We start from the raw sequence: 57,671 nt of genomic DNA on the forward strand, positions 1-57,671 counted from the left end.
TCATGCTGACGAGATCGCGGGTGGCGGAATTCAGGGACCGGGCGCCATCGCTGGTCATGAGGATGATGTCCTCGATCCGAACTCCCCATTTGCCGTCGATGTAGATGCCCGGCTCGTTCGAATAGACCATGCCAGGCTGAAGGCGGAGCCTGTTTGCGGCGATGATGTAAGGCTCCTCATGCGCATCGAGGCCTAGCCCATGGCCCAGCCGGTGCATGAACCGCTCGCCATAGCCGGCCTTTGCGATGACATCGCGCGCAGCCTGATCGACATCCCCGGCTGCAACGCCTGGCCTTGCCCGTTCGTTTGCCGCTTCGTGAGCCTTGCGGGTTATCTCATGGATTTCAATGAACTCCGGTAGCGGCGTTCCGGCGACGGGTGTGCGGCAGGTATCCATGAAGTAACCGCCGATCGTTCCGGCAAAGTCGATAACCACCGGGTCGCCGGGCTGAATGATGCGGTCCGAATGATGATGCAAAGGCGAGGCTCCGTTGGGACCGCTGCCCACGTCGCACCATTCCATGGTGTCGAATCCATGGGCGAAGAGCAGCTTGCGGATCTGTTCGACGACCTCTCGTTCGCTGACGCCGACCAGTCGCCCATTCTTCCAGAAGGCCTCCCAGATGGCGTCGAAACGCCCGCCGGCATCGGCCAGCCGGGCAATTTCGTCGGCGTCCTTGAGAAGCCTCACCTGCGCAGTCAGCGGCGTCCCGTCCGAAAAGCGAACCTGCCGGCCGACACGTTCCTGCAGGCGCAGCAAAAAGGCGCCACGCATCAGCCCGTCTACGGCAACCGAGCGCGCGTCCAATCTGTGAAGCAGGTCACTGGCGACACGGATCGGATCGGTTGTTTCCGCCCAGGTGATGATCTCCGCGTTCTCCGCCAGCGAAGCCACCAGCGGATATTGAAGCTCCGGAACGACAAGATACGGATTTCCGGTCTGCCCGAGGATCAGCGCGTTGAAACGCTCTGTGTTCGGCAGTTTCCTGCCGATCAGATAGAGCATGTCCGACGTCGCGCTCACGACCAGGGCATCGACGTCATTTTCTTTCATCTTGCTGCGCAATGCGGCAATACGGGACGGATAGAGTCTTGCTACTGAACTCATTTTCAGGCCGCCGTCCATGCACCGTAATTTCGCCTGAAGAACACCAGTGGCATGCCGTCTTTCGACGTTGCGCTGACAACTTCGCCGATAAAGATGAGGTGGTCGCCGGAATCGACGACTTTGCAGACCTCGCATTCAGCCAGCGCGAGACTATCCGCAATCAGCGGCAAGCCCAGTGCGCCGCAATGGGTGCGCACCGTACTGAACTTCTCGTCCGCATTCGATGCAAAGATGCTGGCGACATCCTTCTGATCATCGCTGAGAAAATTCACTGCGAATTTGCCGGAGAACCGGATGGCGGACGCAGTATAGCGGCTCCTGGCCAGGCAGATGAGCAGCTGGGGAGGCTCCAGCGAGACGGATGTTATGGCGTTGACCGTCATGCCGACCGGCGTGCCAGTCTCCGAGAGCGTAGTGATGACGGTGACCCCGGTCGGGAACGATCCCATGACCGAACGAAAAAGCTGCGGAGGCACCGGCCGGGGAGCAAGGGTCGCGATATGATCATGCATGAGAATTCTCCTGCTGCGGACCACCGGATCCGGTCCATCGAAAAGCGCGTTTCATAAAACCTGCGAGAACCATCACGACGATCGTCATTCCGATCAGGAAGACGGAAACCGCCGAGATTGTCGGCTCGATCTCCATCACGACGCTGTTCCATATGCGCACCGCGAGGGTCTGGGTGGTCGGCCCGCCGAGAAAAAGCGGGATGATCAGTTCATCGAAGGAAGTCAGGAACGAGAACAATCCCGCGGACAGGATGCCCGGCATCAAAAGCGGCAGCGTAATCTTGTAGAATGCGACGAACGGGCTGGCGCCCAGACTGATGGCGGCCTTCTCCAGCCGGGGATCAAGGCCTTGCAACGTCGAGGACAATACGACAAAGGCGATCGGGAGAACCACGATCGTGTGGCCGATGGTGATGGCCAGAACAGTGCCGTTGAGCCCCACCTTCGTGAATACGAAGTAGAGAGCGATCGCGGTGATGATGACCGGTATGATCATCGGCGCCAAAAGGACAGCGTAGACAATCGACTTCTTCGAGAATTCGCCACGCACCATCGGGATCGCCGCCATGGTGGCGAGAACCATGGTCAGCACGGCCGAAAACACGGCGACCTGCAGGCTCACCCAGATCGACTGCACCCATTCGTTGCTGCCCAGAAAACGTTCGTACCATTGCAATGAAAAGCCGGGCGGCGGGAACGTGAGATACTGGGCGGAGCTGAACGACACGAGAATGATGATCGGAATCGGCGCCATGAGGAAGGCTATGGCGCCCCACGCCACGATGCGCACGGCCAGATTCGGCTTGACGGGAGCGTTGACATCCATCGGCTCAGGTCCTGCTCGTGAGAAGTTGCTTGAGGCCGACGAGGCGCGCGTAGATTCCGAAACAGATCAGGGTGATGACCAGCAAAATGACCGCTATAGCCGAGGCGAATTCAAAGTTCAGAAGAACGTCGACCTGATAGGCGATGATCGACGCCAGGAGCTGGTCGCGATCTCCGCCCATGAGCCGCGGCGTGATGTAGAAGCCGCTCGACAGGATGAAGACCAGCAATGAAGCCCCCGCGACGCCGGGCAGGCTGAGCGGAAAATAAACGCGCCAGAAAGCCGACCACGCGCCCGCGCCGAGGCTGTGCGCCACCGAAACGAGACGCCCATCGATCCCGCGCATGACGCTGAACAACGTCAGCACAACGTAAGGCACCATGGTGTAGACAAGACCGATCAGCATGCCCGACCGGTTGTAAAGCAGATCGAAGTGCGGCAGGCCCGCCAGTTCGGCCACATGGTTGAGAAGACCGGTCGGTCGCAGGATCACCATCCAGCCATATGTGCGCACGAGCACGCTGGTCATGAATGGCAGCATCACCATGAGCAACATCACGTTGCGGACCATCGGCGAGCTGTTGGCCATCACATAAGCAAGCGGATACCCCACCAGAACGCACAACACCGTGGTCATCAGCGAAATCTCGATCGTCTGCCACAGGATGCGCATGTAGATCGGCAGCGAGAAGAAGGCCTCGTAGTGCTCCAGCGTCATTGAGGCATCCGCCCCTTCGAAGGAGCGCAGGACAATCGCGGTGAGCGGGTAAGCGAAGAAGAGGGCAAGGAACCCGAGCGCCGGCACCAGAAGCCAGAGCGAACTCATTCGAAATCTTCGGAACGCGTGGGCTTTGCTCTCTGTCCGCCCGATATCGGCGCAGGCGAGGTTGCGGGCGCTCTGGCTCATGCTGTCGCCCTCACCTTTTCCTGCGCGCAAGGGCTCGCGCATCGGCGGCGTTCCAGTGTACGCGCACCGCTTCGCCTTGCGAGAAGCGAGAACCATGCGCCCCGCGCCTGCTGATCTTGGCTTCGAGTTCGATTTGCAGGGTTGGCCGGTTCTCGCCGATAACGATGGTGTATCTGAGCGCATCGCCCAGCGAAACCACATTGGTTATGCGACCGTTCCAGGCATTCGGCTCTTCAGGAAGCCGTCCCTTGCACGGTTCCAGCGAAACGCATTCCGGCCGCAATGAAACCGAGACCTGGTCGCCAACGGCACAGGGGCCATTTTGCGCGAGGATCGCGCGACCGGTCGGATGCTCGACACGCGTCACCCCGTCGCCGCCCTTGCCGGTAACCACACCTTCGATGAGATTGGTGTCTCCCATGAAGCCGGCCACGAACTCGGTCATCGGCTGATCATAGAGTTCGTCAGCCGTTCCGCATTGCTCGATCTGCCCGCCGTTCATGATGACGACCTGATCCGCCATGGTCAGGGCTTCTTCCTGATCATGGGTGACATAGACGACAGTCACATCCATGCGTCGCTGCAACGCTTTCAGCTCCACCTGGAGGCTGGCCCGCAGTCTCTTGTCGAGCGCGCCCAAAGGCTCGTCCATCAACAGCACGCGCGGTTCGAAGACGAGAGCGCGTGCAAGCGCCACGCGCTGCTGCTGGCCGCCCGACAGTTCCCGGGGGTAGCGCCTGGACAAACTGCCGAGTTCGACGGTATCGAGCATCCGGCTGCATTTCAGATTGATCTCCGCCGCATTCATCCCCCGCATTTTCAGGGGGAACGCAACGTTGTCATGAACCGTCATATGCGGGAAAAGAGCGTAGTTCTGGAACACCACGCCGAGGTCGCGCTTCTGTGGCGGCAGCCGTGTCACATCGTTCCCATCGATCCGTATGCTGCCGCGCAGGGGATCGGAAAACCCCGCGAGCATCATCAGGACCGTCGTCTTGCCTGAACCGCTGGGTCCAAGGATGGTGCAGAATTTCCCTGCTTCTATCGAGAGGGATACCCCGCCGACGGCAACGAAACTGCCGTAGGTTTTCCACAGATTGTCAAGAACTATAGAGTTCCCCACTGCTGCGTTCATCGTGTTCCTTTCATCGGGCTCCAGCACCGCCAGGGCGCTGGAGCCGATGCCTGATGCTTCGTTGGGGTGTACAAGCAAGAATCGCGGCCCTGCGAGGGATGATTACTCCAGGAGAAATTCTTCCCAGCGCTTCGCGACTTCGGCACGGTTCTGGATCCACCATGGGGCGCTCTGCTCAAATCCCTTGCTCCGGAGCCCGGGATTGGTGGGCAGGGCTGCCGCCACCTCGGGGCTGATGTGGTCGAAAGCACGCTCGTTTTCGGGGCTGAGACCGATCTGCGGCAGGGATAGCGCCTGAGCTTTCGGGCTCGAAGAAAAATCGATAAGGCGCAGGGCATTGTCGTAGTTCGGCGAGCCTTTCATGATGCCCGTGTATTCCGTCACGCGCATCGCCTCGTTCCATTCCACTGCAACCGGCGCGCCGTCCTTCTGCAATGCCCCGACACGGTTGGTCCACAGCGCGCCCATTACCGCCGTCCTGTCGGCCAGCAGCGATGCGCCAAGCGCGCCGCTGTCGAAAAACTTGACGACGTGCGGCCTTATCTCGCGCAGCGCCTCGAACGCCCGCCCGATGTCCAGCGGATAGAGATCCTCCATGCTGACGCCCGAAGCCAACAGCGCGAATTCAAGATTGGGGGAAATCGCCTTGGCATCCTGAAGCATACGACGCCCGGGGAATCTTTCGACATCCCAGACATCCCTCCAGCTTGCGGGATGATCATCGGAAAACGTTTCGGTGTTGTAGCAGATCGCCTCCGCAAAAGCGCAGTAGCTGAGATAGGTCGGCTCAACAGTGCCGACATCCTTGACGTCAGTGTACTCGAACCTCGAGTAATCGATCTCCTCCAGTGCGCCCTTCTCCTGAAGCGACAGCATCGCAATCGCATTGGCCTCGATAACGTCGAGCTCCTGCGATCCTGCCTGCGCCATCGTCAACAGCTTGCCTGTATTGGCGGGAACACCGACGACTTCTATCCCTGTGATGCGGGTGAACTCGTTCCAGGTGCCCTTCTGCAAGGCTTCCTGATAGGAGCCGCCCGAAGTCCGGACCAGAACCCGCCCACCGGTCTGGGCTCTGAGGATGCCGGGCATGGAGAGTGCGGCGGCGCCGACCGCCGCACCGGTGAGCAATGCACGGCGCGATAAGCCCGCATCGCCGGTATTACGTTTCCTGTCAGCTTTCATTTCATGTTCCCCTTTTCTTATTTTTTGGAAGCTTGAAGTTCAGGCTCGTTCCGGCATGAAACCGAAATCGGCCCAGGTTTTGGGCTTTTCCAGCCTTTCCCCGTATTTGGTTTTCGGAAACTGTCGGCCGCCGGCCAGAACGCCCTGCGCCAGCTGGCCCATCAACTGAGTGTCGCGGGTGTGCAGCGTGCTGGCCTTTGTCTCGCGCCAGAAGCGCTCGATCGGCAGGTAGGTGAAAAGAGAACGGGCCCCGACAATCTCGAAGGCTTTTTCCGACGCATGAGCCGCGACTTTCTTTGCAGTGTGCAGAGCGCGATAGGACGCAAGCATCGCCTCATCATACCGCCCCTCGTCCCACAGCCAGACCGCGTAACGATAGGACGAACGCGCTGCCTGAATGCCGCAATCCATCTCGGCAAGTGCATACATAAGCACGTCATCCTTCGCCAGATAGTCGCGGCCGCCAATGAATTCGATCACATAGTCGACAATGCCCTGTGTCGTGCCGACAAGATGCGCCGCATGCGAACATTCGTAGGTGTAGGGATCTTTCTGCACGAAATCACCGGGCTCTCCCATCACATTCGCCCAGGGAATGAACACATCATCGAGCTTGGCGGTCCAGCTTACCGTGCCGCGCAGGCCGATGGCTTCGCTCCAGCTGTCCTCGAATGTCAGGCCGGGCGACGTTTTGGGAACGATCGAGATCGTCAGGCCCTCCCCGTTCGTCCTCGCACCGGGAGCAAGAGCCCAAAAAGCGAGCAGATCCGCGGCCGGCGCCATCGAGCAGAAATGCTTTTCGCCAGAAGCCCGGAAGCCGCCTTCCACCGGCTCGAACAATGAATCGAAGGTCAGTTTCGTGACAACGTTTTCCGCCTTGATCTGGCGCGGGTTCACCTCGCTTCCGAGCGAACCCATAAGCGCGTCTTCCTTCACGATCTGGCCGAGAAAGCGCTCCTTCTGCTCCTCACTACCCATGCGGCACACCAGCCCGACCTGATGAAAATGGATAAGCAGGTCCCACGAAGTGGTCGGGCAGATGCGGGCAAGTTCCTCAGCCACGGCGAACTGCGCCATACCCAGGCTGCCCTTCGGCTGCGGATTGAGACCGCCATACTCCTTCGGGACCATAAGGTGATGGAATTTCTGCTTCTTCATTTCCGCGAAATTGTCAGTCGGGAAAGCAGCCTCGGCGTCGTAGCGATCGGCATTAGCGGCCAGCAGCGGCTTGAGCGCGCGCGCCTTTTCCACCCATTCGCGTTGTTCGGAATTAAGAGCGAAATCCATTGTAGTCCCTCGTTTATCTGTATTCTGTGTACTGTATACATTGATGGAAAGCGCTGTCAAGCGACCTGTTTCCAAGAGAACGCAATCAGGCTGGCAACGTCGGCGACGGTTCCGCCAATGAGATTGGCAAGATTTCAGCTTCTCTCCAGCCGGTTTCCGACGCTGGCGCGTTTTCGAAGAAGCAGTTCCAGATCGGCTGCCGATTGAATCAGGAGAAAAGCCTTGTCACGGCTTGACGGTACATTGCGCGCAAAACTGAAAGACAGTTCGAGGCGCACCGCCGCGCCGGGCAGACAAGCGGTTTCCGGTCAGAAGCGGAAATGAGGCCCACGCCAGCTGCGATCCTGTCATTTTCGGACGTGCAACAGGTGAGACGCAGAGGCAGATCATGGGCGACCTGCTCGCCTCGAACCATGGCGCGAGAGATCATGCCCGGCTCAATGACTGCGGATGGGCCGGAGAACATCGGAGGTGGGCGGCGGACACGCATCTTCCGGACGCCTGTCCGCCGGCACCTCGTCTGCGGCAGGCGCACCGTAGCCGATCAGGGTCATCAACCATCGCCGGATGAAATCGCCGAGAAGACGCCAGCCTTCGGCGCGACACGCGTATGGGGTGGCTGGAAGCATTGTCATATGGCTACTCCTCCCGTATCGCCGCAACGATTGAAAGAAGCATCGGATCGGGCAGCAGCCCCGACAATGATGACCGCCGTCACGTCAGCCACCGATGATCGGGCCCGGAGACATGAGACGGCGGTCCGGGATGATCGGCCTGCCATGCTTCAGTGACTTCAGTCATGCTTGTGAAGAGGGACGCCGGCCTCCTAACCTCGCATCATGAACCAGAGCACGCTCAAAGTGCCATGAACGCCCCGGGGGGAGAATTTTGCTCGACTGGCCAACGCTAGCTTTCCAGATAGTCAACGGCGTGGTGTGGGCCATGTTCCTTGGCCTTATCGCTCTGGGCCTCAATGCGATCTTCGGTCTCCTGGGCCTGCTTAACATGGCGCATGGAGCCGTCTATGCGGTGGGCGCCGTGATCGCCTGGTACACTGTGAACCGGTTTGGCAGCTTCTGGCTGGCCATGCTCGCGGCGCCGCTGGTCGCCGGCATCGCGAGCATACCGGTCTACAGGTTCGTGCTGCGCCCCACCATCGGTCAGGACATGATGGTCGGGCTGGTCGCCACCTCGGGCCTGCTGTTCGTCATCAACGACACTTTGCTCGCCCTTTATGGCGGTTCACCCGGACTGGTGCCGCCGCCCATCGCCGGAGCGATCGGAATTCTCGGCATCTACTATCCAACCTACAGGCTGGTGGCCGCGATGCTGGCCATCGTCATCCTGGTCGCCTTCTGGCTGTTCCTGCGCTCCACCGCCATCGGTCTGTGGATCCGCTGCGTTGCGCAGTCACCGACACTGGCCAAGGCCTCCGGCGTTCCGGTCGGGCGCGTCCATCTGATCATCGTGGTGCTGTCGGCGGCCTTCGCCGCACTGGCCGGAGTGCTGGTCGCGCCGATGACGACGATCAGCCACCAGATGGGCCTCTCGGTCCTTGGACCCGCCTTTATCGTGGTCGTCGTCGGCGGACTCGGCAGTCTCGGCGGGGCTGTCGCCGCCGCCGTCATCATGGGTGTGGCGCGGGGCGTGTTCTCCGTATTCCTGCCGCCCACCTATGCCGAAGTGTGTGCGATAGCGCTGTTCCTTCCATTTCTTTACTTCCGGCCGAACGGCATCTTCAGGGGGCAGGCATGAGAGATCGCGTCGGCATCGTCACGGCGCTCGGCCTTCTCGCCATTCTGTGCGCCGTTGCTCCACTGGTCGGAGAATTCTGGAGTGGAGTACTGGCCCGCTGCGTGAGCTGGATGTTCCTGGCCATCAGCTTTTCGCTCGCCTATTCCTACGCCAATATTCCCAGCGTCGCGCAAGCCACTGTATTCGGCGCCGGAGCCTATGCCGCTGTCTGGGCGGCCTCGCTGATAGGCGGCGAAATCGTGCTCGTCATGATGGCCGGAGTCGCTGCCGGAGCGCTGGTCGCCCTCGTATTCGGCGTCCTGCTCCTGAAGATGTCGCATTCCGGCGCGGCCATCGGCACGATCATCTTCGCCGTCACATGCTCCATGCTCGGCAACGCGGCGGTGGCCTATACGGGCGGTACCGATGGGCTTCCCATGCCCGCGCAGGCCTTCCGCCTTTTGGGCGTACCTTTCGCCATTGGCCCCAATATCAACATGTTGCTTCTGGGATCTGCCGTACTTGCCGTATTGCTGATCGGCTTCTGGCTGTTTTCCGGCACCCGGACATGGCGTGTGGTCCGCGCGGTGCAGCAGAACGCCATGCGCGCACAGGTTCTGGGTTACAATGCCGCCGGCTACCGGCTCGTGGTTTTTGCTGTTGGTGGATGCGTCGCGGGACTTGGCGGCGCCCTCTACGCACTCATCTCGCGCCACATCGCCATCGAGGTTGTCAGCCTCTCCATGTCACTCAAATCGATCCTGTGGGCCGCCGTCGGCGGGGTCACCTCCATCTATGGCGGGCCCATCGGCGTTCTTGCGGTGCAACTCGCTTCGGAAATCCTGCTCCGCTGGACCGTGAGGGTGGACCTCATCATCGGCCTGATGCTGATCGCCGTCGCGCTGTGGATGCCGCGTGGCGTCATGGGCCTGCGCAAATCACGTCGCTCTCAGCCAAACCAATAAACATAAGGGGAAACGCAAATGGAACGCATTTCGCGACGCAACATTCTTCTCGGCTCGGCCGCTGCGGCAACGGCAAGCTTGGTGCCCACAGTGGTGACGCAGGCGCTGGCGCAGGGAACCTCCGGCGATCCGATCGTCATTGGCCATCAGTGCGAGCTGACCGGATGGGATTCCGCCACCGGCTTCTGGCGCGACAAGGCCGCGACGGGCCTGGTCGACTGGCTCAACGCAAATGGCGGCATTGCCGGACGGCCCGTCAGGCTGGTGACGGTCGACACCAAGTCCGACGTCGATACCGGGGTCAACCAGCTTCGCCACCTCCTCATTCAGGAGAAGGTGGATTTCGTCATCGGCTCCGAGATTTCCTCAATCGCACTCGCCAGCAACACGATCGCCAACGAGAATCGCACGCTTTACATGACGATGAGTTCATCGGAAGCGACGACCGGCAAGGGGGCCGCCGTTCCCTACCAGTTCCGCATGACGACCAATTCCGCCGCCACGGCAGCCGGCGCGGCACAGAAATATGTGGAATCGATCGGCAAACGCTGGGCGACGTTCTTTGCCGATATCAAATGGGGTCAGTCGGAACGCGACTGGTGGCAGAAGGGTGTGAATGCCGCGGGCGGCGAAGTGGGCAAGGCCGTCGCGTTGCCTGTCGACGCGCCGGACCTCCTGCCTTTCATCGCGCAGATCGACCGCTCGGTGGATGGCGTTTTCATCCCGGTGCTCAATGCGCTCCAGGCGATCCAGCTTATGCGCAGCTCCGGATATGCCCAGCAGGTCGTGCTTGCAGGCCTGAGCTTCTCGCTTTTCGACTATCGTGAACTTGGCGCGATGGGCGATGGAGTGTTCGGTATCGAGACCGCGCCCGTCGCCCTGAAGGACACGTCCTCCGCCGAAATGGCGGAAGTCTACAAGGCGCTCGGCATCGATGAGAACGGCATCCATACCGCCAGCGGCAAGGCGGCCGGGACCTCGATGATCATGGGCATCGCGCAATCGCTCGGCTTCCTGAAGGCGAATGTCGAGGCGAGCGGATGGAGAGTCAGGGACGACACCGCCGCCTTGATCAAGCATGCGGAATCGGTCGGGACCTACGCCAGGGGACCGCTCTTCCCGCTCGGCGAGGTCATGGTCCGTCCGCAGGATCACCAGGCTTTCATGGATATCTATCTTCTGCAGATCGAAAGCGGCTCCGTCGGAAAATATGCGGTGGCGCCCAAGGAAAGCACGATCTATCCCGCCGAAGTCGACCTGACGAAGGGGTGAGGTTGTGCGTCCGGAAAATGACCCGGCATTCGCCGTGGAAGGTGTCAGCATGTCGTTCGGGGCCTTCCGCGCCCTGAGCGATGTCTCACTCGATGTGGACCATGGAGAAATACGCGCCATCATCGGCCCAAACGGGGCAGGCAAGACCACCTTCGTGAACATTGTCAGCGGCATTTTCAAGCCGACGGGAGGACGCGTAACGCTTGAAGGGAGGGACATCACATCCCTGTCGCCGCAGCGCCGTGCCCGTCTGGGTCTCGCCCGAACCTTCCAGATCACCAGCCTGTTCAAGGGCATGACCGTATCCGAACATCTGCAACTGGCCGTCCGCGACGAAGACGCCAATGGCGATACGAGACGCGAGTTGCTGGAACAGATGGGCCTCGCCGCATTTGCGGACCGCGAAGTCGACACGCTTTCCCACGGCGATCAGCGCATTCTGGAAATGGCCATGGCGATGGTGCTGAAGCCGAAGTTCCTGCTTCTGGACGAACCGACGGCGGGCATGAGCATCGCCGAGACGGACCGGATGATCCGGCTCATCATCGAGCGTCTGCGTGGCCGCGTCGGCGTCATCATCATCGAACACGACATGAATGTGGTCACCCAGACCAGCGACAAGGTCACCGTGCTGGCCGCCGGCGCAGTCGCAGCCTCCGGTCTGCCACAAGACGTGCTTGGCGATCCCCATGTAAAGGAAATCTATCTTGGAAGCGCTGCGAACCACTGACCTCAAGGCCTTCTACGGCAAGGCCCAGGTACTGCATGGCGTAGATCTTGCCGCCGAGGCCGGCGTCGTGACGGCCATTCTCGGGCGCAACGGCGCGGGCAAGACGACGCTGCTGCAATCCCTCATGAGGCTGGGCCCGAGGGTCGAGGGCGAAACGACCATACTCGGCCAGTCCACCGCCGGTATGGGGACAGACGCGATCGCACGTCTCGGTGTCGCCTACATGCCCCAGGATGTGCGCGTCTTTCCCAAACTGTCGGTACGCGAGAATATTCAGGTCGCAGCCCACAGCGTGAAATCACCAAGGCCGCTGCGCGAAATCCTCCAGGTGCTTCCAGAGATCGAACCGAAGCTGGACTCGCCCGCCGGGACGCTGAGCGGCGGCCAGCAGCAGTTAGTCGGCGTCGCGCGCAGCCTGTCGATGCGCTGCAGGCTGCTGCTGATGGACGAACCAACCGAAGGACTGATGCCGCGACTGGTCACGCAGGTCGGCACGATCGTGCGGCGACTGGCGGCGGAAGGCGTATCGGTCATCATCGTTGAGCAGAATGTCGGGCTCGTGCTCGAAATCGCCGATGTCATCCACATCGTCGAGAAGGGGCAGATCAAGTGGCGGGGATCGCCGGATCAGCTCGTCTCGGCACAGGTGCTCGACCGGTACATGGGCGTCAATGTTCTGTAGGGCGAATCGCACACCGCGAACGCACCACCACGAAGAACTGGAAAGGACGGACGATGAAAGTAGCATTCCTCGGAGCTGGCCTCATGGGAGAGCCGATGGCGGGCCATCTGCTCCGGGCTGGCCATGAAGTGGTCGTCAGCGCGCACCGTAACCGCGAACCCATACGCCGGCTGGTGGAACTGGGCGCCGTGGAGGTGGAATCGCCCGCCGCGGCCGCCAGCGAATGCGACGCTGCTCTCATGATCCTGCCAACCTCGCGCGAGGTCGAAGCTGTCCTGTTCGGGGAGAAGGGCCTCGTGCATGGCATGCTTCCCGGCTTCATCGCCGTCGATATGGGCACCTGCTATCCGGCCGATACGAAGAAGCTGGCGCAGCGTTTCGCCGAAACCGGAGGCCGCCTGATCGACGCCCCCGTGACGGGCGGCACCGAAGGCGCCCAAAACGGCACGCTGGCCACCATGGCGGGCGGCGACATCGAGGTTTTCGAAACCGTGAAGCCGCTGCTTTCCGCCTTTTCCAGCCATCTCTACCATTTCGGAGAACTCGGTTCGGGCCATGCAGCCAAGCTCGTTCAAAACATGATCGGCTTCATCGAGGTGGCGGCGGTAGCGGAGGGGCTGGCGCTGTCCAGGGCTCTGGGACTGGATTCGCAGAAATTCTTCGACATGCTTGGCAACTCGCATTCCAACAGCCCGATCATACAGTGGATGGTTCCCAAGGTGTTCGCCGGGCGCTTCGAAGCCGAAGCCCGGCTGGACATCGCCTACAAGGACATGAGTCAGGCAGTGAAGATGGCCCGCGAGATGACTGCCCTGCCCCTCGGCATCGCCAATGCGGCGACAGAGCTCTTCCAGATGGGCCGGGCGCTCGGCTTCGGCGATCAGGACAGCACCGCCGTCATCAGGGGACTGGAACGAATACTCGGGACCGAAATCAGGACCGGCATGACGGACAAATCGAGCGAGTAAGGCACATGACAGAACGGGCAGCCAACGATCCAGCCGCAACGCTTTCCCTGCTTGAAGACTCCCTGCTCACCTCGATAGCGGATCAGTGCCCGGTTCTCCTCACCGAAGCGCTGCCGCAGGAGGCGATGCAGACCTTCCGCAGCGTTTTCCCGCACGTGACAGTGCTGCCGCCTGCCCGGCAAACAGTCGAGGGCGTGCTGGAGGCTGCGGCCAATGTCAGGGTCATCGTCGCGACCGTCAGATATGTGCTGGATCGCGCGTTTTTCCGTTCGCTGCCGGCTAGCGTGGAGGTCCTCGCTCTCTATTCGGCAGGACACGGCCATGTGGATCTGGAAGCCGCGCGCGAGCGGGGACTGAAGATCATCAACACGCCCAATGTGCTTGCGGACTCGGTCGCGGATCTCGCCATGGCGCTGGTGCTGGGCGCGGCAAGACGCATCGTCGAAGGCCTTGATCTCATGCGCTCCGGTCAATGGACCGGCTTCTCGCCAACGCTGCTGCTGGGGCGCGAACTGCGCGGACAGGTTCTCGGCATTTACGGCATGGGCCAGATCGGTCGCGAAATCTCGATCCGCGCCCAAGGCTTCGGAATGAACGTGGCCTACCGCAACAGGTCGATGCTGCCGCGCGAACTTGAGGTTGGCGCCCGCTACATTCCCGACGAAGAGGAGTTTCTCGGTTGCTGCGATGTGCTGCTGCTGGCGGCGCCGCACACACCCGAAACCCACAAATTCCTGAATGCGGAACGCATCGCGCAAATGAAGGCTGGGGCCGTCGTCGTCAACGTGTCACGTGGCGAACTCATCGATGACGATGCGCTGATCGAGGCTCTGGCCTGCGGACATATCGCGGCCGCCGGGCTTGACGTCTTCGCCAACGAGCCCGACATCGACAGACGTTATCTTGCCATGGGAAATGTCTTCCCGCTTCCGCATATCGGCAGCGCGACCGTCGAAGCGCGCACGGCCATGGCCGATGTTCTGGTGGAGGGTATCGAGCGTATCCTGCTTGGAGAACAGGCTCAAAACGCTCTCTGAAGAACGCCGAAGCCCCGGCATCAGCCCGGCGGCGCTTCCTCTTCCATGACCTTGCTCTTCTCCACAGACAGCAATGTGGAAATGAAGAGATGGAAGAGTTCACGTTCCGTGGTGATGTCCAGCTTGTAATAGAGTCGCCACCGGTGGTTCTTGACGGTTCCGACCGACACGCCAAGCTGCTTTGCGATGGCCGCATTGGGCAGGCCCAGAAAGGAAAGCCGCACGATCTCGGCCTCTCGCGGCGTCAGGCTGTGGTCGCTGCAAAAAGCCTCCAGGGCGGCGTCGCCCGAAGTCGTCAGCGGGCCAGGCGAGCGTTGCTCGAGAACCACGAGCGTGCCTTGTGGAGCCAGCGTAAAATCGTCCGGCAGCGTTTCCCAATGCACCACCTGTTGCCCATCAAGCAGCAGAGACCCGTTCCCGCCTTCGGCGATCCTGCCGGAAATCTGCGGCAATGCCGCGGCAGCCGCGGAGTTTCCGGTCCATGCTTGCGTGCGATAGACCACCTTGGCACGTCGATCCATAACCAGAAACTGGTTGCGGAAGCTGCTGGTGATCGTTTCCGGACCGCCGTCTCCGGCGTTGGAAAACAGCCGGTCCATGTGCAGCTTGTGCAGCGCATCCACCATCGGCAACAGCGCCTGCGCTCGCTCGTAGTCCTGCTGCTCGAAGCGTATCCTGTGCCGGTCGCAGCAAAACGCGATGGTCACGCCGCCATAGGCCGGCACCATGATGGCCAGTTCGTCAAAGATCGCCATCTTGAACAGTTCGGCGAAATAGGTCTCCTCGATCTCACCCATCAGCGCCCGAAGGTTGACCACCGTTGGACCCGGGCTCTCGCGCGCCAGGCGGTGCAGTGGGTCGATACGGTAGAGGCCTGCCAGGTAGAAGCTGACGCCTTCCTCCGTCAGCGCCGCATTGATGAGGAAAGCCGGCTTGTCGTAAGCGGAATAGCGCATGACGAGGCGGCGCTTGCAACGCAAAACGCGCGCCAGCAGCAGCGACAGCGCATCATAGAAGCCAGGCTTGCCGACCAAGGCGACCACCTTGGCAAGCTCCGCCAGCAACTCGGGCGTATCGAGCGCCAGAGCGCTGGAAGACGGCGAAAACTCCATTTGGCTGGACATGGCTCGCGGATGTCACGCTGTTGGGAAACGGAGAGGATGAGAACGCCAGTCTATCTGCTTGCCTCCTTAAGGGTAAGGACATGCGAAACCAAACGTGTGGACAGGTCAGGTTGACAGCGCCCGCTCAGTTTGTGGCTCCTGCGGACAGGAAATCCAGCCGGACATCGTTCGCTTGCGTGCTCAACTGGTCACCGCCCAATCCGGCAGCGACATAATCATGCGAACAGCATAGCAGCGCCCGACCTTGCACGCCTGCGCGGGCAAGGTCGCGGCCATCCGCGCCGACGATGCAACTCATGCCCGTGTAGGTCAGTTCACCATCGTCACCGACGAGATTGGCATAGGCGACCGGAACGCCGTTCTCCAGCGCACGGGCGCGCAGCAGGGTGGTGGGCACCTCCCAGTAAGGGCTCATATTCGCAGTCGGAGCGCAGATCAGTTCCGCCCCAGCCCCAACCAGTGCGCGCGCCATTTCCGGAAACTCGATATCGTAACAAACCGCGAGCCCGACGCGAAGACCAGCCAGGAGCACAACGCAGATTTCACTTCCGGGTGTGAAAGCGGAACGCTCGGCAGGACCAAACAGATGGATCTTACGATAGAGGCCCGCGATCGCGCCGGTTTCGTCCACGGCAACAGCGGCATTGAATACGTTGCCTCCGTTTTTTTCCGGCATGCCGGCAATGACGCCGATGCCATGCCGGCGGGCGATATCGGCGATCGCCTCCACCGAGGGACCGTCAACCGGCTCCGCAAGTTCATGCAGTGCCTGACGACCGATGTTGTAGCCGGTCAGGAACAATTCGGGAAAAACGATCAGCCGGGATCCGACGGCGGCGGCGGCCTGGGTCGCCCGCTCCATCGCAATGATGTTGGCGGACTTGAGCCCGGCTGCCGGCAGATCCTGAAACACCGCAATCATCGAATTGCTCCAAAACGAACCCGTGGAAGCGACGCTACTTGTTCGTCGCGCCGGCAAGCGCCTCCAGTATCAGCTTGACCGCGAGGCGGCTGGTGATGCCGTCATGGTCGTAGGGCGGCGACACCTCGACCACATCCAATCCTCCCAGCCCGCCCCGCGCCAGTTCCGAGACCAACGCGATAGCTTCCCGCGAAGTTAGGCCGCCGGCAGCCGGCACACCGGTTCCGGGCGCATAGGCGCCATCGATGGCGTCAATGTCGAAGGTCAGATAGACGCTGTCCGTGCCGGCCCCGGCAATCGCGCGCGCCTCTCGCGCGACCGCGACAGCTCCCTTCTCGATCACCGCTTCGACCGGCAGGATGGTCATTCCCCTCTGGCGGGCGTAGGTGAACTCGGCTTTCGGGTTCAGCCAGCCATTGGTGCCGATGATGACGATCTTGCTCGGGTCGAAGCCGGCATCCACCGCACGCGCGATCGGGCAGGCATGGTTCATCTCCTCGCCACCGACCTCCTCGGCGGTATCGAAATGGCTGTCGACGAGGATCAGACCGGGATTTTCGTAGCGTTCCCGGAAAGCGCGGGCACAGGCGATGGTGATCGAATGATCGCCGCCGATGGTGACGGGGATCGCCCCGGCCCCCAACACTTCAGACATCATCCGCTGGGCGCGTTCCATAGTGCGCACGGGCGAGCCCGGAACGACGGCCACGTCGCCGCAATCGGCGAAAGTGTAGTGATCGCACAAATCCAGGTCGAGATTGGCGCTGTAGGAAGTGAACTGGTCGCTGGCTTCACGGATCACGCGGGGACCGTAGTTGGTGCCCGTACGGCTGATGCACATGGAATCCCATGGGAAGCCGATGATAGCCACGGTGACGCCTTTCTTCTTCAAAACATCAGAATCAGGTTTCACATGAGGAAACCGCATGAACGCGCCGCCGCTGCCGGCGTGAAGAAGACCTCCGAAAGAATAATCGGCAACCGCGTCAGACATAGATCCCTCCTTAGGAAGTCATGATAATCCCGTTACCGACAACCATCCGGTTCCTTGCCGGGAAAACCAATGGTGGCTTGCGTCACCATTGGCCATGGCATGTATAGCTGCACGTCGATTTCTGTTCGGCAGTATCATCCAGCCTGCCGTTCGCGGAGCCAGCCTTGCCGGTAGATTCAGGCGGCGGATGTTTCGTCCAGGGTGGAGCGGCGCTCCACGAAGCGCTCGTAGCGGTCGAAAAGCGGGTTCTTGTCGCCGTGCACCAGTTCGTTCTGGTCGTCGAAATCGAAGAGCGAGCGTGACCCTCTCACGATAGGCGCGACCTGCGGAATACGCGTGCGCTCATAGGCTTTGAGCGCATCCGCGATGTCGTCATGAGCATCGAGGCTCGTGCACAGCGCATCGACGTCTTCCAGGGCCTGGTTCGCACCTTGCGCCATGCCGGGCAGCATGGGGTGCGCGGCATCGCCGGCCAATGTGATCCGCCCCTTCGACCAGTTGTCCAGCGGGTGGACGAAATCATGCAGATCGCTGCGAATGATGGTGGACTTGTCGGTCGCCGCGATCAGGCCGGGAACGGGACTGCCCCGCCACCCGCTGAAGTGCTCGATGATCGCTTCGGGATCGCGGGTTATCCCCTCAGCAGCTGCGAACCAGTAGGCGCGACCACCGCCGATCGGCAGATATCCGAGATGCCCGTCCGGCCCCCACACTTCGGCTTCCGACAGAGGGTCGACATCAACGTCGGCGAGATTGAAAAGCCCTCGCCAGCGCACCAGCGCATCGGTGCTGAACTCACGCTCGCCGAAGACGCTGGAGCGCACGATGGAGCCTATTCCGTCGGCGCCCATCACAAAATCGCCGCGTACCTGTTCGCCATTGGCGAAGGTGCACACAACATCGTCACCCTGCTCTACCGACACAAGCTGATGGCCGACGCGAAGCTTTTCGGAGCCGAGGGCTTCCACAAGAATCCGGCTGAGGTCGCGGCGGTAGACGCCACAGAGCGGGGCGCCGTACTTTTCACGCCAGTCCCTCACATCCTCGACGGCGATGACATCTCCGGTTGAGGAGAACGTACGGTAGTAGTCCAGACTGGCGGCGATGGTCGACAGCGGCGATCGAAGGCCGATCTTCTCCAGAACACGCATTCCGTTCGGCCAGAGGTTCAGGCCGGCTCCCGCAGTGCGCAACTCGGGGTCCTTCTCGAAAACCGTCACATCCCAACCCAGCCGGGTGAGATAGATGCCGGCGGTCAACCCGCTGATGCCGGCACCGCATACGAGCGCACGCTTCGTCATAAGCCGCAATCCTCCCGTTCGTCACCATCCTGCAGACGATTGTTATTGGGCTGGCCCGCGACGGATCATGAGCCGCAGGTATTGCAGGACGGTCGCAGCTATCGTTTGCAGCCTGAAGCAGGATAGCCAAGGGTTACTCCAGTCACTGTCGGCTTTTAGCTCAACGAGTTGGTTCAGTCATGGAGCATGGAAGCGCGCCTTTTCGACCTCGCTTCACACGTCCCTCCTGTCCTCAAGCGGGAAATATCTGCACTTTCGCCACTCTTCAGCGCCCCGCCGCAGGTTCTTGCGCGACACTCTCCTCGGTGATGGGCGCTTCTACGGTCCCCGGCGCGAGCCTGAAGATGGCCGGAACGATACCGCCGACGAACTGAACGGCGCTCAGGATGATGGAAAGCAGGAAAGCGAGGGCCAGGACAAGCGGGCTCGTCAACGCGCGATCCATCCAGGTGGGGGCGATGTTTGCGGGGTTCGCGCCGCCGAAATAGCCGATCTGCAGCGATACCGGACCGGTCGCTGAAACCAGGCCGATATTGAAGCCCGGCTTGCCTGGCTCCACCTGCGTCACATGGCCGAAGACCTCGGCGGATTGTCTTTCCCCCTCTCCTGCGGTCATAATTTCGGCGCTCTCGCCGCGCCTGACCTTGCCGGCCTTCAACACCTCGGTGTCATCGGACCAGAAGGGTTTTTCCCGCACCTCGTAGGTTCCGGAAAGGACCGTCCTCGTCTCGCCGGAAGAAACCTGATTGCCGACACGGGCGGCGCCGTTGAAGGAAAGCACGCCCAGTGTCGCCCATTCATCCTTGCCGATGACGACACGCGTTCTGTCGTCCCATCCCTCCTGGCCGAAAAGCTCGAGCACCAGGGTGTGCGGCTGCGGTGAAGAGAGCTTTACCTCAGCGCCCGGGCTCCAGTTGATGCGCTGTGCGTCGCCGCGACGCTCCGCATAGCGCCGTGCGTCGCAAACGCCGGTTCCGCGCGGGATAGTGCGTTCGATGCGTTTGCGCGGTGTGCATATGGTCGCCTGTCCGAGATACCAGTCGTTGTTCTGTCCGGCGAACCGGATGTCCATGCCGGTAGCCGTCGCCTCCAGTATGAAGGTGCGGTCGGCGCCGACACCGGCCGAGATCACGATCATCCCCACTATAGCGATGACGGCGAGCGCACCTGTCGCGGCGCTGACGGCGGCGAAGCCTTTACGGGAAACCCTCCACTGCCCGAGAAGCTTCAATTGTCGCCCCCGGGCTCACCGCCGGGAAAGAGCACCATATGTTCCTCACGCCCCATTTCGCCGTTCTTGAAGGACAGGGCTATGGCTTCCACCCGCTCCAGGCGGCCGAGTTCTTCCGGCAATTGGCAAGCGGTGTCGAACGCATTTCTTGCCGCCGAGGAAACCGGGCTGCAGGCGACTTCGCCAAATTCGTAATGGGCGGGAAAGCTCAGGAACGTCTCTTCGGCCCGCGACGTGTTCAGCAACAGGCGCAGCGCGCCATATTTCTCATCGCCCCAGAATACGGGAGCGGCATCGTCCGTGGCGCTGGCGCAATCCCCCCGCAGAAGAACGGCGGAAACCAGTTCTCCCGGTATCGCGCCCACTTTTTCGGCGTTCTTGCTGGGATATTGGAGGGGACTGTCGCCGCCAGTCCAGTCATCCGCGACACGATATGTGTTGAGCGATTCATAAAGCCCATCCGCTGAGACCACCTTCAGGCAGACCGCGCCGCCTTTCCACCCGGATGGAATGCGGGCGGCGACGTCGATTTCGCCGCGTTTCCAGGGGGTGGCGCTATAGGCGGTCAGGCCGACGAGCCTTGCGCCCGAAATCTCCGCAGCCTCGCGGACAACCTCGTAGAAAGGGTCCGAAACGAGGGCGACTTTACTTGCGGAATCGGCTAGGGCGATACTCGGCATAAAAAGGGCAAGAGCCATGAGTTTGCGAGACATGTGATGCGCCCCCGAACTTTGTTCTGCATCATGCTAGCCTACATTCTGGCAGGTTTCACCCCTGCTTTGGCGCAAACGGTAACCGTTCAGAGCGGAGATGAATTCGGCCATGGCTTCATGGTGCGGCAGGGCGGGACCTGCTATGTTCTGCTGCCCAAACACGTCGCGGCGGGACAAAGGCGGGTCACCGTATTTTCGGCGGCCCCGGTCGTCCACTCCGCGGCGCTGATCGAGACGCCTTTCTGGGACGGGATGGACCTTGCCATCGGCGTTGTGCGCGGCGCGATCGAAAAACGCTGCACCATCGAACTGCACAATCTCGACATTTCAGCCCAGCCGGAAAGCGGCGCGCGCACGCAATTGCTGCGCCTGCGCCAGTCCGGAGAGCCGGAGCGTGTCGAGATGCTGGTGACCGACAGCCAGTATCTCACGCTGGAGGCCGAGATCACCGACGGCAAAAGCGAATTGTTCAAGGGCGTCAGCGGCGCATTCCTGTTTACGGGAGACAAGCCGCTGGGCATGGTGATCCAGGCCCTTTCAACCACGAAGGGGCGGTTCATCCGGATCGAGGAAATATATCAGAACGTCGCGCGCCGTATCAGCCGCCGTGCCGGTTTCTCCACTATCGATGACGGCGCGGCGGTCACGATGACCGGCGACGACGATGACGGCCTCCCTTTCCGTCTCGTCAGCACGACCCTTCCGCCGATCGCTCCCGATCTTTCGGAGAGCAATCTGAGCGGACCGGGCAGCTATGTCTTCCAGTTGATCCGCTCCAATCAGATGGCGTTCCAGACGGCGGAGGACGGAACGATCTCACTTTCGCAGGTAAGACTGCGCGCGGACCTTGAGAGTGGCTATGCCGTTCCGCGAGACATCCGTATCGACGTCTCCTCCTCCCCGGACGGCCAGCGTACCCGCCCCTTCTACAGCGGCGAAATGCCTTCCGACGGCGTTCTCGTCGCCAAGGCCCAGCCCACCCGCGCGCGCTGGGTCTTCGTCACGATCTCCTCGGGCTGGGACAGCAGCCAGATCGGGCTCGATTCCATCAGCTTCCACTGACGCAGAAGGACCAGAGGAAGCGATGTGGCCGCTGAGCCCGCCATGTTTTTGCAGCGCTGTCGATTCCGCTGACTGCGAAATATCTTAGTTCGTCACGGGAATTCTGATCGGAGCCGGGGGAGTGAAGCCCGCGACGCCTATCAACTCGCCCTGATCATTCAGGGTGAACTGCACCCATTTATTGCGCCACGGATTGATAGCTACCTCGGTTTCGGAAATCCGGATAAAGCAGCTATTGTTGTTGTTGTGCCTGTAACAGGATTCCTTGGGATCGAATTCGCCGACCTTCATGGTGGCGAAACCACGCTTGTTCTGATCAACCGTTCCCGACAGTTCGCCGATGCTACGGGCGAAATAGTCCTGGTCTTTCACCTCGGCGCCATCGATATAAAGACGCAGGACCGGACGGCTTTCGAAATATGCCTTCAGCGCCGCATACTGCACCAGCCTGTTGGGGCTGAAAAGGCCATAGTCCAGCGCAATACGCTGTAGCTTTGAATCGCCCGATTCCAACATGACTTCCATCGCAGCCATTGAACGGCCCGGATCGGGATCGTTGAGAAGCGCCTGATATTCGTTGGAGCTACCGGCCTTTTCATCGACTTTAGCTTTGATCTCCGCCGGAGACAGCGCCTGCGCGACGGCAGAAAAGGAAAGTCCCGCGCTGATCAGCAGCGCCGGAAGAATGGTTTTTACAAGCATATCACCAACAGCCCCCAGAGTATAAAATCGAAATCCCGTAAGGAAATTGCCCGCTCCTTCGTGGCGGATCAAGCCAATTTTTGTACATGCGCGCGCCCGCCGGCGACCGTCGGCTGATAATCCAAAATTTGCGCCGCGCGAAATTCAGGCCCTGGCTTTTCCATTGCCAATTTGCTTCCGGTCGCTATAGGCGATCGGAGCGATGAGCATTGAAGCCGGACGGACCAGTGGAGGACGATGTGAATAAGGGCGGAGACTTTCTGGAGCTAGCGATCGACCTGGCGCGGACAAATATCGCGAAGGGCGGCAGGCCCTTCGGCGCAGTGGTCGTCAAGGATGGAAATTTCGTCGCGTCCGGCGTTAACGAAACCTATTTGAGCAACGATTCCACGGATCACGCCGAGATGGCTGCGTTACGGGCCGCAAGCCGTGTTCTGCAATCGCCCGATCTGCTGCGCGGGAGCACGGTCTATGCCAGCGGCCATCCATGCCCGATGTGCGTGGCCGCCATGCGGCTGGCCGGGGTGGAGCGGGTTGTGTACGCGTTCTCCAACGAAGACGGCGCGCCCTTCGGCCTTTCCAATGCTCCGTTATACGCGGAAATGGCCAATCCATTCACCGACCTGCAGGTCGCAATCGAACATCGACCGGCAAAGCACGATCCCGATACGGGCATATATGCCGAATGGAAGCGCTCACAACCGCGGTGACCCCATGCGATGATCGAAGACGCGCCGGCTGTTCAGTTTGAGGACGGCTTGGAGTGCAGCGTGCGGATCAGAGAAAGCTTAACGCTTTCGACGTGGTCGCGCATGAGGATTTCGGCGCGGCCGCCGTCGCGCGTCAGGATCGCTTCGTAAATCCTGTGGTGGTCGTCATGCCGACGCCGCACGTCGCGAGGTTCGAATGCGATCACATTGTGATGCGATGACGGCGCGACCTGTTCCGAGATGCGGAGCATGTCCTTGATCATGCTCGAGCCGCCGGCGTTGTGAATCACGTCATGGAACGTCTTGTTGATCTGGCCGTATCTGCTGCGGTCTTCCTGGGTGAAGCTTTCCTTTTCCACCAGCAGGTCACCGGCAAGGAGCGCTGCTTCCGCGGCTTCCATCTGCTCCCGCGTCAGCCCCATCTGGGCCGCCCTGCGCGCGGCGAGACCTTCCAGCGCCGCACGAATCTCATAGGCCTGCACGATGTCTTCGAGGCTGAACTCCCGAACATAATAGCCCTTGTTCGGAGTGTGGACCAGCAACCCCTCCCCCGCAAGCGCCTGAAAAGCGGCCCGTATCGGGGTGCGCGAAACGTTGAGCCGCTCGCAGAGATGAATTTCGATCATGCGCTCGCCGGGTGCGAACTCGCCAGCCAGGATTGCGCAACGCAGCGATTCCGCAATGGATACACTTCGCGTTGTCGTTTCCGGCTCTGGTGTAGCGATCTTTTTCATCTTCATCCTGCATCGGGCGTCGAATGCCTGCGATATACCACATCACTGCCCGGGACCTAGTGTGTAACCCGCTGTTCACCCCAATTTCAACGGGGCGAGGCCAGAAAGCGGCGGCGCGGCCGGCGCTCATAAGGGGTTTTTCAAAATGTACACAAAATGCTTTGACTAAAGCAAGATTGTATTTAATGTGATGCGAGCGACGCCACGAAACCTGCAAGCAGCGGGGCATGGCAAATGACGAAGCGAGGGAATTTGCGTGGGATTTCTATTTGAGCCTGGAGTGACGGCGCTTTCGGTTTCGGGGAGCGAAGACCGGTTTCCGGTGCGCCGCGTCTATTGCGTCGGGCGCAACTATCTGGATCATATCCGAGAGATGAAGGAGGGCGACGAGCGCGATCCGCCGTTCTTTTCCAGAAGCCAACGGATTCCGTCGTTTCAACCGGGGCGGTCGTTCCGTATCCTGCGGCCACCGACGACTTCCAGTACGAAGGCGAGCTGGTCGTCGCTATCGGCGCGACAGGATACAATCTTTCGGTGGAAGACGCGAAGACGGTGATCTTCGGATATGCGGCCGGCGTCGACCTCACGCGCCGCGACCGTCAGCGCGAGTCCTTCAAGAACGGACTGCCATGGGAGATCGGCAAGAGTTTTGATCACTCGGCGGCCTGCGGCGCGGTCATGCCGGTCGCGGCGTCGGGGCACAGACTCTCGGGCATGATCTCGCTCAGCGTCAACGGTCAGATGCGTCAGCAGGGAGATCTGGCGCAGATGATCTGGAACCCTCTGGAGGTGGTGTCGCGTCTGTCGGCGCAATACCGCCTGCAGCCTGGCGACATCATCATGACCGGCACGCCGGCTGGCGTGGGCGTAATCGTTCCGGGCGATGAGGTGCTCGTCGCCATTGAGGGGGTCGAGCCTCTCGCATTTTCAATCGGGCCGAAGGAGGAGTAAGCCCCATGTTGCCGACAGAGCGCATATCATTCTCCGCCATTTCCGAGCGCGAGCCGCTCAAGCTTCCCGACGGGAAGCGCATGATTGTCTGGGTGATCGTCAATATCGAGGAGTGGGACCCCAGGGAAACCATGCCGCGTACAGTGCTGACGCCGCCGGCTGGCGGATCGCCGTCGCCGGATATTCCGAACTGGGCCTGGCATGAATATGGCAATCGGGTGGGGTTCTGGCGGCTGCTCGAAATGCTCGACAATCACGGCGTCAGGGCGGCCCTCGCCATCAACGGCAAGGCGGTCACGACCTATGAAGCTATTTCCAGAGCGGCGCTCGAGCGCGGCTGGGAATTCATGGGTCATGGCTTTGGCCAGAAGAACATGCAGAAGGTTCCCGACGAGCGGGCCGATATCCGGGCGACTGCGGATGCGATCAAGGCGTTCACGGGCAAGTTGCCGCGCGGTTGGCTCGGGCCCGGCCTGACCGAAACCTGGGAAACTCCTGACCTGCTGGTTGAAGAAGGCTTCGACTATGTGTGCGACTGGGTGCTCGACGATGAGCCGGTCGTGCTGAAGACGCGAACGGAGCCGATCGTCAACATTCCCTACACCCAGGAGTGCAACGACGTCGCGATGATGCTGATCCAGCATCACAAGGCGAGCGAGTACCATGACCGGGCGATGGATCAGTTCCATCAACTCTATCATGACAGCGCAAATTCCGCGCGCGTGATGGCGCTGGTCCTGCATCCCTACATCATGGGCGCACCGCATCGCGCCATTCACTTCCGGCGGATCCTTGAGCAGATCAGTCGCCTGCCCGATGTCGCCTTCTGGACGGGTGAGCAGATTTACGACTGGTATCTCGACCAGCGCCCCGACGCCTTGAAGGGAAAGTGACGTGGGAGGCCTGAATCTCATCCAGTTGCTGAACGGCCTGACGTTCGCTTCGCTGCTGTTCATCGTGGCGTCCGGCTTCACGTTGATCTTCGGCTTGTTGCGCATCGTCAATCTCGCCCATGGCGCGCTCTATCTGTTCGGCGGCTATATCGGCTACTCGGTGGCAGCGGCCACCGGCAACTTCTTCTTCGGCGTGCTGGCCTCGATGCTGTGCGTGGCCGTGATGGGCCTCTTGCTTGACGAGGGGCTGCTGCGCTTCGTGCGCGGGTTCGACTTGCGGCAGGTTCTCCTCACGCTCGGCGTCGCGTTCGTCCTCAACGACCTGGCCCTGGTCATCTGGGGCGGAGACACGTTCTCGGTGCCGGTGCCGGAAATGTTGCGCGGGGCGACAAGAATAGGTGGCGCCTTTTACCCCAAGTATCGGCTGTTCGTGCTGTTCCTTGGAGTGGCGGTGTTCGCCGCGCTCTGGCTGATCCTCAACCGCACGCGTCTTGGCGCACTGATCCGGGCGGGAGTGGACGACGCCGAAATGGTTGAAGCGATGGGGATCAATATCCGCCGCGTCTTCCTCGCCACCTTCATGCTCGGTGCGTCTCTGGCGGGGCTTGGCGGGGTCGTTGGCGGCGCATTCCTGACGCTGTACCCGACCGCGGATTCGGAGATTCTCGTGTTCTCCCTGGCGGTTGTGATCATCGGCGGGCGCGGAAGCCTTGTCGGCGCCGCTGTCGGTTCATTGCTGGTGGGGCTGCTGAACACGATCGGACAGGTCATGTTCCCCGAGCTCGCCTATTTCGTCATCTTCGGACCCATGGCCGCCATCCTGGCGTTCCGGCCGCTTGGGCTGTTTGGAAAGGCCGCGTGATGCTTGCTGATGGCTTTGCAAAAAACAGGCCGGCGATCATCGCGCTCGCCATCGTCCTCGTGGTCTTCGGGATCATGCCCCTGATCGGCTCCGGCTATCAGGTCAGCATCGCCACGGAAATCCTGATTTTCGCACTTCTTGCGATGTCCATCGACGTTCTTGCCGGTTACGCCGGGCGCACGTCGCTGGGGCATGGCGCGATCTTTGGCGCGTCCACCTACGTCGTCATCTATTGGACATCGGCCATGGGCGGTTCGCCGCTGGTCGCCATTATCCTCGGCGTTCTGGTCGCGGTCCTTGTGGCGGCCGTGTTCGGGTTCCTGGCCTCGCGGGTTTCGGGCGTCTATTTTCTGCTGCTCACACTGGCGCTTGGCATGATCGTCTGGGGCGTGGCTTTGCGCTGGACCAGCATCAGCGGCGGAGAAAACGGCCTGCGTGGGGTGGGACGGCCCGAATGGCTCGCCAACGCGACCGTGTTCTTCTATGTCTGTCTGGCCACCGTGGTGACGCTGTCGGCGGTGATCTGGCGATTTGTCCAGTCACCCTTCGGCCTGACGCTTCGCGGCATCAGGGATAGCGAAAGCCGCATGAGCAGCCTCGGCTATGGTTGCGCCACGCATATGTTCATCGCGTTCACCACGACCGGCTTTTTCGCAGGTGTCGCCGGCGCGCTCTACGCCTTGTTCAACAACTTCGTCAGCCCGTCGACGGTGCAGCTTGCGCAGTCGGTGGAAGGCCTGTTGATGGCCATTCTTGGCGGTATCGGAACCTTGTTCGGCGCGTTCATCGGCGCCGCTGCAATCATCCTTCTTGAAAACTTCGTCAGCCAGTACACGGCGCGGTGGCCGATGGTTCTGGGCTTCATGTTCATAGCGACGATGATCTTTGCCCCCGAGGGGGTTCTGGGAGCGTTCCGGAGGTTTTTCCGGATCAGAAAAAAGCTCTGAAATAGTTCAGACAAATGCAAGTGGAGGAGTAAGACATGGAACGCAGACAATTTCTCAAGTCAACCGGAGCGGCTTTGACGGCGACGGCCTTCGGAACGCTATCCGCCCCGGCAATCCTGCGCGCCCAGAATGCGCCGATCCGTATCGGCTTGATGACGCCGCTCAGTGGCGTCGTGGCGGCGGGCGGGCGCGAGATCGCTGAAGGTTTCAATCTGTACTGGGAAGAGCGCGGCCACACCATTGCGGGTCGCACGGTGGAAGTCCTGATCGAGGACGACGCCGGAAACCCGGATACAGCGCTGCAAAAGGCGCGGCGTCTGGTCGAGCAGGAGAAGGTGGACTTCCTGATCGGCAATTTGCTGGCCAATACCGGCCTGGCCGTCGCCAACTACGTGAAGGACAACGGCACGCCGTACTTCATTCCGGTCATCGCGGCCGATGATCTGACCCAGCGCCAGCGTATCCGCAACGTCATCCGCGTGGCGGGATACACGGCCAGCCAGATGTCGCGGCCGCTCGCCGACTGGGCCTTGAAGCAGGGTTACAAGCGCATCGCCACAATCGGCCAGGACTATTCATTCGGGCACGAGCAGTGCGCAGGCTTCGCGCAGGTGTTCACCGAGGGCGGCGGCGAGATTGTCGGGCAGTTGTGGAACCCGCTGAACACCGCCGACTTCAGCCCCTATATCGGCCAGCTGGCGGATATGAACCTGGATGCCGTGTTCGCCATGGAGCTTGGCGCCGACGCCACCCGCTTCATGAAGCAATATTCCGATTTTGGCCTCAAGGGGAACGTGCCGCTTCTGGGCGCGCAGAACTTCACCGATCAGTCCGTGATCCGCACCCTCGGCGAGGAATGTGAAGGGATTATTTCCTCGGCTCATTTCGCCGAAGGTTCGGAAAATCCGGAAACGCGAAAGTTCGTTGAGGATTACACCCGAAAGTTCGAAAGAATGCCGTCCCTTTACGGCTTCTCGCACTATTCCGGTGCGCTGTGGATCGGGCAGGTGATCGAATCCCTGAACGGCGACATTTCCGATCGCGACGCGTTCATCGATGCGGTGCTGGCCAGCGAACTGGAAAATTCTCCGCTCGGTCGTCCTGTGAAGTTCGATGACTACGGCAACCCGATCTACGACATCTACATTCGCAAGGTCGAGAAGAACGCCGATGGCAAGTACTGGAACGTGCCGATCGAGACCTATCCGCAGGTGTCGCAGTTCTGGACCTATGATCCGCAGGAATATTTGAAAGCTCCGGCTTTCTCCCGCGATTATCAAGGCATCAAGAAGTAAGTCACTCGATGCATGGGGAGGCTGCGACGCCTCCCCATGGCTCCGAAGAAGCGAGAAAACGTGTCGGAACCTGCCCTTATCCTTGAAAACGTCGTTGTTGCCTTTGGTGCGCTGAAGGCTGTCAAAGATATCTCCCTTACCGTGAAGAACGGGGAGCGCCGCGCCATCATCGGACCGAACGGCGCTGGAAAGACCACGCTGTTCAACGCGATTACCGGCGTCTACCGGCCGACCTCCGGCCGTGTCACCTTCGATGGCGCCGATGTGTCGAGAAAGGCCGCCCATGTGCGGACCCGTCTGGGCATGAGCCGCACGTTCCAGATCACCAATCTGTTTCCGACGCTGACGGTTCGCGAAAACATGCTGCTGGCGCTTCTGGGAACGTCGCCACGCAAATTTTCCCTGTTCGGAAGCTCGGACCCGACCGCCGACGACCGCGAGCGTATCGATGCGGCCCTCGGCCTGTCGAAGCTCAACGATCGGGCCGGAGCGGCTGTCCGCGACCTGTCCTATGGCGAACAGCGGCAGCTTGAAATGGCCATGGCTCTTGTGACCCGGCCAAAGCTGCTTCTGCTGGACGAGCCGGCAGCCGGCCTGTCTCCCGCCGAGCGGGTCATTGTTTCCGACATAGTCAGGTCGCTTCCGCGGGATCTGACGGTCATCCTGATCGAGCACGACATGGACCTCGTTCTCAAGCTCGTGGATTGGGTGACGTGCCTGAACAACGGCGAATTTCTCGCGGAAGGCTCGCCCGAAGCGATCAGCAAGGACCAGAAGGTCCAGGACGTCTATCTCGGAAAGGCGCGCGATCATGCTTGAGATCAAGGATGTTCAGAGTTTCTACGGCGACGCGCTCGTGCTGAATGGCGTCACCATGAACGTGAACCCCGGCGAGGTGGTGGCGCTTCTGGGGCGAAACGGCATGGGCAAGACGACCCTGATCCGGTCGATCATGTGCCTTGCGCAACCGCAGGTTCGCGCCGGCTCGATCAAGTGGAAGGGCGAGGAACTGCGTGGCCTCAAGCCCCATTCTGTGGCGCGGCGCAAGATCGCCCTGGTTCCGCAGGGCCGCAGGCTGTTCCCTTCCCTGACAGTGACCGAGCATCTGACCATGATGAAGCCGGCGAGCGCGAAGGAAGGCTGGACCAGCGACAAGATTTTCCAGATGTTTCCCCGACTTGCGGAACGTCGCTTCCATCGTGGCAACGAGCTTTCGGGCGGTGAGAGGCAGATGCTCGCTGTCGGGCGCGCGCTGATGATCGATCCGGAAGTCGTTCTGATGGACGAGCCCTCGGAAGGGCTGGCGCCGGTGATGGTGCAGCATCTGGAAACAATCATCGCGGATCTGGGAAAGACCGGACTGGGCATCCTGCTTGTGGAGCAGAATCTCTACAGCGCGCTTGCCGTGTGCGACCGCGTCTATGTGATGGAGACCGGCCGCATCGTGCATGAGGCGACAGCGCAGCACATCCGCGACGATCCTGCCCCGCTGATGAAGTATCTCGTCGTCCAGTAACCGCACCGCCTTCCCGCGAAGGACGGTTGAAAGGTGCTGGCCTGACAGGCAGCGCCGCTGTGGAGCGCCATATGAAGAAGAATTGGGACCTGTTCATCGACGGCGGATATCGTCCGGCGATTTCCGGCAAGAGGTTCACCGTCGAGAACCCGTGGAACGGCGAGACCATCGCTTCTGTCGCCGAAGGCGAAGCGGCTGATATCGAGGCCGCCATCGACGCCGCGGAACGTGCTTTTGGCGGCTGGTCCTCGTTGTCGGGGGCCGAGCGGGGCGACATCATGCACCGCGCCGCCGACCATCTCAAAAAGCGCCTTCCCGAACTGGTGACGATCGAGATCGACCAGATCGGGCGGGCACGCCGCGAAATGACCGCCCAGATGGCGCGTCTTCCCGAGTGGTTCTCCTATTTCGCCGCGGTTGCCCGCACCCATGAGGACACGGCGCCGCCATTCGCCGGCGACTATCTGAACTACACCAAACGGGTTCCGCTCGGCGTGGTTGGACATGTGACGCCGTGGAACCACCCGCTGCTCATCCTGACGAAGAAGGTCGCCCCTTCGCTTGCCGCTGGCAATACGATGGTGGTGAAGCCGTCGGAACTGGCCCCCATCACGTCATTGCTGCTTGGCGAGATACTGAAGGAAGCGGGCGTTCCGGACGGCGTTTACAACGTTGTTCCGGGGTTTGGCGCGACCGCCGGCGCTGCGCTGACGACAAGCGCGCGCGTGCGCAAGCTCGACCTCACAGGCGGCACCGAAACGGGCAAGCGCGTGGCGGCGGCCGCTGGCGCAAATCTGGTGAAAATCGCAGCCGAACTTGGCGGCAAGGCGGCGCTGATCGCCTTTGAGGACATGAATATCGAACGGGTCGTTGCGGCGACGCTGTTTGCATCCTTCATCGCCACGGGGCAGACCTGCGTCCAGGGCTCACGCCTGCTGGTGCACCGTTCCATCCACGACGAAGTGGTGAAGCGACTGGTGGAGCGGGTCGCTCATATCCGCCTTGGCGCGCCTCAGGACGAAGCCACGCAACTCGGTCCGATGGTGTCGCAGCGACAGCGCGATACGGTCGAACGCTATGTCCGGATCGGTGTCGAGGAGGATGGCGCGACGCTTGCCTATGGTGGCACGCGTCCGGATGGCGACGCCTTCGACAAGGGGTATTTCATCAAGCCCGCGATCTTCATCAATGTCAGGCCGGACATGCGCATCGCGCAGGAGGAGATTTTCGGGCCTGTCGTCTGCGTCATTCCCTTCGACAGCGAGGAAGAAGCCATTTCCATCGCCAATGGAACCGAATTTGGCCTTGCAACCAGTATCTGGACCCGGGACATCGCCCGCGCCCACCGGGTCGCGCACAAGCTTCTCTCCGGCATCACCTGGATCAACGACCATCACCGTATCGACCCCGCATCGCCCTGGGGCGGGTTCAAGATGAGCGGCCTTGGCCGGGAAAACGGTCTCGTCGCCTACGAAGAATACACCCAGATCCAGAATATCATCGTCAACCTCTCCGACACGGAATTCGACTGGTACGCCGATGACGGCCAGCCGAAACGCTATAGCTGAGCACGCAATGAACATCGATTTCCACAGTCACGTCATTCCGCAGGCTTTTGTTGAGGCGATCGCCACCGGGACCCTGCCCCTGATGGCGCATATCGACGGCGCCGGCGCTGAGCGCAAGGTCGTACACGCACAGGGATACGTCTATCCTCTGTTTGCCGAATTCACCGATGTGTCCGCCAAGATCGCCGCCATGGATCGCAAGGGGCTGGACATATCCGTCCTGTCTCCGGCCCCGCCGACATTCACGTATTGGAGCGACGAGCAACTGGCAACCGACGTGACGAGGCTCGTCAACGACGGCGTCGCGGAGATGGTTGCGCAGCGGCCGGACCGGTTGCGTGGCATGGGCATCCTGCCGATGCAGCACCCCGATGCCGCGGTTGCGGAACTTGAGCGCATCGTCGCTGTGCATGGGTTCCGCGCGGTGGAGATCGGCACCCGCATCGAAGGCGCGAAACTCAGCGATCCCCGCTTCCGCCCCGTCCTGCGCCGCGCGCAGGAACTGGAGGTGTTCGTGATGACCCATCCCTACTACATCGGCAACAAATCAGGGCTGGAGGACTATTACCTCACCAACCTCATAGGCAATCCGCTGGAAACCGCCCTTATGGTGGCGGACCTGATGTTCAGCGGAACCCTGGACGACCTTCCGGAGCTGAAGCTGGGGCTGGCGCATGGCGGCGGCTTCGTTCCCTATCAGATCGGCCGCCTGGTGCGCGGACATCGGATGCGCAGCGAAACCAATGCGGTCTCCTCGACATCTCCGCTGGAACTCATGCGCCGGTTTTACTTCGACACCGTGCTGTTCGAGCCCCGGTCGATTTCGTTTCTCGCCGAACTGGTCGGAGCCGACAAGGTGTTTCTCGGCACGGACGCCCCTTTCGACATGGGCGATGAGGAGCCGCTGAATACGATCAGCGCGGCGCCGGGGCTGACCGACGCCCAGCGTCGACGTATCTGCGCCGGCACGGCGCTGGCGTTGCTGGGAGAGTAGGAGACGATCATGACGAACGAGGCCACAGGGTCGACGTTGAGGCAAAGGCTCGACTATTCCCCGATCACCGACCGCAAGCCGCTTTCCCTGCCCGGTAATGCGCGGGTCGCGGTCTGGACGATTGTCAATGCGGAAAACTGGCGGCCGACAGGGCCGATGCCGCGAACTGTGCTGCCGCCGCCGATGGGCCAGCCCTTGCTGCCTGACGTCCCCAACTGGGCCTGGCATGAATATGGCATGCGTGTCGGGTTCTGGCGGTTCCATGAAGTCCTGACCGCGCGGAAACTCAAGGCAAGTTTTGCGGTCAACGGAACCGTTTGCGAGCTTTACCCCCAGGTGTGCCAGGCGGCGCTCGACGCAGGCTGGGATTTCATGGGGCATGGCTTCGTCCAGCAACCGATGCATCGCCTCGAAGACCAGAAAGCCGCGATCAGCGCGACCATCGAGGCGATCCGCGACTTCACCGGGCGGCCGCCGCGCGGCTGGGAAAGCCCCGGCTTGACGGAAACGGACGAAACGCTCGATCTCCTTGCAGAAGCCGGCATCGAATATGTGGCGGACTGGGTTCTGGACGATCAGCCGGTGTCGTTGCGCACGCGCGTCGGAAACATCGTCTCGGTGCCCTACACTGTTGAGATCAACGATGTCGTGATGACGGCGATCCAGCAGTCGCCGTCTGACGAAATCTACCGCCGCGGCAAGGACCAGTTCGACCGGCTCTATCAGGAAGGAGCGCAGATCCCGCGCGTCATGGCGATATCGATCCATCCCTATCTGACGGGCGCACCGCATCGCATCAAATATCTGGAGATGCTGTACGACTATATTCTGTCCAGGGACGATGTGGTGATGTGGACCGGCGCCGAAATCCTCGACTGGTATCGCGGCCAGATCGGCTGAGCGGAATCGCGAGGCATCGGACCGAAAAGTGAAACCGGCGCGGCGAGGACCGCGCCAGAAGGAGATTGGCATGAGCTTGCCGCGTGTATTGCTTGTCTCGCTGGGTGGCACGATCACCATGACGTCGGCGACCGCGGGAAGCGGGATTTCCCCGACGCTGACGGGTGCGGATCTCGTCGCCGCGGTGCCCGCCCTCAAAGCGCTGGCCGATATCGAGGCCGTGTCTCCGTTTCGCTTGCCGGGCGCATCCCTGACGCTGCCCAATCTGCGCGATGTGGCTGAACTCATCGGCACCCGACTTGCTCAGGACGGGTTCGCCGGGGCCATTGTCGTTCAGGGCACGGACACGATCGAGGAAACGGCGTTTGTGCTTGACCTGCTGGTGCAAAGCGAACGGCCGGTGGTTGTGGTGGGGGCGATGCGCGGCGCGGAAGCGCCGGGGGCGGACGGACCTGCGAACCTGCTGGCGGCGACCATAGTTGCAGCAGACCCGCAGGCCGCAGGCCTTGGAACGGTGGTCGTTCTCAACGACGCAATTCACGCCGCGCGCCGGGTGCAGAAGGTCAGCACCTTCCTGCCTTCAGCATTTGAATCCATGGGGAGCGGCCCGATTGGCCACGTCGTCGAGGGGCGGGTGCACCTTCACATGCGCCCGGCGAGAAAGGCTCCGATCGCCGGGGGCCTGGCGCAGCCGGGCATGCCGGTGGCGCTGGTGACAGCCTGCCTCGGAGATGACGGCCGCGCGCTGCGCCAGCTGCCGGACCTCGGCTATGCCGGCCTCGTGGTGGAGGCCATGGGCGCGGGGCACGTTCCCGATGTGTTGGTGGACCCACTGGCGGAACTGGCGCAAAAAATTCCGGTCGTGCTCAGCACGCGGGTGGCCGCCGGTCCGGTATTCAGGGCCACCTACAATTTCGGCGGTTCGGAAATCGACCTCCTGTCTCGCGGGCTCATTCACGGCGGCGACATCGGAAGCCTCAAAGCGCGGCTGCTGCTGTCGCTCCTCCTCGGAACGGGTGTTCAGGGATCAGATCTCGCCACCGCCTTTTCCGGCTATGCCTCCAGTTGTGCGCCAAGCGCAGCCATTTGAAATCCCTGCAGCAGGCGAAACCGGGTTCTGCGTGCATGTCGGTTTTGCGAGTTGCTCCCGCAATCGTACTGTCATGTCGCCCTCGACGAAGGGAGCCTGGATTTTCCGTCCGGCTCCTTCATCTTCCCTGCCTGAGGCGTCTGGTTGCGGCAAGACGACCATATTGCGGGTGATCGCAGGTTTCGAGCCACCTGCTTTGGCGGGTCCGCCCCCGCAGCAGGGGCCTGTTTCGGCCCATTCGGAAGGCGAGCAATGTGAGGTGTCCGGCCGGCCTGTGAGCAGGCGATCCGACCTTCAAAGAGCCCTCCCCTTACGTGCAGCCAAGCTCCCGATTGGTGGGCATCCTCGGAGTCGAGCCATGGCTTATGCAAAGGGCCTGGCGGTAATTGACTTGTGGACAGTCCGTGCTATCGAGGGTGCGGTTATGGTTCTTTCGTCTACGTCCGGTAGCGAAAGCTAAGAGGGAATCCGGTGGAAAGCCGGAGCTGCCCCGCAACTGTAAGCGGAGAGTGCGCCGTCACTTATTGTCACTGGCTTTGCCGGGAAGACAGACGGTGCGCAACGACCCGTGAGCCAGGAGACCTGCCTGACCGTGGAAGTTCGGTGGGCGGGGTGTACCACTGGAATGTGCAGCATTTGGGCGCGAAAACCGCCTGATGCGGCGCTAGTCTTGCAAGCCCCCGTTGTAAAAAGAGAGGGGGAGCAATGGCTGTCTTCACATATTTCACTGCAAACCGCGTCGTCCGGTACGGACGAAGCTTCGGCGCCCTGCTCGGGCTTGGGGCGGCGATCATCGCCGCTGGAGGGCCGGATCATGCTTTCGGCCAAGCCAGAACCGAACAGAGCACGGAGGATATTGAAAAACCGCAATCTCCCCTGCTGACGCCGGAGGAAGCCATTCTTCTGGAGCGCATCACCGTCACCGCCCAGCGCGGCCCGCATGAACTGTTCAATGTCGCACAGAACGTAACGGTGCTCACCGGCGAGCAGCTCGACAGAAGGGCGGTTCGCGACATCGAGGATATGGTGCGCTACCTACCAGGCCTGAGCGTCGACCGCGAAACCTCGCTCAACAACCCCTATGGCCAGCTCGGCGCCTTCAGCATTCGGGGCGTGGGAGGTAACCGCGTCCAGATACTGGTTGACGGCGCGCGGGTGCAGGAACAGACAATTTATGGCAGCCGCGATTTTGTCGACCCCTTCAATATGCAAGCGGTGGAGATCGTTCGAGGGCCATCTTCCGTGCTTTGGGGCGCAGATGCGCTGGGCGGCGTCGTTTCATTTCGCACGCGTGATCCGCGGGATCTTCTGGCGGGCGGCGAAAAGCCCTGGGCAGGCGAAATCAAGAGCGCCTATGACAGTTTTGACGGCAGCTTCCGCAAGCAGTTCACAGCAGCTGCCGAGCAGGGCGACTTCCAGATGCTGGCGAGTTTCGGTCACCTTTCGGCACATGAACCACGCCTGAGAAATGCCCGCGCTGATGGTGGCATCTGGGGATGTCCGCGCCCGAGTTATTTCGGCTGCGACAAACTGTTCGATGCCGATACCTACGCCTGGAATGCGCTCGGCAAGCTCATCTGGACCCCCGAGGACCACGAATTCCGACTAACGGGAGAATTCTTCAAGCGTCACACCGAAGTCGATCAGGTGTGGGACGCTTTTGCTGCTTCCAGCGGTTATTCAAGCGCCAGCTATCCGCGTGAACTCGACATGCAACGCGTGCGCCTTGCGCTGGAGCACAAATGGACGCTGAACACTCCGTTGGTCGACGAAATCAAGTGGCAGCTGTCCTATTCGCCGCAAAAGCGCGACACGTCCGGCACTCAGACCCGCATCTTCGCCACGCGCACCGACACCTACACGCCTGTGCGCAACTATGGCGAAGCATTTCTTGAGGCGGATTTGCAGCTGACCAGTCGCTTCGAGACAGGCGGTGTTTCGCACAAGCTGATCTACGGCTTCGACGGGGACCTGACTGATTCCTCCTATGACGGCTATAACATCGTCCATCGATCCGACACTGACGCTACGACCATCCAGACCAATCAGGGCTACAATTTCCCCGAGGTGAAGACCCGTCGAGCGGATTTCTATGTCCAGGACGAGATGGAACTGCTGGATGGGCGGCTGAAAATCACCCCCGGCCTGCGCTTTGCGACCTATAGAATCGATCCTACCGCCGACACGGAGTACAATCCGCTTCCAGGCAACGAACCTGAGGTGACAAGCAACACCAGACTTATCAAAAAGCTCGGACTGATCTACGAACTGGATGATAGTTACTCAGTCTACGCCTCCTATGGCGAAGGCTTCAAAATGCCCACTTCACAGCAGATGTTCGTGTCGGCCAACGATCCGTTCATTGGGGGCATCGTTCTGCCAAACCCCCATCTGAAACCGGAATCGGTCAAGAACTACGAACTGGGCATCAGAGGCCTGCTCGACCGCGGAAGCTTCAGCGCCGGCATATTCTATGCCGATTATCAGGACTTCATCCGCGGACCTATGAACCTTGACCCGACGCGGCCCAATGTATGGACCTACGACAATGTCGAGGATGTGAAGCTGTGGGGCATCGAGTTCGCAGGCGAATACGAGTTCCACACCGACTGGTGGGCATCGGCCGCGATCTCCTATCAATATGGCATACAGAAAGTGGCGGGGGCGAACAGGACACCCTTTGACGGGGCGGCGCCGCTGACGGCGACGCTCGGCCTGCGTCACTTCATGGCCGACTGGAATCTGGAAGCAGAGGTGTCAGGTATTTTCGGTGCGGCGGTGACCCGTCGTTCCAGCCCGAACGCCTTCCTGCCGGGGGCTTATGCCGTGTTCGACGCCTATGTGAACTGGAACCCGCGGAGCAATCTGGAACTGAACGCGGGTATCCAGAACATGTTCGATACACGTTACTTCAGAAACAGCCTCTACGGATATGATGTGGTTCCCGCCAGCGCGGCGACGGCGGGGGCAAGGCCGCTGGAAGCCCAGATTGCGCCGGGTCGCACCTTCAAGCTGGGCGCGACAGTGCGCTTCTAGAGCATTTCCATCGAAAGCGTGAAACGGTTTTGCGCCCGGAAATGCAGCGGGAACAATGAGATGGAGCGGGAGCCAAGCCGTCCTTTGTGGCGGTTTGCATGCCTGGCTGCCTGATGACTGTGCCGAAAGCGGAAGTCGCCGATGATTGAGATAATCCGTCATGTATTGCGGATACTGAAACTGTGCACCAGCGGCCGGGGCGGCAGGGCGACGCTTCTGCTTTATGGTCTGGTGCTCGTGCTGGAGCTGGGATCCGTTGCGGTGGCGCTGCGCGTCATTGACTGGACCAGGGACTTCTACGATGCGCTCCAGCAAATGAATGCGGCAGCGGCGTTGCATCAGACCTGGGTTTTCGCGGTCATCGTAGCTGTGGAGGCGGCAAGAAACCTCTGCTCGATCTATTTTCGCAAGATGCTGGAGATCAGATGGCGCGAAGCGCTAACCGCGCGCCTGCTCGACAAATGGCTGGATGACGGTCGCTATCACCGCACGCAGGAATTCACCGAAGCCAGCCTGCTGGACAATCCGGATCAGCGCATCGCGGAGGATAGCCGAATCTTCCTTTCCGGAAATGTTGCCGACAGCACCACCGCTTCCGGCTTCATTCCGCTCTCCCTCGACATCGTCACGCGCACGGTAGGACTGATTTCCTATGCCAGCGTGTTATGGTCGCTTTCCAGCTTTGCCCTCGACCTTGGGGCGCTCGGCATCGACTGGTCGCTCCCGCGCTACATGGTCTGGCTTGCCTTCGCCTATGTCTTTCTTGCAATCGCAATCACTCATTTTCTCGGGCGGCCGCTTAAGGAACTGTACTTCAAGCAGCAGCAGCGCGAGGCCGATTATCGTTTCGGTCTGGTTCACATACGCCGGAATGCGGATCAGATTGCGCAACTCTCCGGCGCTGCGGCCGAGCGTCGTGAATTGGATACCCGTTTTGACAGGATCATCGACAACTGGCGACGGCTTATCGGGCAGGAGCTGAGGTTGAGTTCTTTCACCTATCCCTACTATTACACAGCCCTGCGCATTCCAACTTTCCTTGCAATGCCCGCCTATTTCGCCGGGGCGCTCACATTTGGCGGGATGATGCAGATCAGCTCCGCCTTTGCGAAGGTGGTGACCACGCTATCATGGTTCATCTTCTCTTATCGCCCGCTCTCGGAACTGGCAGCCGCCGCGAAGCGTCTGGGCGGCCTGATCGAATTTCTGGATGCGCCCGCACCACAGGGGGAACCCTGCATTTCTGTTGAACCATCGTCCAATGGAACGGTTCGTGCAGACAGGCTGGTATTGGCGACGCCCGCCACAAAACCCTTTCTCTCGTTGCCGGGGCTCCATCTTGGTCAGGGTGAGACGCTTTGGTTGAGCGGACCTTCTGGGATCGGAAAAACGACGCTCGGCAAGGCACTGGCCGGCTTGTGGCGTCATGGCCAAGGCCATGTCCTGATTCCGCAAGACGGCTTTTTCGTGCTTCCCCAACACCCATATCTGCCGCTGGGCGATGCCGTGGAGGCCGCCTGCTATCCCCGTCCCGTCTCCGACTTCAGCAGGCAGGACATTGACGCCGCGTTGCACGACGTTGGTCTGGAGCCCGACATCATCCGCGCCATGCGCCCTGAAGATCTGACCACTCTGTCCGGAGGGGAATTGCAGCGGCTGATTCTGGCTCGTCTCTTCCTGCACAAGCCGCGATGGGTCGTTATGGATGAAGCGACAAGTGCGCTCGACAGAGCCGCAGAGGAAGAGATCTTCCGTGCCCTGTGCAGAAAACTGAAAGGCACGAGCTTCATCGTCATATCCCATCGCCGGCCGGAGGGTCTGGGTCCGGTAAGGGAAATGGACCTTTCTGTGCATACCGCGCAATCCGGTCGCCCTTTCGAGGCTGCCGAATTGCGGGAAGCGGAAGCATAAGGGCACACGGTGAAACGCCGTCCGCCCGCATTGCTGTCAGGCCGGAACGGCTCCGGGCTTTACATGTGCTTCTGAGCAAACCCGGTCGAGCAGCTCATGCCAGGACCGCGCCTGCGGGCCGCCCGGACGACGTTCGCCGAATATCCAGGCGATCTGGTTACCGCCGGCATCGAAAAGCTCGATAGACCTGATCTCTCCGTCGATGGTCGGCTTGGACACGAGCCAGCAGCTCGCCGCCAAGGAACTGACAATCTCAAGCCCAAAAGTCTCATCCGCGATGGAAAGGCGATCCGCTGTCACAGCGACGTCGTGCACCGGGCCGATATGAATTTGAACATTGCCTGGCGATCCCACGAAGATCATGACGCCTTCGCCTTGTCTGGCAGATTCCACCAGAACTTCGAAGAAAAGGGCCGTATCGACCTGACGCGCCAGATCGTCAGGGGCCAGCCGATAACTTTGTGTGCGCTGTGCGCCATGGCGTCGGGCCAATGCGAAGATATCGTGTGTATCGAGCATGGAACGCCATTCCGCCGCCAGCGCCTTGGCGTCGATCTCGCTATCTGCCAGGGGAGCCGCAGGTGATGAAGGACGCCGGACCTCGATCTGCGGCGTCTGATCACTGTCCTTGAAACATTCGGCCAGCTTGCGCAGCCTTTCCCCCCCAGCCGGCGTCCGCGCGAGAATATGCAACACCGACTGCCCATAGCAGTCGAAGATATGCAAGCCATCGGCCCCATATCCCGACACCGCCGCCTCTGCAAAGAAGCAGTGCGCCCAGCTTTCCAGCCTTATGCGCAGATTGATGTTACGGTCGAGAACGACCGGGCGTTCCTCGTTCCACATAATGCGGTCGAATGTGCCGTGCTTGCGATGGACCGCGGCATGATTGCGTGTGACGACCGTCACTTCACCTGCTTCTGGCAGCGCGCGCACAATGCCTTCCCAATCGTTGTCAAGCCGCGTTGCACCTCCTTCCACCAGGGCGCTCGCAACATGGACTTCGGTGAGGGTCCGCGTCGCCGCGAACTTCGACATCTCAAGCGGTTGCGCGTCAGCCAGATTCTCCAGCCACGAAGCAGCCAGTCGCCCCGCATCAATCGGCTCGAAAAGCTCGACCGGACCCGGCCGGGCCAGAAGCTTCGCTTCCGTACGCGTTTGCTTGCTGGCGTTCCAGTAGGGCGCGACGTGCATGCGCCTTTCATCGAGGTGGCCAAGCTTGCGCCAATGGGCGCGCGCGATCTGGAAAGCGGTCAGTTCCGCACCGAGCCAACAGACGACTCGACCTGTTTCGGGAACGGGCGTTTCCACCACCATCTGCGCCAGCAGCCGGCCACGCGGCTGGTCGGGTCGGACATCGCGCAGGAGCCACCTTATCTCTACGCCAGCGGGGGCGTTCAAAGGTTGCCTCTCATGTGCATTGGCGACTTCGATCAGCGCGAGACCCCGCGCATCTTGCGGCAGGTTTTCGAGCATGCGTGCAATCGGCGGCAATGAGGATTCGTCACCGGCAAACAGATACCAGTCAGCCTCCTCGACAGGGCGGCCGATCGGTCCGATGACGCCCAGAGCCGCACCTGCCTCCACATCGCGCGCCCACGCCGCGGCCACGCCATCTCCATCATGAAGAAGGAAGTCGATATCGACTTCGCCCGCCTCGGCGCGAATATTCCGCAAGGTGTACGCCCGCATCGGCATACGCACCTGCCCACGATTCCAGACCGGACGACCATCGGCGCTGATTTCAGGCCATTGCGGCTGCTGTCCTTCGGGAAACAGAAGCCTCGCATGCAGGCCACTGCTTCCCAGCCGCCCCACATCCTCTCCGGTCAGGGTGATGCGCCGCATGGTGGGCGTCAGATCTGCCCACCCGCATACTCTCATAATCCGTAACGGGCGGTCGACTGCAGATTCCATCCCATCCTCTCCCGATAACGCCCGCTTGCTTTTGCGCGCAGTGTGTCGTCGCTTGGTTGAAAGAGCAATGAGTTTGTCTGCGTTCTGCCCGGATAGCTGCGGGAGTGTGCGTCTTTGGGGATATCGTGGGATGGCACCCTGAATAACAGTTTCGGCGCTTCCATCGCGTCGATTGTCGGTTCTGGGCCCGGTTCGCCGATCTTGCAGTCCTAGACTGCACCGGTCTCAGTAAAGGAGGTCGTTATGAGCCTTGCCTCAAACATCCATGCTGAACCGACAGTTGCTCGCTCTCCTGCCCTGCCGTCCAGCTTCGTTCACCAAAATCGCAGCGTCGATCAATCCGACCGCAAAGTGCCGATCAATCTGCGCCAATCGGGACCGACGCCGGTGGAAATGTTGATTTCCACGCGGGTGCGCAAATCGCCTTACTGGCATCTTTCCCATGCCGCCGGCTGCTGGCGGGCCACGGTCTATAACCGCATGTATCATCCGCGCGGCTATGTCCGGCCCCAGGATGGCGGTGCGATGGCGGAATATGACGCGCTGGTGAACCATGTCACCATGTGGAACGTCGCCGTGGAGCGCCAGATACAGGTCAAGGGTCCTGAAGCCGAGAGGTTCGTCAATCGCGTCATCACCCGCGACGCGACCCGCATCCGGCCGATGAACGGCAAATATGTCATCCTCTGCAACGAGGCCGGCGGTATCCTGAACGATCCCATCCTGCTGCGCCTGAGCGAGGACGAGTTCTGGTTCTCGATCTCCGACAGCGATCTGGAATGGTGGCTGCGGGGCGTCAATGTTGGCCTGGGGATGAATGTCGGGATCGCCGAGATCGACGTCGCGCCGGTGCAGATCCAGGGACCGAAGTCCGAAGCGCTCATGGCCGACCTGTTCGGCGAGGCGGTGCATGCGCTGCCCTATTACGGCATGATGGAGGCCGAGGTCGCCGGCCGGCCGGTCGTCATCTCCCAGACCGGGTTTTCGGGTGAGAAAGGCTATGAGATTTATCTGCGGGACGCCACTCTCCACGCCGAGGAGTTCTGGAAGGCGGTGCTGGCGGCAGGCGAGAAGCACCAGTTGATGGTGATCGCGCCGGCGCATCACCGCCGCATTGCCGCCGGCATCCTGTCCTGGGGCCAGGACATTGATCAGGAGGTGTCGCCTTTCCAGTGTCATCTGGCCTATCAGGTGCCGCGCAAGAAAATGGCGGACTATATCGGCAAACAAGCGCTGGAAGCACAGCGGGCCGCAATCGAAGCGGGGCGTTCGCCATTCACGATGACCATGGTCGGGCTCACCTTCGGCGGCAAGCCTGTCACCGACTATGCGCCCGACTTCTGGCTGATTTCCGACGAGGGTGGCGGTGAGCCGGTCGGCTATATCACCTCGCCATGGTTCTCGCCCGAACTCGGCGTCAACATCGCGCTTGGCTGGGCGCCTGTCGCCATGAAGCCGCTGGGGACCAAACTGAAGGTTTGGCTCCCGGACGATTATGCTGATGAACCGGGAGTTCCTGTGGCGGGGCGCGTCGTCGAAGTCCCCTTCCGCCCTTCGGTCAATCCGAGCGCGCGTGAGGTGGCCAAGGCGCATGGCCGCGATGCGGCCTATTGATCGCCCGGACAGGCGAGGCCCGACGCCATAGGCCTTTATGAACGCTCGCTCAGGGGAGCCGCCGCTTCACAACGGGCATCGAAAAACTGGCCGATCACGCCGGCAATCGATGCCTGATCGGGCATCAGGCACGAGGCCGTGGACAGCGCATCTGCGATTGCGGCCGAGGGCGCGGAAATCGAAACGGATCGCCAGCCTGAGCGAACCGGTCGCCCCGTCACGGGATCGAGAATGTGCCCGTCATGGCCGGCCTGATCGAACGTCGTCCCCAGGGGAGAAGAAGTCGCAAGCGCTCTCTGGCGCAAGGCCAGCCGCGCGCCCGTCTCCAGCAACATAGGCCAGTCGTCGCCCCCCGGCTGTCCGCCCAGCGCGCGGAATTCGCCGGAGTCTATGAGAATTTCGTTCAATCCTTCGGCTTCGAGCAGAACCGCAACCCGGTCGGCGACATAACCCTGGCCGACGCCGTTCAGGGTCAGGGACATGCCCGGCTGGAGGGTGATCGCCGACGGGTTCAACTCGACCTTTTCCCAGCCGACATGCAACCGGGCCCGTTCGATAGCGGCGTCCGCGGGTTTCTCGCCGGCGGCCGCCGCCTCGGCCCACAGCGCCCAGAGCGGCTGCACCGTGGGATCGAAGCATCCGCCGCTGGCGCTGTGGACGGAACCCGCGATCGACAGGCATTCCAGCAACTCGAAAGGAGGGTTGTCCAGCCGGCCATCGCGGTTCAGGCGACTGACCGCGCTGTCTGCCCGGTAGAGGCTCAAGATACTCTCCAACCGATCGATCTCCGCGAACACACGGGCGGCGATCGCCTCGGCTTGCGGATGGTCGAGCCTGATGGAGGCTCGCGCGCCAAGAGCCTGCCCCGTCCAGAGGCGGGCCGCGGGTCGCGCTTGCGCCATTCCGGCCCAGGAAGATGCCGCCATGGCGGCGGAAATTGCGATCAGGCGGCGACGTGTCAGCATGGTTCAGCCTCCAACAGCATTTGGCAAGGCCCGCAGACGGCCTTCATAATCGGCGTCACCGCCCTCGGCCGGGTCCTGCTCCACCGGCGTCAGGACCATGTCGTCCGTGATCGCCGACAGCTCCAGAACCGTTCCGCCTTCAGTCTTCACGAACGCCTCGGCGTCAGCCCGGGAGGCGAAGGGCACGGTCTCCGGAGCGCCCATGCCGCCTGCGCGGACCGAGCCGACTACGAAGAACGCCTTGCCGGCATCGATCCAGTTGCCGTCGCCCGGCTGCTCCCAGGTCGCGCCGCCTGCGCCCATGTCGTTGACATAGATCGCGAGGATCGGCGCGATCTGTTCAGGCGCGCGCGCATAGGCGATCGCATCGCGGACCTGGCTGAAGAACAGTGGCGCCGGCATGTTTTTCATGTGGACCTGCGCCTTGGGACCGGGATGCTCCAGCAGGTTCATCTGGCAATAATGGCCCAACGTCTCCGCCGTCATGTCCTGCGGCGCGATGTTCTGTGCGACCTCCTCCGTGCAGGCGCTCACCGACAGCAGAACGGCCATCAAAATCAGGCGCAGCTTATTCGTCATGGCGTCACCTTTCTGAACGCGGCCCACGCCAGCGCCAGCGCGGCGACCGGCCAGAGCAGGATGGACGCGGCGGATTGCCAGAGCGGTATCGCGTCGGCTGCGCCGCCGATGCCGCCAGCGGCGGAGACGGCTGCGGCGGCCGACAGGTTGAAGATGCGGAAGGCGTCGGCGGGATTTGACAACAGCGCGATCGGCAGGATGCGGGTGGTGAGAGGGCCGCCGGAATCCGAAACGATCAGGGCCAGCAGAGCCAGATCGTACAGAACGACCACCGCCAGCCACAGACCGATGGCAAGCCCCGCCGCGCTGGATGTGCGCCGGGCCAGGGCCGAAAGCGCGTAGCCCGCCCCGAGGAATGTCGCGCCGAGCAGGACCGACGACCAGACGAGCCGCCACAGGGAGGGCAGCCCGTCGAGCGAGTCCCTGTCGGCAAGCAGCGCCGCCGCGGCGGCGGCCCCGTAGCCAAGACCAGTCGCCAGCCCGAGGATGGCGATATGAGCGAGAAGCTTGCCCAGCAGGATTTGCAGCCGCGAAACGGGATAGGTCAGGAGCAGCGGCAGCGTCCCCCGCTCGACTTCGCCTGCTATCGCATCGAAGCTCATAAGCAACGCCAGCAGCGGCACCAGATAGACCGACAGCGAGGTCAGCGAGGCGACGACGACCGAAAGCCGGTCGACGCCGATGTCGCCGGTTGGGGCGGCCCCCGCCGCAGCCAGCACCAGCGCGAACAGCGCCATCATCGCGGTGGCGATGACGACCCAGCGATTCCTGAAGGCCACGCGGAATTCACACAGGGCGGTGGCAAGGACACGGTTCATTGCCCGTCCCTCCGGCTGAAATGGGAATAGATGTCTTCGAGGCTCGGCGGGATGACGTCGAGGTCGGCGACCTGTGCGCCAAGCGCGGTGACTTGCGACAGGAGCGGCAGCTTCCGCGCCTGTTCGCAGCACACCCGCAACCGGCCGTCCTGGGTGCGGGCCGATTGCGGAAACGCGGCGGCCAGCGCCGTCTCGCTGCCCGGCGCGGGGGTGATCAGCAGCACGACCGGCAAAGCCGCCTGCCCCCGCAGTTCGGCCAGCGTTCCCTCCGCCGCCAGATGCCCCCCCGAGAGGATAACGATCCGGTCGGTACGAGCCTCCACCTCCGTCAGGACGTGGGAAGAAAGCAGTATGGCGGCGCCGTCGGCGGCCAGCCCATCGAGAAGATCATAGAAATCACGTCGGGAAACCGGATCGAGGCCCGATGTCGGTTCGTCCAGCACCAGAAGGCGCGGCTTGCCGATCAGCGTCTGGGCCAAACCCACGCGCTGGCGCATGCCCTTGGAATAACCGCCCATGCGCCGGCGCGCCGCATGGGCCAGCCCCACCTTTTCGAGGAGGCCCATCGCCTGTTTCGGATCCTCGCCACGCAGAGCCAGATAGTAGCGGATCTGCTCCTCCCCGGTCAGCGCGGGGTGGAACGACGCATTTTCCGGCAGGTACGCCACTTGCGCCCGCGCCGCGGCGGAACCGGGCGCCGAGCCGCAAACGGTGACCGAGCCGTTGTCGAAGGGAATCAGGCCGAGGATGATCTTCATCATCGTCGACTTGCCCGCGCCATTGTGGCCCAGCAGCGCGACGCGCTTGCCGAGTTCCAGCCTCAGCGAGACATCCCGGAGCGCCTCGACCGTCTGGAAACGCTTAGTGAGCCGTGAGATTTGCAGGGTCGAGGTCATCAATATTTCCTTGGGTCCAGCGTCCCCTGACGCCGGCCTCAAAACTCTGTGCCTCCGCCGTGACGGGAATCGTCAGGGCGCGCATCAGAGGGGCTGAATCGCGCACGCCGCCCGGCAAGGTGGCCGGGAAACTCTGCTGGCTCCAGCGAACCAGTTGCACCGCAGGAGAACCCGTCAGAAGCGCAGCGGCGGGCTGCGACCAGAGAATCTGGTCCATCAGGTCGTTGGGACGGTAGAAACTGTCGGCGACGCCGTCGCCGTTCAGGTCATAGGCCGGATGATCCGACCAGAAATTGCCCCGCCCTTCATGGCTCCATTCCATATGGCGCGTGCCGACATATTTCACCTGCTCGCGGTTGCCCATGAAGGTGTTGCCGGTGAGCACATTGCGCTCGGAGCCGGCTGTGAAATGAATGCCAATTCCGCAGCCTTCAAACCGATTTTCCCAGATCAGGTTCTTGTGGGCGTTGTAGATGAAGAGGCACTTCTTCGTGCCGCCACGCACCAGATTCCCGGTCACATCCGCATTGTTAGCGTAGTTGAGCATGAGCCCATGCTCGCGGTCGCCAAGGCTCTGATTGTGCAGGATCTTCGTCCTGTCGGAAAACATGATGGCAAAGCCCAGATGGTTGCCGATCGAGATGTTCTGCGACACTTCCGTGTTGCGGGTGTACATGAAGTGCACGGCAAAGCGCAGGTCGCGCATCAGGTTGCCGCGATAGATGCTGTTGGAGCTGGCATTGGAAAAAATGCCGTCGCGACCGTAGCGGATCGAATTCCCCTCAAGCAGCGTCCCCGGGCTGTTCCAGACGTAGATGCCGTTGCCGCGCTCGTTCATGTGCGGGTTCTGCGTGCCGATGATCTCATTGCCGAGGACCCTGGCGTCGCGTCCGCCATGCACGTCGACGCCATGCATGTTGCCGGTAACCAGCAGCCCTTTCACCAGCGCGCGATCCGCGCCTTTCTCGATCTTCACGCCGGCGTCCAGATCCTGATTCACATGGCCCGATCCGGTGACGGTGAAGCCTGACAAGGTGATGTCCGATGCAGTCAGGGTGATGACGCTGCCTTCGCCACCGCCGTCGATGACCGCGCCGCGCGGACCGGAAATGGTCAGCGGACGATCGACCGTGACGGGGCCCTGATAGACCCCGTCGACCAGCCTGAGCACGTCGCCGGGCGCAGCCACGGCGACGGCCCGCGCAAGGCTGCCCGTTCCCGGCGCGACCTCCCGCTCCGCCGCGACCAGTGGCGCGGCGAACAGCAGGCCGATAAGAAGGACAGCCACACGCATGGTTAGGCGCTCTTCGGCTCGACGAACATGCGGCCGCGCATCTCCATATGGAGTGCGTGACAGAACCACTGGCAATAATACCAGTAGACTCCGGGATTGGCCGCCACGAACGTCACCGAAGCGGTCTGCTGCGGTCCGACCTCCATCGCCACACCATGGTTGCCCATGGTGAAGCCATGCGTCAGGTCATCGATCTCGTCGAGATTGGTGACGGTGATCGTAACCTCGTCGCCCTCCTTCACGGTGAAGCTCTCGACGCTGAAGGCCGGCGCGACCGATGTCATGTAGACGCGAACCTTGTCGCCGTCACGGACCACCTCGTCGGTCCACTCATCGATATCGACGCCGTCCTTCTCCGCCTGCGCCCGCGTTTCGGCCCACATGGTGTCGTTGCGGTCCCAGACGGACTTGATGTTGGACATGATCGAGGGATGAACGGCGATCGCGTCATGCGGCTCAGCGAAAGTCGGGCCGTCATGGACCAGCACCATCTTGTCACCCGAAATGTCGATCAACTGGTCGTTCTCGGGCTTCAGCGGACCCACGTTGAGGAAGCGGTCCTTCGAGAACTTGCACAGGCAGACGAGCCAGTCGTTGGTCGCGTCGAGCGTCTCGCCCATCACCGTTTTCAGGTGGCCCGGCTGGTAGTGGACGTCGAGCTTGTCCTTGATCGGATCGATCTTCTCGCCTGCGTAGGCACGGACCGCGTCCTCGATGTTCCACTTCACCACCTGGCTGTCGAGGAAGAGCGAAGTGTAGGCATTGCCACGCCCGTCGAAGGCGGTGTGGAGAGGTCCAAGCCCGAGCTGCGGCTCCGCCACCACGGCGCTGCGCGGTTCGGCATTCTCATAGAACACCGCGTCGAACCTGGTGACGTCCAGCACGGTGACGGTGGGCGACAGCTTGCCGGCGACGCACAGGTGCTTCCTGTCCGGCGCCATGTTGCAGCCATGCGGATTGTTGGCGATCGGGATGTAGCGGGTGAAGAGGGAATTGGCTTCCTTGCGCCCGTCCAGCACCTTGACGCCGTTGATCTCCTCGTACTGCCCGGCGGCGATGGCCTTCTCGATCTCCGCGAGATTGAAGACGACGACGTGATCCATCTCGGATTTGGTCATCTCTTCCAGCGTCACGCCCATTTCGGAGTTGTAGCTGGTCGAAAAGGCCCACTTGCCCTCGTAGTCGGCGTCGCAGTTGTCGAGATTGCCCGAGACCTGAACCTGCCAGGCCACTTCCCACTTGTCGGCGTCGACCGCGGTGAAGATGTTCACATAGGTCGACACGTCCGTCATGGTCGAGCCGTCATTGTTCAGCGGCGCTTCGTCCTCGCCGTTGCAGAACACGTAGTTGGAGCGCGGCCACTTCTGCGGGCGCATGCCATGGATGCCCTTGGCGTTGGGAATCTCAAGGATCGCGTCGGTCTTCATGACATCGCAGCGCACGCGGGCAACACGCGTGTTGGCCTTGTCGTTCATGAACAGGTAGCGGCCGTCATACTTGCCTTCGGTGAAGGACATGTGGACGTGATGGAGATCGCCATTGTCATGAATCTGCTTGCCGTTGGCGGCGAGCTGCCTCTTCGTCCTCTCCGTCATCGTGCGCTGGTGGATGCGGATCGATTCGTTGGTCTGGCCCCACCCGGTCGCCGAGCAGCGATTGAACACCGGCACACGCATCAGTTCGCGCATGGAGGGAATGCCCAGGATGCGCATTTCGCCGGTCTGGCCGGAGGACCAGAAGCCGTAGTAATCATCAAGCTGGCCCGGTGCGGTGGAGCCGTCCGCTCCCGCCGCCCGCGCGCTGCCGCCACTCATGGCGGTGGCGGCTCCGGTCACGCCAAGGCCCAGGGCCGCGGGGCCAAGCGCCATGCGGCCGCCAAACGCGCCCGCCGCTACGGCGCCGCCAGCGGCGCCGCCAAGCAGGGTGCGGCGGCTGAATCCTTTTTTCTCGGTCGGTTCCATATTCGACACTCCTTTGGTTAAACTTCAGAAACGGTGGCTCGGGTGACAGTGGGCTGGCCGATGGAAGGACGCCGCGGCCCGGGCGGCGTGCTTTCAGCCAGTTTCTCCCGGCGCTTCAATTTCTTGATCACGACGGGACAGGTGGTCTCGGACTGGTAGAGCACCTGGCAATGCAGGCAGTTGATGCATTCGTTCGGGTTGATCTCGCCTGTCGGATGGATCGACTGCACCGGGCATTGGTTTGCGCAGGTCTGACAGGGGTTGCCGCATTCATGGTAGCGCTTGAGCCAGTCGAACATCCGCAGCCGCGCGGGGATCGCCAGCGCCGCGCCCAGGGGGCAGAGATACCGGCAGTAGAAGCGCTCAACGAACAGCCCGGCTATCAGCAGCGCTGCGGCATAGGCGACGAAGGGCCAGGCGCGCAGGAATTTCAGGATGATCGCGGTCTTGAAAGGCTCAACCTCGGCCAGAAGCTCAGCCTGTTCGACGCTGACCAGCGAGACGCCGAACAAACCCAGGAAGATCATGTATTTGATCGGCCAGAGCCGCTCGTGCAGTCCCCATGGCAGGGTCCATTGCGGGATGCGCAGCTTGCGGGCGATCTGATTGGTCAATTCCTGCAACGCGCCGAACGGGCACAGCCAGCCGCAATAGGCGCCGCGTCCCCAGAACAGGAGGGCGGCGGCCACCGCGAACCACAGGATGAAAGTCAGCGGGTCGAGCAGGAACGCCTGCCAGCTGAAGCCATTCACAAGACTGCCGAACAGCGCCATGAGATTGACGACCGACAGTTGCGCATTGGCGTACCAGCCCAGGAACACCAGCGTCACCGTGAGAAAGCCGATGCGGAAAACATAGAACAGGCGTTCGTTCCTGACGGCGAATGTCTGGAAGAAGAACACGCCCGTCAGGACCGTCAGCATGACGCCGAGCACGACGATCTTCAGCTTCGAATCCATCCATATCCGCTTCCAGAGCTCCGCTTGCGCCGCACCTTCATTGCGATCGGCAACCGACACAGCTTCCGAAGGGGATGGCGCGGACGCCGACGCCATGGCGCGCAGATATTTCTGCGGCAGCTGGTAGCCGAGATCGAAGGTGTGGAAGACCTTTTCGGTCGGCCCGACTTCACGCTGCACGAGCAACTGGATGCGGAACGGCCTTGCCGGATCGAAACCGACATTCGCGGGAATGCGGAACAGGTCCTTCTCAGTGAAGTCAGGTGCGCCTGCCGCGGCCAGACCCGACAGACGCCGATGGTCGCGGTCACGAAAACGCACCGACACATCATCCTGGATCAGGACAACCCTGTCGAAAATGCCGCCACGCACATAACCCGATCCCTTGAAGGAATAGAGGCCGCGCCCCATCAGCGCGATGGCGTTCTCTCCTTCCTTCAGCCAGGCCTTCAGGTTGGCTGCCTCGGCGCTACCGAGAAGTCCTTCCGCGATCGGCGGCGCGGAAACCAGCGCCGCCTGCAATTCGATGAAAAGCGTCTCCGGCGGTTGCGTCAATGCGCGCTCGCGCGCCCTGGCGTCCGTGTGCGCCGCGAAGGCGGCGTTGACCTGCCCGACATCCAGCGACAGCCGTCTCACCGTCCCGTCGCCTTCGGCCTCGAACCAGTCCGCCGGCGCGGTCGCGTCAGGATCCATCTCGAACCGGGGACCGCCATCGGCCTGCTCGGGCGCCAGTCCGCCAAGGCCGAGCGCGCGGGCGACCTTGAGGCCGGACCTGATGATCGAATCGTCGATGACCATCACGGTCACGGTGGCGCCGGAGATGATGTCGACCTCGTGCGCCGTGCCCCCGGCCTTCGCTTCCGCCAGAAGGTCGAGGCCGGTATAGCCTTCGACCAGCGCCTTCACCTTGGCCTCCGGGATGCCGATCAGCACGATGGGTTCGGAGTGCTTCACCAGCTGGACACCGACGATCCGGGCGTTGTTGTCGACGGCTACAAGAGAATGAATGGGTTTGCCCGAATATCCGGTCGTCCCGACGAAATCGGAGGTGATGAACGCCCAGGCGATCGTTTCGCCGCCTTTCATGACAGGCGCGACGGCCAGATCGCTACGGATCGGGCCAAAGCTGTCAGCGTCAGGAACCAGATCGGACGCGACCGCTTCCGGCAGGTATTCCTGCAACACGGCAGCCGCAAAGGCGCCAGTTCCCCAGCTCGCTATCGCACAAAGGAAAAACAGAAAACGAAAAAATTTCATTCAGCGGCATCCGGCAATTCATGGCCGCGACGCTATACGGCTTCCCCGGAGCGCCTTTGCGCTAAGTCAAACAACCAGACGGTTCATCTGCGACAAAATGTACGAAGGCGCGGGCGATCCATGCCGGATTCCGGCTGCCGGATTTGATGTCCCCGCCACTCCCGATCAACAGGCCGGCATAGAGATGACGTCAGGCGGCTTGGGGAAGCGGGCCAATTCCGGGCCAGCCGGTCTTACGCCGCGCCCCCTCTTCGACGCGATCCGGTGTCGGGTAGGCAATGCCGTCCCCTCGCGAAGAGGTCAGTCTGCGGCGTGCAGCCGCTCGTAGATCATCCTGCCTATCGGCAGGGCGGAGGTGGCTGCGGGCGATGGCGCATTGCAAACATGCAGCGCGCGCTTCGAACGCAGGAACATGAAATCGTGGATCAGCGCGCCGCTGCGCGACACGGCCTGCGCGCGGATGCCCGCACGATAGGGTTGCAGGTCTTCCAGTTGCAGCGACGGGCAGTATTTCCGGCACTTCTCCAGATAGGCGCTCTTGAAGAGCGAATCCCTCATCTCGCCGGCGCCGCTGGAAAGATTGGCGGCGATCAGCTTCCAGAAGCCGGGAAAGCGCAGATAGCTCGCGATGTCGCGCGCGTTGACCGAGAATTTCGGATAACCTTCGCGCGACAGGCCCAGAACCGCATTGGGGCCGACCGTCAGCGCACCGTCGATCATTGGCGTGAGATGGATGCCGAGGAAGGGCAGAGCCGGGTCCGGCACCGGATAGATCATCCGTTCCACAAGATTGGCCAGTTCCGGCCGCAGGGCATAGTATTCGCCACGAAACGGCACGATGCGGAAATCGACTTCCATGCTGGAGCGGCTGGCCAGACGATCCGCCTGCAGGCCTACGCACGCCACCGCGTAGCGCGCCTCGAAGACGGTCTCGGCAGTGACGACGCGCACATGATCGGCCCGCTCTTCCAGGCGCTCGACCGACATGCCCGTCATGATTTCTCCGCCGCGCTCCCGGATCCGGTCGGCCATTGTGCGACCCACCTGCGCATAATCGACGATGCCCGATTGCGGAACGAGGATGGCGCCCAGACCCGAGGCCGCAGGCTCCATCTCCGTCAGTTCTTCCGCGCCGAGCCTCCGGCAGGAAATGCCGTTGGCGGCCGCGTTCACCTCCAGTGCGGCAAGTCGCATCATTTCGAGTTGATCGGTGGCCACCACCAGCTTCCCGGGGGTGCGGTAGACAATCCCGTTCTCATCGCAGAACGCCTTGGTCGCGCTTTCGCCGGCGCGGCACAGCTCCGCCTTGAAGCTCTTGGGCGCGTAGTAGATGCCCGCATGGATGACGCCGCTATTGTGTCCGGTCTGATGACTGGCCAGCGCGTTTTCTCTCTCGATGACCAGTATTCGGGCGTCCGGCTTGTTGCGCGAGACCGTCAGCGCCGTCGCCAGGCCGACAATGCCCCCTCCGACAATGCAGTAGTCGTACATGATAATTCCCGGACCCAACCTGGACGTTTGACTGGCACGTGGTCAGCATGATTGTCAACAATACGGACGGTAGCCGATAGAGCGTTCCGACCCGCGTCGGCGGCGTGTTAGAGGGAGCCGGCAAGAAGGCGGAAAAATGATCGACCAGATCGCCAATGCGTTGAGATTTGACATCATTTTCAGACGATTGCGGCCACGCGAACGTCTGGTCGAGGGCGACCTGACCGAGCGTTTCAGCGTCGGCCGCTATGTCATCCGGAGCTTGCCGAGCGTTTCTGTGCGGAGCATGAGATCATTATAGAGGCGATCAGGGCGGGCGACCGTGACACGCTGGTGCTCGATCACATGAAGCTCGCGCTTCAGGCTTAGGAGTCGGCGCTGCGCCACTGGTGATGAAGGACGCTGCCCCGACGGCACAAATGTTGCGTATTTGACACAGATATCCTGAATGCGCAGCAATGGCGATCGGAACCGCCGGCTCAACGCGACAAGGAGTCGGCGAATGAAATCAACCAGAAAACATGCTCTGCGTGCTCATGTTTTGGCGCTCCTTCCCCGCCAGGCCCGGATCGCTTCTAATTCATTGTAGTTGCCTGCATTTTTGCGATCGTATAAGCGACGACAAAACCTTCTGCCCAGCCATTACAGCCAAGGCAAGTCGTCTCGACATCTAATGCTGTGCGGAAATCAGTGCCATGGCCCGTTCGTTCCAACACTTCCTCAACGACATTTTTCGCAGCTACCATGCCGAGGCCGTCCGCTTCGCCTCCCGGCTGGTGGGCGGCCGCGACAATGGCGAAGAGGTCGTGCAGGACGCCTGGGTCAGCCTGGCCGTTCGTGGCGGAGCAACCCCGATCGAACATCCGAAAACCTATTTCTTTACGGCCACCCGCAACGCCGCGATCGCTTTCACCGCCCGCGAGCAGCGTGAATGGTCCCGTCGCGTCGATTTCGACGCTCTGCCGGAGTCGGAACTCGTCGACGACTCCGTCGCCCGTTATGAGCAGCGCCGGCAGTTGGCCAAGCTCGCCGTCTTCCTCAACGAACTGCCGCCAGCTTGCCGCAAGGCGTTCGTCATGAACAAGTTCGAAGGCTATTCCCATCCCGAGATCGCTGGCAGGCTCGGCATCTCCGTCAGCATGGTCGAGAAGCATGTGGTCCGCGCGCTTCTCCATTGCCGCGCCTTGATGCGCGTGCATGCCGACGACTGAGGAAATTTCGTTTGCCGTTGCGGTTTTTGCCCTCACCCACCCTCTATACATATGATGCGGATTTTTGCTCGCGGGCTGGCGCTCATGACGGTTGATGCTGACCAAAAAACGGATGAACTCATCGAGGCGGCGGTGCGATGGGTCGCGCGGCTGAATTCCGGAACGGCGACCAGGGCCGACCGGCAGGAATGGCGCGCATGGCGTATGACGAGCCCCGGTCACGAACGGGCCGCCGTGGAGGCTGAGCGCCTCTGGTCGGACATTTCGCAACTGCATGTCGACCCTGCCACCGGTCTCGTCAAACCGGGCAGGAAGCCGCGCCCGGTATCACGACGGGCGGTTCTGACGGGTTTGATCGGGTTGGCGGCAGCCGGCGCGGCCGGCGGCGGCATGTGGCGTTCCGGCGCTTTCACGCGCATCCTTGCCGATCATGCCACCTCCGTCGCCACAACGAACCTGATCGAGCTTCCTGACGGCTCAAGGGTCACGCTCAGCGCCCGGTCCGCCATCGACGTCCTCTTCGGCCCGGACACGCGCGGCGTCTCGCTTCTTCAGGGGCAGGCGTTCTTCGAGGTAGCCAGCGGTCCGTCACACCCGTTCCGGGTTGCGATGGACGGTCTCTCGATACGGTCGCACGGCGCAGCCTTCAACGTCACCCGCGACCTTCCCGATGGCGGAACCGAGATCGCCGTTGCGGCAGACATGGCGAGGGTGTTCGCGCCAGCCGCCTCCTATATCGACCTGCGTGAGGGCGATATCGTCGCGGTGAATGGGTCAGGCCACATCGGACCGGTTCGCACCCAGGACGTCGCCGAAACCGGAGCATGGCGGCAGGGCTTCTATCGTGCGAATGCGCGCACGCTCGCCGAGGTCGTCGCTGCGCTGTCGCCATGGTACGGCGGAAGCATCGTTATCGCCGGTCGCGGCCTGCACGCGCTTCGCGTCGATGCGGTGCTCGACCTGCGCGATCCACGTGGGTCGCTGGATGCCTTGCAGGGGGGCCTGCCCATCCACGTTCGTCATCTGGCAAATCTTCTTACAGTGATTTCAACGGCCTAGAAATTTCCTGAGTTTTCTTATCCTCTTTAATTGAGGATTTTCCGCGCCCCGCCTCTCTAAACTGATGAGGGGTATGAAAGCTTGAGTTCGCCGCCCTCACGCAGAGAACCGAGGACAGGGGCTTATAGTGAGAAATTCTACGCGCGTGCATATGTTGAAGGCGTTCCTGATCGCATCGACGGCCATGGTTCCCATGGCTTCGGTGTCTGTCGCCCAGGCGCAGACTGGAGCCAGGCTGCAACCGGCCTCCTTCGATATCCCTGCCCAGTCGCTTTCCGATTCCCTCGCCGCCTTCGCCCGTATCACGGGCCTGCGCATCGCCTATCCGGCGGAACTGGCGCAAGGCAGGTCTGCGCCTGCATTGCAAGGGCCTCTCACCCAGACCCAGGCTCTGGAGCGGCTCCTGTCAGGCAGCGGTCTTGCCTGGCGCTTTACAGGCGGCAACGCCGTCACCGTGTACGATCCCTCAACCGCTGTCGCTGACGCGCCGGTCAATGCGGACGGATCGCTCGTGCTTGACACCATTACCATCAGCGGCGCGGGCGGAGGAACGCTCGGAAGTCACGACGACACTTACGGAAGCACGGGGTCAGTCAGCTATATTTCGGGACAGGAGATCGAACAGCGACGTGGAACATCGGCGGGAGATTTCATCTCCGGCATACCCGGCGTCATCAATGGAGACAGCCGCAACTCGGGCGCGCTCGATGTGAATATCCGGGGGCTGCAAGGACAGGGTCGCGTCCCGGTCGTGATCGACGGCGCCACGCAGGAACAGACCGTCTATCGCGGTTATAACGGCGCCCGTTCAGGCAGTTATGTCGATCCCGATTTTATCGGTGAAGTTTCGGTCGAGAAAGGGCCCAGCGCCGCGGCTGACGGCTCAGGAGCGATTGGCGGAGTCGTGCGGATGCGTACACTTTCAGCAGCCGACATTCTGCTGCCCGGCAAGCAAATGGGCGTCCGGCTGCGTGGAGGCTTCAACACCAACAGCACCACCCCGCCGGACGTGTTGACACCCGGCGGCATGGCCGGTGGCAGCTATGCGGCAGGATCCACGCCGACAACGCGCGACGGCGGCAATATGGACCGTCCCGCCTTCCTCGATCCGACAGGAGGAAACGGAAGCGTGGCTGCGGCTTTAAGTTCGGAAAGCATCGACTTGGTCGCCGCCTATGCACGGCGTCACAACGGCAACTATTTCTCGGGAACGAAAGGCGGCGGGCAGCCATCTTTCGTCGATCGCACCACTGATCCCGACTTCCCGAATATCGGCTATGAGGGCCTTTCCCCCTGGAAGGGCGGCGAAGAAGTCCTGAACACCTCCACGGATACTGAATCATTGCTTCTCAAGAGCAATATCCGGTTTGGAACAGATCATGCGCTGGAACTGAGCTATATGCGCTACGACAGTGAGTTCGGGGAGATTATGCCGACCCGCCTCGGCACCCACACCAGCGCTGTCGGGGGCTATCAGTCCGAACCGGACACACTTGATCTCAAAACGTGGAATGCCCGCTATCGCTGGTCGCCTGAAAGCGACCTCATCAATCTGAAGGTAAATGCATTTCGCACCGACCTGGACCACCGCGCTACGAATTTGCTGACGATAGGCAACACTGCAACCCGGTCGGTGATGTATTCCCAGACGATCCGCGATGGCGTGTCGGTCTCGAACGAAAGCGTGATCGCCCCCATACCCGGTGAATTTCTACTGGAGTATGGAGGGGCCTGGCAGCGTGAGACTGTCGGGCTTCCGAAGGATCTCGAAGACAAGCAATGGGTGATCAACCACTCGGAATTTCCACCGCGCTCGGGCTCCCGTACGGAAACAAGCGCCTTCGCC

At 61.6% G+C, this 57,671-nt stretch carries 51 protein-coding genes, 2 pseudogenes and 1 riboswitch (2 of these 54 cut by a window edge); of the genes and pseudogenes, 28 read left to right on the forward strand and 25 right to left on the reverse strand.

The annotated features are described in order from the left end of the window. The 8 genes from ABID44_RS13695 to ABID44_RS13730 form a co-directional block, all read right to left on the reverse strand. Nucleotides 1–1,108, reverse strand: partial view of a M24 family metallopeptidase gene (locus ABID44_RS13695; RefSeq protein WP_354152275.1) — the 5' portion only. The gene continues 5 nt to the left of window position 1, outside the view; 1,108 of the gene's 1,113 nt are visible here — the first part of the coding sequence; it begins with the start codon at nt 1,106–1,108; its stop codon lies off the left edge, out of view. A 2-nt stretch (nt 1,109–1,110) separates the two neighbouring features. After that, a complete protein-coding gene (locus ABID44_RS13700; protein ID WP_354152276.1) occupies nt 1,111–1,620 on the reverse strand; it encodes a flavin reductase family protein in 510 nt (169 codons plus the stop codon). Further along, a complete protein-coding gene (locus ABID44_RS13705) occupies nt 1,613–2,446 on the reverse strand; it encodes an ABC transporter permease (protein WP_354152277.1) in 834 nt (277 codons plus the stop codon). The genes ABID44_RS13700 and ABID44_RS13705 overlap by 8 nt, the downstream gene beginning before the upstream one ends. Before the next feature lie 4 nt (nt 2,447–2,450). Next, complete coding sequence (locus ABID44_RS13710; protein ID WP_354152278.1) at nt 2,451–3,272, reverse strand: ABC transporter permease; 822 nt, start codon at nt 3,270–3,272, stop codon at nt 2,451–2,453. 91 nt (nt 3,273–3,363) lie between these two features. Continuing rightward, on the reverse strand, nt 3,364–4,488 hold the full coding sequence (locus ABID44_RS13715; protein WP_354152279.1) for an ABC transporter ATP-binding protein: 1,125 nt from the start codon (nt 4,486–4,488) through the stop codon (nt 3,364–3,366). Nucleotides 4,489–4,590: 102 nt separating this feature from the next. Continuing rightward, the gene (locus tag ABID44_RS13720; RefSeq protein WP_354152280.1) at nt 4,591–5,673 is read right to left on the reverse strand and encodes an ABC transporter substrate-binding protein; all 1,083 of its coding nucleotides are present in this window, start codon (nt 5,671–5,673) and stop codon (nt 4,591–4,593) included. 39 nt (nt 5,674–5,712) lie between these two features. Further along, a complete protein-coding gene (locus tag ABID44_RS13725) occupies nt 5,713–6,960 on the reverse strand; it encodes an acyl-CoA dehydrogenase family protein (protein ID WP_354152281.1) in 1,248 nt (415 codons plus the stop codon). A gap of 437 nt (nt 6,961–7,397) precedes the next feature. Then, entirely contained in the window at nt 7,398–7,595 is a 198-nt protein-coding gene (locus tag ABID44_RS13730) for a hypothetical protein (RefSeq protein ID WP_354152282.1), read from the reverse strand. A 253-nt stretch (nt 7,596–7,848) separates the two neighbouring features. Here ABID44_RS13730 and ABID44_RS13735 point away from each other — a divergent pair, with 253 nt between their 5' ends. From ABID44_RS13735 to ABID44_RS13765, 7 genes are read left to right on the forward strand one after another with little or no spacing between them, the layout of a single operon-like run. After that, a complete protein-coding gene (locus ABID44_RS13735; RefSeq protein WP_354152283.1) occupies nt 7,849–8,715 on the forward strand; it encodes a branched-chain amino acid ABC transporter permease in 867 nt (288 codons plus the stop codon). Then, nucleotides 8,712–9,659 (forward strand): branched-chain amino acid ABC transporter permease, encoded by a 948-nt coding sequence (locus ABID44_RS13740; protein WP_354152284.1) that lies wholly within the window; start codon nt 8,712–8,714, stop codon nt 9,657–9,659. Before ABID44_RS13735 ends, ABID44_RS13740 begins: the two co-directional genes overlap by 4 nt. An 18-nt stretch (nt 9,660–9,677) precedes the next feature. Further along, the gene (locus tag ABID44_RS13745; protein WP_354152285.1) at nt 9,678–10,931 is read left to right on the forward strand and encodes an ABC transporter substrate-binding protein; all 1,254 of its coding nucleotides are present in this window, start codon (nt 9,678–9,680) and stop codon (nt 10,929–10,931) included. A 49-nt stretch (nt 10,932–10,980) separates the two neighbouring features. After that, nucleotides 10,981–11,661, forward strand: a complete 681-nt coding sequence (locus tag ABID44_RS13750; RefSeq protein ID WP_354152286.1) for an ABC transporter ATP-binding protein — start codon at nt 10,981–10,983, stop codon at nt 11,659–11,661. Beyond that, the gene (locus tag ABID44_RS13755) at nt 11,639–12,343 is read left to right on the forward strand and encodes an ABC transporter ATP-binding protein (RefSeq protein WP_354152287.1); all 705 of its coding nucleotides are present in this window, start codon (nt 11,639–11,641) and stop codon (nt 12,341–12,343) included. The genes ABID44_RS13750 and ABID44_RS13755 overlap by 23 nt, the downstream gene beginning before the upstream one ends. Nucleotides 12,344–12,396: 53 nt before the next feature. Continuing rightward, on the forward strand, nt 12,397–13,311 hold the full coding sequence (locus tag ABID44_RS13760; RefSeq protein WP_354152288.1) for an NAD(P)-dependent oxidoreductase: 915 nt from the start codon (nt 12,397–12,399) through the stop codon (nt 13,309–13,311). 5 nt (nt 13,312–13,316) lie between these two features. Continuing rightward, on the forward strand, nt 13,317–14,348 hold the full coding sequence (locus ABID44_RS13765) for a 2-hydroxyacid dehydrogenase (protein WP_354152289.1): 1,032 nt from the start codon (nt 13,317–13,319) through the stop codon (nt 14,346–14,348). Between the two features lie 20 nt (nt 14,349–14,368). Here the strand turns inward: ABID44_RS13765 and ABID44_RS13770 are convergent, their stop codons facing one another. The 6 genes from ABID44_RS13770 to ABID44_RS13795 form a co-directional block, all read right to left on the reverse strand. Further along, entirely contained in the window at nt 14,369–15,472 is a 1,104-nt protein-coding gene (locus ABID44_RS13770; RefSeq protein ID WP_354152290.1) for a helix-turn-helix domain-containing protein, read from the reverse strand. A gap of 124 nt (nt 15,473–15,596) precedes the next feature. Continuing rightward, a complete protein-coding gene (locus ABID44_RS13775; RefSeq protein ID WP_354152291.1) occupies nt 15,597–16,394 on the reverse strand; it encodes a carbon-nitrogen hydrolase family protein in 798 nt (265 codons plus the stop codon). A 34-nt stretch (nt 16,395–16,428) separates the two neighbouring features. Continuing rightward, a complete protein-coding gene (gene speB, locus ABID44_RS13780; protein ID WP_354152292.1) occupies nt 16,429–17,388 on the reverse strand; it encodes an agmatinase in 960 nt (319 codons plus the stop codon). 176 nt (nt 17,389–17,564) lie between these two features. Beyond that, nucleotides 17,565–18,689, reverse strand: coding sequence for an FAD-dependent oxidoreductase (locus tag ABID44_RS13785; RefSeq protein WP_354152293.1), 1,125 nt, complete (start codon nt 18,687–18,689; stop codon nt 17,565–17,567). A 265-nt stretch (nt 18,690–18,954) separates the two neighbouring features. Further along, on the reverse strand, nt 18,955–19,920 hold the full coding sequence (locus ABID44_RS13790; RefSeq protein WP_354152294.1) for a hypothetical protein: 966 nt from the start codon (nt 19,918–19,920) through the stop codon (nt 18,955–18,957). After that, nucleotides 19,917–20,633, reverse strand: coding sequence for a hypothetical protein (locus ABID44_RS13795; protein ID WP_354152295.1), 717 nt, complete (start codon nt 20,631–20,633; stop codon nt 19,917–19,919). The genes ABID44_RS13790 and ABID44_RS13795 overlap by 4 nt, the downstream gene beginning before the upstream one ends. Before the next feature lie 3 nt (nt 20,634–20,636). On the opposite strand from ABID44_RS13795, the gene ABID44_RS13800 reads away from it, so the two are divergent. Continuing rightward, nucleotides 20,637–21,695 carry a hypothetical protein gene (locus tag ABID44_RS13800; RefSeq protein WP_354152296.1) on the forward strand — a complete coding sequence of 353 codons (1,059 nt, stop codon included), beginning with the start codon at nt 20,637–20,639 and terminating at the stop codon, nt 21,693–21,695. An 84-nt stretch (nt 21,696–21,779) separates the two neighbouring features. Here ABID44_RS13800 and ABID44_RS13805 read toward each other — a convergent pair whose 3' ends face one another. Next, a complete protein-coding gene (locus tag ABID44_RS13805) occupies nt 21,780–22,469 on the reverse strand; it encodes a hypothetical protein (RefSeq protein ID WP_354152297.1) in 690 nt (229 codons plus the stop codon). Between the two features lie 137 nt (nt 22,470–22,606). Here ABID44_RS13805 and ABID44_RS13810 point away from each other — a divergent pair, with 137 nt between their 5' ends. Then, a complete protein-coding gene (locus ABID44_RS13810) occupies nt 22,607–23,107 on the forward strand; it encodes a nucleoside deaminase (RefSeq protein WP_354152298.1) in 501 nt (166 codons plus the stop codon). A 32-nt stretch (nt 23,108–23,139) separates the two neighbouring features. On the opposite strand, the gene ABID44_RS13815 is transcribed toward ABID44_RS13810, so the two are convergent. Next, nucleotides 23,140–23,841, reverse strand: coding sequence for a GntR family transcriptional regulator (locus tag ABID44_RS13815; protein ID WP_354152299.1), 702 nt, complete (start codon nt 23,839–23,841; stop codon nt 23,140–23,142). Between the two features lie 250 nt (nt 23,842–24,091). Between ABID44_RS13815 and ABID44_RS13820 the strand changes: the two are divergent. The 13 genes and pseudogenes from ABID44_RS13820 to ABID44_RS13880 all read left to right on the forward strand — a co-directional run bounded on the left by ABID44_RS13820 (nt 24,092) and on the right by ABID44_RS13880 (nt 39,804). Then, nucleotides 24,092–24,792 (forward strand): annotated as a pseudogene (locus ABID44_RS13820) (fumarylacetoacetate hydrolase family protein). Between the two features lie 5 nt (nt 24,793–24,797). Further along, nucleotides 24,798–25,685, forward strand: a complete 888-nt coding sequence (locus tag ABID44_RS13825) for a polysaccharide deacetylase family protein (protein WP_354152300.1) — start codon at nt 24,798–24,800, stop codon at nt 25,683–25,685. A 1-nt stretch (nt 25,686) separates the two neighbouring features. Next, nucleotides 25,687–26,547 (forward strand): branched-chain amino acid ABC transporter permease, encoded by an 861-nt coding sequence (locus tag ABID44_RS13830; protein WP_354152301.1) that lies wholly within the window; start codon nt 25,687–25,689, stop codon nt 26,545–26,547. Then, nucleotides 26,547–27,494: a branched-chain amino acid ABC transporter permease gene (locus ABID44_RS13835; protein WP_354152327.1), complete on the forward strand. Its 948-nt coding sequence runs from the start codon at nt 26,547–26,549 to the stop codon at nt 27,492–27,494. The genes ABID44_RS13830 and ABID44_RS13835 overlap by 1 nt, the downstream gene beginning before the upstream one ends. A 35-nt stretch (nt 27,495–27,529) precedes the next feature. Next, nucleotides 27,530–28,789, forward strand: coding sequence for an ABC transporter substrate-binding protein (locus tag ABID44_RS13840; protein WP_354152302.1), 1,260 nt, complete (start codon nt 27,530–27,532; stop codon nt 28,787–28,789). 60 nt (nt 28,790–28,849) lie between these two features. After that, entirely contained in the window at nt 28,850–29,608 is a 759-nt protein-coding gene (locus tag ABID44_RS13845) for an ABC transporter ATP-binding protein (protein WP_354152303.1), read from the forward strand. Beyond that, complete coding sequence (locus tag ABID44_RS13850; RefSeq protein WP_354152304.1) at nt 29,601–30,305, forward strand: ABC transporter ATP-binding protein; 705 nt, start codon at nt 29,601–29,603, stop codon at nt 30,303–30,305. The genes ABID44_RS13845 and ABID44_RS13850 overlap by 8 nt, the downstream gene beginning before the upstream one ends. Nucleotides 30,306–30,376: 71 nt before the next feature. After that, nucleotides 30,377–31,873, forward strand: a complete 1,497-nt coding sequence (locus ABID44_RS13855; protein WP_354152305.1) for an aldehyde dehydrogenase — start codon at nt 30,377–30,379, stop codon at nt 31,871–31,873. Nucleotides 31,874–31,880: 7 nt separating this feature from the next. After that, the gene (locus tag ABID44_RS13860; protein WP_354152306.1) at nt 31,881–32,867 is read left to right on the forward strand and encodes an amidohydrolase family protein; all 987 of its coding nucleotides are present in this window, start codon (nt 31,881–31,883) and stop codon (nt 32,865–32,867) included. Between the two features lie 9 nt (nt 32,868–32,876). Continuing rightward, entirely contained in the window at nt 32,877–33,767 is an 891-nt protein-coding gene (locus ABID44_RS13865) for a polysaccharide deacetylase family protein (RefSeq protein ID WP_354152307.1), read from the forward strand. Between the two features lie 70 nt (nt 33,768–33,837). Next, a complete protein-coding gene (locus ABID44_RS13870) occupies nt 33,838–34,857 on the forward strand; it encodes an asparaginase (protein ID WP_354152308.1) in 1,020 nt (339 codons plus the stop codon). Between the two features lie 408 nt (nt 34,858–35,265). Next, a riboswitch (cobalamin riboswitch) is annotated at nt 35,266–35,460 on the forward strand. Nucleotides 35,461–35,562: 102 nt separating this feature from the next. Continuing rightward, nucleotides 35,563–37,893, forward strand: coding sequence for a TonB-dependent receptor (locus tag ABID44_RS13875; protein ID WP_354152309.1), 2,331 nt, complete (start codon nt 35,563–35,565; stop codon nt 37,891–37,893). A gap of 141 nt (nt 37,894–38,034) precedes the next feature. Beyond that, a complete protein-coding gene (locus ABID44_RS13880; RefSeq protein WP_354152310.1) occupies nt 38,035–39,804 on the forward strand; it encodes an ABC transporter ATP-binding protein/permease in 1,770 nt (589 codons plus the stop codon). Between the two features lie 36 nt (nt 39,805–39,840). Here ABID44_RS13880 and ABID44_RS13885 read toward each other — a convergent pair whose 3' ends face one another. Further along, the gene (locus ABID44_RS13885) at nt 39,841–41,721 is read right to left on the reverse strand and encodes an SIP domain-containing protein (protein ID WP_354152311.1); all 1,881 of its coding nucleotides are present in this window, start codon (nt 41,719–41,721) and stop codon (nt 39,841–39,843) included. Between the two features lie 243 nt (nt 41,722–41,964). Between ABID44_RS13885 and ABID44_RS13890 the strand changes: the two genes are divergently transcribed. After that, nucleotides 41,965–43,335 (forward strand): glycine cleavage T C-terminal barrel domain-containing protein, encoded by a 1,371-nt coding sequence (locus ABID44_RS13890; protein ID WP_354152312.1) that lies wholly within the window; start codon nt 41,965–41,967, stop codon nt 43,333–43,335. A gap of 35 nt (nt 43,336–43,370) precedes the next feature. Here ABID44_RS13890 and ABID44_RS13895 read toward each other — a convergent pair whose 3' ends face one another. The 8 genes from ABID44_RS13895 to lhgO form a co-directional block, all read right to left on the reverse strand. Further along, complete coding sequence (locus tag ABID44_RS13895; RefSeq protein WP_354152313.1) at nt 43,371–44,300, reverse strand: FAD:protein FMN transferase; 930 nt, start codon at nt 44,298–44,300, stop codon at nt 43,371–43,373. Between the two features lie 3 nt (nt 44,301–44,303). Next, entirely contained in the window at nt 44,304–44,879 is a 576-nt protein-coding gene (locus ABID44_RS13900; protein ID WP_354152314.1) for a nitrous oxide reductase accessory protein NosL, read from the reverse strand. Beyond that, entirely contained in the window at nt 44,876–45,697 is an 822-nt protein-coding gene (locus tag ABID44_RS13905) for an ABC transporter permease (protein ID WP_354152315.1), read from the reverse strand. Before ABID44_RS13905 ends, ABID44_RS13900 begins: the two co-directional genes overlap by 4 nt. Continuing rightward, nucleotides 45,694–46,593: an ABC transporter ATP-binding protein gene (locus ABID44_RS13910; RefSeq protein WP_354152316.1), complete on the reverse strand. Its 900-nt coding sequence runs from the start codon at nt 46,591–46,593 to the stop codon at nt 45,694–45,696. The genes ABID44_RS13905 and ABID44_RS13910 overlap by 4 nt, the downstream gene beginning before the upstream one ends. Then, complete coding sequence (locus ABID44_RS13915) at nt 46,559–47,887, reverse strand: nitrous oxide reductase family maturation protein NosD (protein ID WP_354152317.1); 1,329 nt, start codon at nt 47,885–47,887, stop codon at nt 46,559–46,561. The genes ABID44_RS13910 and ABID44_RS13915 overlap by 35 nt, the downstream gene beginning before the upstream one ends. A 2-nt stretch (nt 47,888–47,889) precedes the next feature. After that, on the reverse strand, nt 47,890–49,848 hold the full coding sequence (nosZ, locus tag ABID44_RS13920; protein WP_354152318.1) for a TAT-dependent nitrous-oxide reductase: 1,959 nt from the start codon (nt 49,846–49,848) through the stop codon (nt 47,890–47,892). A 17-nt stretch (nt 49,849–49,865) separates the two neighbouring features. Further along, nucleotides 49,866–52,064, reverse strand: coding sequence for a 4Fe-4S binding protein (locus tag ABID44_RS13925; protein WP_354152319.1), 2,199 nt, complete (start codon nt 52,062–52,064; stop codon nt 49,866–49,868). 300 nt (nt 52,065–52,364) lie between these two features. Beyond that, the gene (gene lhgO, locus ABID44_RS13930; RefSeq protein WP_354152320.1) at nt 52,365–53,555 is read right to left on the reverse strand and encodes an L-2-hydroxyglutarate oxidase; all 1,191 of its coding nucleotides are present in this window, start codon (nt 53,553–53,555) and stop codon (nt 52,365–52,367) included. 136 nt (nt 53,556–53,691) lie between these two features. Between lhgO and ABID44_RS13935 the strand changes: the two genes are divergently transcribed. The 5 genes and pseudogenes from ABID44_RS13935 to ABID44_RS13955 form a co-directional block, all read left to right on the forward strand. Beyond that, a complete protein-coding gene (locus tag ABID44_RS13935) occupies nt 53,692–53,856 on the forward strand; it encodes a hypothetical protein (protein ID WP_354152321.1) in 165 nt (54 codons plus the stop codon). A gap of 394 nt (nt 53,857–54,250) precedes the next feature. Next, a complete protein-coding gene (locus tag ABID44_RS13940; protein WP_354152322.1) occupies nt 54,251–54,766 on the forward strand; it encodes a sigma-70 family RNA polymerase sigma factor in 516 nt (171 codons plus the stop codon). An 84-nt stretch (nt 54,767–54,850) separates the two neighbouring features. Beyond that, nucleotides 54,851–55,825, forward strand: coding sequence for a FecR family protein (locus ABID44_RS13945; RefSeq protein ID WP_354152323.1), 975 nt, complete (start codon nt 54,851–54,853; stop codon nt 55,823–55,825). A 193-nt stretch (nt 55,826–56,018) separates the two neighbouring features. Beyond that, a pseudogene (locus ABID44_RS13950) lies at nt 56,019–56,273 on the forward strand (STN domain-containing protein); the annotation flags it as partial. A 63-nt stretch (nt 56,274–56,336) separates the two neighbouring features. Further along, nucleotides 56,337–57,671, forward strand: the 5' portion of a protein-coding gene (locus ABID44_RS13955) for a TonB-dependent receptor domain-containing protein (RefSeq protein ID WP_354152328.1). The gene runs 399 nt beyond the window's last position; the window shows 1,335 of its 1,734 coding nt (coding positions 1–1,335); the start codon lies at nt 56,337–56,339; its stop codon lies off the right edge, out of view.

This window comes from Aquamicrobium ahrensii (assembly GCF_040545755.1).
In the GTDB taxonomy this organism is placed as follows: Bacteria; Pseudomonadota; Alphaproteobacteria; order Rhizobiales; family Rhizobiaceae; genus Mesorhizobium; species Mesorhizobium ahrensii.

Coding starts and splice junctions, on each gene's coding strand:
- ABID44_RS13910 (WP_354152316.1), bottom strand. CDS start 46,593: ATGACCTCGACCCTGCAAATCTCACGGCTCACTAAGCGTTTCCAGACG.
- ABID44_RS13710 (WP_354152278.1), bottom strand. CDS start 3,272: ATGAGTTCGCTCTGGCTTCTGGTGCCGGCGCTCGGGTTCCTTGCCCTC.
- speB (WP_354152292.1), bottom strand. CDS start 17,388: ATGTCTGACGCGGTTGCCGATTATTCTTTCGGAGGTCTTCTTCACGCC.
- ABID44_RS13865 (WP_354152307.1), top strand. CDS start 32,877: ATGACGAACGAGGCCACAGGGTCGACGTTGAGGCAAAGGCTCGACTAT.
- lhgO (WP_354152320.1), bottom strand. CDS start 53,555: ATGTACGACTACTGCATTGTCGGAGGGGGCATTGTCGGCCTGGCGACG.
- ABID44_RS13750 (WP_354152286.1), top strand. CDS start 10,981: ATGTCGTTCGGGGCCTTCCGCGCCCTGAGCGATGTCTCACTCGATGTG.
- ABID44_RS13925 (WP_354152319.1), bottom strand. CDS start 52,064: ATGAAATTTTTTCGTTTTCTGTTTTTCCTTTGTGCGATAGCGAGCTGG.
- ABID44_RS13725 (WP_354152281.1), bottom strand. CDS start 6,960: ATGGATTTCGCTCTTAATTCCGAACAACGCGAATGGGTGGAAAAGGCG.
- ABID44_RS13840 (WP_354152302.1), top strand. CDS start 27,530: ATGGAACGCAGACAATTTCTCAAGTCAACCGGAGCGGCTTTGACGGCG.
- ABID44_RS13730 (WP_354152282.1), bottom strand. CDS start 7,595: ATGACAATGCTTCCAGCCACCCCATACGCGTGTCGCGCCGAAGGCTGG.
- ABID44_RS13700 (WP_354152276.1), bottom strand. CDS start 1,620: ATGCATGATCATATCGCGACCCTTGCTCCCCGGCCGGTGCCTCCGCAG.
- ABID44_RS13855 (WP_354152305.1), top strand. CDS start 30,377: ATGAAGAAGAATTGGGACCTGTTCATCGACGGCGGATATCGTCCGGCG.
- ABID44_RS13835 (WP_354152327.1), top strand. CDS start 26,547: ATGCTTGCTGATGGCTTTGCAAAAAACAGGCCGGCGATCATCGCGCTC.
- ABID44_RS13905 (WP_354152315.1), bottom strand. CDS start 45,697: ATGAACCGTGTCCTTGCCACCGCCCTGTGTGAATTCCGCGTGGCCTTC.
- ABID44_RS13935 (WP_354152321.1), top strand. CDS start 53,692: ATGATCGACCAGATCGCCAATGCGTTGAGATTTGACATCATTTTCAGA.
- ABID44_RS13895 (WP_354152313.1), bottom strand. CDS start 44,300: ATGCTGACACGTCGCCGCCTGATCGCAATTTCCGCCGCCATGGCGGCA.
- ABID44_RS13760 (WP_354152288.1), top strand. CDS start 12,397: ATGAAAGTAGCATTCCTCGGAGCTGGCCTCATGGGAGAGCCGATGGCG.
- ABID44_RS13880 (WP_354152310.1), top strand. CDS start 38,035: ATGATTGAGATAATCCGTCATGTATTGCGGATACTGAAACTGTGCACC.
- ABID44_RS13785 (WP_354152293.1), bottom strand. CDS start 18,689: ATGACGAAGCGTGCGCTCGTATGCGGTGCCGGCATCAGCGGGTTGACC.
- ABID44_RS13885 (WP_354152311.1), bottom strand. CDS start 41,721: ATGGAATCTGCAGTCGACCGCCCGTTACGGATTATGAGAGTATGCGGG.
- ABID44_RS13890 (WP_354152312.1), top strand. CDS start 41,965: ATGAGCCTTGCCTCAAACATCCATGCTGAACCGACAGTTGCTCGCTCT.
- nosZ (WP_354152318.1), bottom strand. CDS start 49,848: ATGGAACCGACCGAGAAAAAAGGATTCAGCCGCCGCACCCTGCTTGGC.
- ABID44_RS13915 (WP_354152317.1), bottom strand. CDS start 47,887: ATGCGTGTGGCTGTCCTTCTTATCGGCCTGCTGTTCGCCGCGCCACTG.
- ABID44_RS13705 (WP_354152277.1), bottom strand. CDS start 2,446: ATGGATGTCAACGCTCCCGTCAAGCCGAATCTGGCCGTGCGCATCGTG.
- ABID44_RS13850 (WP_354152304.1), top strand. CDS start 29,601: ATGCTTGAGATCAAGGATGTTCAGAGTTTCTACGGCGACGCGCTCGTG.
- ABID44_RS13900 (WP_354152314.1), bottom strand. CDS start 44,879: ATGACGAATAAGCTGCGCCTGATTTTGATGGCCGTTCTGCTGTCGGTG.
- ABID44_RS13795 (WP_354152295.1), bottom strand. CDS start 20,633: ATGTCTCGCAAACTCATGGCTCTTGCCCTTTTTATGCCGAGTATCGCC.
- ABID44_RS13860 (WP_354152306.1), top strand. CDS start 31,881: ATGAACATCGATTTCCACAGTCACGTCATTCCGCAGGCTTTTGTTGAG.
- ABID44_RS13800 (WP_354152296.1), top strand. CDS start 20,637: ATGCGCCCCCGAACTTTGTTCTGCATCATGCTAGCCTACATTCTGGCA.
- ABID44_RS13875 (WP_354152309.1), top strand. CDS start 35,563: ATGGCTGTCTTCACATATTTCACTGCAAACCGCGTCGTCCGGTACGGA.
- ABID44_RS13740 (WP_354152284.1), top strand. CDS start 8,712: ATGAGAGATCGCGTCGGCATCGTCACGGCGCTCGGCCTTCTCGCCATT.
- ABID44_RS13775 (WP_354152291.1), bottom strand. CDS start 16,394: ATGATTGCGGTGTTTCAGGATCTGCCGGCAGCCGGGCTCAAGTCCGCC.
- ABID44_RS13940 (WP_354152322.1), top strand. CDS start 54,251: ATGGCCCGTTCGTTCCAACACTTCCTCAACGACATTTTTCGCAGCTAC.
- ABID44_RS13825 (WP_354152300.1), top strand. CDS start 24,798: ATGTTGCCGACAGAGCGCATATCATTCTCCGCCATTTCCGAGCGCGAG.
- ABID44_RS13815 (WP_354152299.1), bottom strand. CDS start 23,841: ATGAAAAAGATCGCTACACCAGAGCCGGAAACGACAACGCGAAGTGTA.
- ABID44_RS13720 (WP_354152280.1), bottom strand. CDS start 5,673: ATGAAAGCTGACAGGAAACGTAATACCGGCGATGCGGGCTTATCGCGC.
- ABID44_RS13745 (WP_354152285.1), top strand. CDS start 9,678: ATGGAACGCATTTCGCGACGCAACATTCTTCTCGGCTCGGCCGCTGCG.
- ABID44_RS13870 (WP_354152308.1), top strand. CDS start 33,838: ATGAGCTTGCCGCGTGTATTGCTTGTCTCGCTGGGTGGCACGATCACC.
- ABID44_RS13715 (WP_354152279.1), bottom strand. CDS start 4,488: ATGAACGCAGCAGTGGGGAACTCTATAGTTCTTGACAATCTGTGGAAA.
- ABID44_RS13770 (WP_354152290.1), bottom strand. CDS start 15,472: ATGTCCAGCCAAATGGAGTTTTCGCCGTCTTCCAGCGCTCTGGCGCTC.
- ABID44_RS13945 (WP_354152323.1), top strand. CDS start 54,851: ATGACGGTTGATGCTGACCAAAAAACGGATGAACTCATCGAGGCGGCG.
- ABID44_RS13765 (WP_354152289.1), top strand. CDS start 13,317: ATGACAGAACGGGCAGCCAACGATCCAGCCGCAACGCTTTCCCTGCTT.